We start from the raw sequence: 53,796 nt of genomic DNA, 5'->3' as shown, positions 1-53,796 counted from the left end.
GCAGTTCTGATGGCGCCGGTGGCACCCAGCGGGTGACCGAGCGCGATCGCGCCGCCGAGCGGATTCACCTTCGCCGGGTCCAGCCCCAGCGTGCGTATCACCGCCAGCGCCTGCGCGGCGAAGGCTTCGTTGAGCTCGATCCAGTCGATGTCGTCCTGCGCCAGACCGGCCAGTTTCAGCGCCTTCGGAATAGCCTCGACCGGTCCGATGCCCATGATTTCCGGCGGCACGCCAGCGATCGAAAAACCACGAAAGCGGGCAATCGGCACGGCGCCGATGCGCTTCATCGCGGCTTCCGACATCAGCAGCACGGCGGCTGCGCCATCCGACATCTGCGAACTGTTGCCGGCGGTGACGGAGCCGCGCGCCGAAAAGGCCGGACGCAGCTTCGCCAGCGCTTGCGCGCTCGAATCGGCGCGCGGGCCTTCGTCGGTGTCGAAAACGCGCTCGGTCATGCGTACCGTATTGCTCGCCAGATCGGGCAGATGGCTGCGCACCGTGTAGGGCAGCACCTCGTCGCGGAAGCGGCCGGCGGCGATCGCGGCCAGCGCCTTGTGGTGCGACGCCAGCGCGAAGGCGTCCTGATCCTCGCGCGACACCCCGTATCGCTGCACCACCTTCTCCGCGGTCAGACCCATGCCATAGGCGATGGCGACGTGTTCATCAGATTCGAAGGCGCGCGGATTCACGCTCACCTTGTTGCCCATCATGGTCGGCATGACGGTCATCGATTCGGTACCGGCGCCGATGGCGATGTCGCACTGGCCGGTCATGATTTTCATCGCCGCATCGGCCACGGCGTTGAGTCCGCTGGCGCAGAAGCGGTTCACCGTGATGCCCGGCACCGACACCGGAAAGCCGGCCAGCAGCACGCCGATGCGCGCCACATTCATGCCTTGTTCGCCTTCCGGCATCGCGCAGCCGACGACCACATCGCCGATCTCGTTCAGGTCGAAAGCCGGCACGGCGGCGACCGTGCCGCGCAGCACGTGCGCCAGCATGTCGTCCGGCCGCACATGGCGGAAGGCACCGTTCTTGCGCGCCACGGCCGTGCGTTTTGCGGCGACGATGTAGGCATCCTGGATCTGTCGTGTCATGACTGTCTCCTCAGTTCCGCAAGGGCTTGCCGGTGTCCATCATGTGCGCGATGCGCGCCTGCGTTTCGGGCGTTCGCAGCAGCGCGACGAACTCCGCGCGCTCGACTTCGAGCAACCACTGCTCGCTCACCCGCGAGCCGGTTTCGATCTCGCCGCCGCACAGCGCCACAGCCGCCGCGCGCGCCACGCGATAGTCGTGCGCTGAAATCAGGCCGCCCTCGCGCATGTTCACCAGCATCATTTCAAGCGTGGCGATGCCGCTGCGTCCGGCCACCATGATGTTCGACGCCTGCAGCGCCGGCCGCCAGGCGCTGTCGGCCATGGCGATCGCGTTGCGTCGCGCCACATGCAGCAATTCGCCGGCATGCATCACGACCACGTCGTCCGGTTTCAGCAGACCGAGTTCCTGCGCGTGGCGCGCGCTTTTCGACACATTCGCCATGGCGATGGTCTGGAACACCGACTGCAGGAAATTCATCGGGTCCTTGGTCGCCGATGCTTCGGCCGCCCGTGAGGCGCGCAGTGCAAATTCCTTGCAGCCGCCGCCGGCCGGAATCAGGCCGACGCCCGCTTCGACCAGGCCGATATAGCTTTCCAGCGCCACCACGGCGCGCGGCGAGTGCATGACGAATTCGCAGCCGCCGCCCAGCGCCATGTTCTGCACTGCGGTGATGACCGGAATCCGGGCGTGCTTGATCGCCTGCGACGCCTGCTGGAAGTCGTTGATGACGCCATCCAGCGCCTTGAAGTCACCCGCTTCGAGCACCGGTCGGATCTGCTTCAGGTTGGCGCCGACCGAAAACGGCCCCTGCGGCTGCCAGATGACCAGTGCATCGAAGTCGCGCTCGGCGCGGGCGATGGCTTCGCGCACGCCTTCGAGCACCTTCGGGCCGATGGCCGACATACGGCTCCTGAACGACAGCACCGGTGCGCGTTCGCCGTCGGCGTCGTCCAGCGTCCATAGCCGGACCTCGTCGCCTTCCCAGATCGTGTGCGTGGCACGCCGGGTTTCGCCGAGCACGAGTTCGGGAAACAGCTGGCGTGCATGGGCTGGCAGCGATGCACGCGGCTGCACCATGGCGGCCGACGCCGACCACGATGCACCGGCTTCGTGCGCACTGTGCCGTTCGAATACCCAGGCCGGCAGCGGTGCGTCGCTCATCGTGCGGCCGGCGGCGATGTCGTCGCGCAGCCAGCCGGCAACCTGCTGCCAGCCGGCGGCCTGCCAGGTTTCGAACGGCCCGGTCTGCCAGCCGAAGCCCCAGCGCATGGCGAAATCGACGTCGCGCGCGGTGTGTGCGATGTCTGCAAGATGCACGGCCACGTAATGGAATACGTCGCGAAAGACGGACCACAGGAACTGCGCCTGCGGATGCGCCGACGCGCGCAGCGCTGCCAGTTTCATCTGCGGGTCGCGCTCGGCGAGGATGGCCTGCACTTCGTCTGCGATGGCGCCGGCCGAATCGCGGTAGTCCTGCGTCGCCAGATCCAGCACCTTGATCTGCCGGCCGTCCTTGCGATACACGCCAAGCTTCGTCTTCTGGCCCAGCGCGCCCTGGCCGACCAGCGCGGCGAGCCAGGCCGGCGCGGTGTAGTAGCGATGCCAAGGGTCGGCCGGCAGGTTGTCGGTCATGGTTTTCACGACGTGCAGCAAGGTGTCCAGCCCGACCACGTCGGCGGTGCGGTAGGTGGCCGACTTCGGCCGGCCGATCGCCGGGCCGGTCAGCGCATCGACCTCGTCGAAGCCCAGACCGAGGCGCTCGGTGTGGTGCATCGCCGCCAGCATCGAAAACACGCCGACCCGGTTGGCGACGAAGTTCGGCGTGTCGAGCGCGCGCACCACGTTCTTGCCCAGCGTCGTCGTCAGGAAGGTTTCCAGCGCATCGAGCAGCGCCGCGTCGGTCGAGCGCGACGGAATCAGCTCGACCAGCGACATGTAGCGCGGCGGGTTGAAGAAATGCACACCGCAGAAGCGGCTGCGCAGGCTGTCCGGGCAGCCGTCGGCCAGTGCGTTGATCGACAGGCCGGAGGTGTTGCTGGCGAAGATGGCGTCGGCGCGCAGGTGCGGCGCGACCTTCTCGTAAAGACCGTGCTTCCAGTCCATGCGTTCGGCGATGGCTTCGATCACGAGATCGCACTCGCCCAGCCGCGCGAGGTCGCGGTCGTAGTTCCCGACCTCGATCAGCGCCAGCCGGTCGGCAGTCGCCAGCGGCGCCGGTTCGAGCTTCTTCAGGCCGTCGAGTGCACGCTTGACGATGCCGTCCGGGTCGCCCTCCTTCGCGGCAAGATCGAACAACACGACCGACACATTGGCGTTGGCGCAGTGCGCAGCGATCTGCGCACCCATGACGCCGGCACCGAGCACAGCCACACGACGGATTCGGAACTGAAGGGGGATGGGACGGGACATGGCGGTCTCCCGGAAGCGGAATTCCGACCGCCGAGTGCAGCCGGGTCACCGTAAAAACAGAAGCGGCGCATCGGCCAGCGCCTTGCGGACGCCGGCCGGTGAGGCATCAGAAGGTCTGGTTGTACTGCACCGACAGCAGGTCGGCGCTGGCGTCGAACTTGCCGCGGATGATCTGGCCGGTCGGCGTGGTGCCGACGATGGTGCGCCGGTCGATGCCTTCGCGGTCGAAGAAAATGTGCGCGTAGCCGACATCGATCGTCGATTTCGGCGTCAGCGCATAACGCGCACCGATCGCCACCCAGTAGCGGTCGCTGTCGGGCAGCGTCAGCGTGCGTGTCGTTTCGTCATGCACCGGCGACTTGTCGAACGCAACGCCGAAGCGCAGCTTCAGCGCTTCGGTGTATTTGTAGGCCGCGCCGTAGCCGATGCGCCAGCTGTCGCGGAAGTCATATTCCGGATTGGTCAGGCGCGCACCGGTCGTGTCATTGCGCACGTCGAGCGACTTGAAGGACGACCAGCCAGTCCAGGTGTAGTCGCCCATGGCTTCCCAGCGGTCGGTGATCTGGTGATGCACCGCCACCGAAAAGGTATCGGGCAGTTCGATTCTCGCGAACGCCGGGGTCACGCCGGTCGCCAGTCCGGCTTCGGTCGCGCTTGCTTCGCCTTTGAGCCGGAAGTCGATCTTCGAGCGGTAGGACAGGCCGACGCGCATCGCCGGCGTCACCTGATACATCAGGCCGACATTGAATCCCATCGCCGTGTCGTCGGCTTCGAGCCGGTTGCGCGCATTCGGGAAGCCGCCTACCGGGAGCTGCTGCTGGATATCGCCTTCGAGCTTGACGAAACTGATGCCGGCGCCGATCGACAACTGGTCATTGACGCGCCACGCGACCGACGGATTGATGTTCAGCGCCTTCAGATCGACATAATTGCCCTGGAAGCGACCGAGAAAAGTGGTGCTGTAGTCGGTCTTGTTGCCGAAGGTGGCGGACACGCCGACACCGATGCGGAAACGGTCGTTGATCGCGTAGCTGTAGTAGCCGGCCGGTATCAGCGACAGGCCACCGCCCTCGCCGCCATCATCGCCAAGCGGGAACGGGCCCAGCGCATTCGAACCACGGTCGTCGAACTTCAGCGACCGGTGCAGCAGGGTGCCAGCGACCGAAATGCTGTGCCCCATCGGCAGATAGGTCATGCCTGCCGGGTTGAAGTAGATCGTGCTGGCGTCGTCCGCGACAGCGGCGGCACCGGCAAATGCGGTAGCCGTACCGGCCCCGTTCTGGTTCTGTACCGCAAAGCCGGCCGCCATGGCCTGACCGGACACCGTCAGTCCGATCAGCACGGCCAGACGTGCAAACGGCAGATCGGAACCTGCAAATTTGTTGTGTGATGACATTTCAGCTCCTCGCCTGGTTATGCGTTGCCCAGCCCCGCTTCACCGCTGAAGTGGGGCTGGAGTGACCGTACAGCGCTGTAACGGTCAATCTTTCGGAATATTCAGCTTCTGCCCTTCTTCGCCCACTGCAACATAGGTCAACGTCGCCTCCGCCACCTTCTTTATCTGTATGTTTTCGTAACCCGTTTCCGCATAGACCGTCACATCGACGGTGATCGAAGTGTTGCCGACCCGCGCCACCGACGCATAGAAAGACACGAGGTACTGGGTGGTGATCGGCTGCAGGAACACGAAGGAATTGACCGCCACCGTCACCACACGCGAGCGGGTGCGGCGCATCGCCGCGATCGAACCGGCCACATCCACCTGCGACATGACCCAGCCGCCGAATATGTCGCCCGCGGCATTGAGGTCACGCGGCATCGGCAGCAGGCGCAGCGCCGGTTGGTCGTCGGGCAGGGTCTGTACGGAATCATTCATGGTTCGATGCTCGAAAAGGGGTCAGTGAGGTTTCAGGCGTTCGTGATGCAGCGGGCCGCCGGTCCAGGGCGCGAAGCCGGCGCCGAAGATCAGGCCGGCATCGGCCAGATCGGCATCGGCGACCACCTGCTGTTCGACGCAGCGGCGCGTGACGGCGACCAGCGGTGCCAGCAACCTTTCGGTCAGGCCGTCGGGCACGGACGATACCTCACCGCGCTGTGGCTTGCCGTCGGTCCATTCGTAAAACCCGCTGCCGGTCTTGCGCCCGAGCCGCCCGGCATCGACATGCCGCTGCAGGCAGGCCGGCGCCTGCGCGACGCCGGTCAACCGCGCCCCCGCGGCCAGGGCGATGTCGAGCCCGACGGTATCGATCAGTTCGACCGGCCCCATGGCCATGCCGAAATCCAGTGCCGCGCGGTCCACCACCTCGGGTGCGATGCCCTCGTCGACGCACTTCATCGCTTCCAGCATGTAGGGGCCGAGCACCGCATTGACGAGGAAACCGGGGTGACTGGCCACCGGCAGCGGAAGCTTGTCGAGCGCGCCGACGAAGGCTGCGGCGCGTTGCACGGCCAGCGGATCGCTGGCAGCGCCGCTCACCACTTCGACCAACGGCATCTGCGCCACCGGATTGAAGAAATGGATGCCGACCAGGCGGGATGGCGTGCGCAGGCCGGCGGCGATGTCTTCGACGCGCAGGCTGGACGTGTTGGTGGCGATCAGCGCGTCGGGCTTCGCGCGCCGTTCGATGTCACGGAACAGCGCCTGCTTCGCCTCGAGGTTTTCGTAGATCGCTTCAATGATGACGTCAGCCCCCGCTACGCCGTCGCCGGTCACGTCCGGCACCAGCCGGTCTAGCGCGGCGCGCAGGCCGCGCCGGTCGCGCCGGAACTTGCGGCCCCAGGCCTTCGCGGCGCGCTGCAGCGCCGGGGCGATGCGCTCGGCACTGCTGTCCTGCAGCGTCACGCGGAAACCGCGCAGTGCGCACCAGGCCGCGATGTCGCCACCCATGACGCCGGCACCCACCACATGCACGTGCCGGACCACCGGCAGTTCGACGCCTTCCGGCTTGCCGAAGCCGCGCAAGCGCTCGCGCAGGTGGTACACGCGCTGCAGGTTGGCGGTGGTCGGATGGGCGACCAGCGCGCCCATCGATGAAGCATGCCCCTCCGGCACGGCCAGCGCATTGCCGCCGAAATCGCGCCACATGTCGATGATGGCGTACGGCGCCGGGTAGTGCCGGCGACTGGCGCGCTTGGCCACGCCGGCCATGGCCTTCTTCGCCACCACGCTGCGCAGCGGCCCGGACAGCAGGCGCTGCAGCAGTGAAAGTGGCTTGCGCGGCGCGCCCGACAGCACGGCGGCAGCGGCATGCTCGCGCATCAGGCGCGCCGGGGCGATGTCGTCGACCAGGCCAAGCGTCTTCGCACGCCGCACGTCGAGCGCGCGACCGGTCAGCATCATGTCGAGTGCGGCCGGCGCGCCGATGCGGGCCGGCAGGCGGAGCATGCCGCCCCAGCCGGGCACGATGCCCAGCATCACTTCGGGCAGCGAAAAGCGGGTACCGGGGTCATCGACTGCGACGATGCGGTTGCAGGCCAGCGCCAGTTCGGTGCCACCGCCAACGCAGAAACCGCGCACCAGCGCACAGGTCGGGTAGCGCACGGCCGCCAGCCGGTTGAACAGGTTCCAGCCGCGTTCGATCAACGCACGCGCGCCGGCCAGATCGATCACCTGTCCGAATTCGGCAATGTCGGCGCCGGCAATGAAGCCGCTCGCCTTGCCGGACAGAATGACCAGCCCGCGCGGCGGCGCTGCGTCGAGCGCGTCGAGCACGCTAGCCAGTTCGCGCATGACCTCACCGGACAGCGTATTCACGCTCTCTTCGGCTCGGTCGAAAGTGAGCCAGGCGATGCCCTCCGCGTCGCGCTCGAGGCGCCAGTGCTTGAGCCCTTCCGTCATTGCGGCACTCATGTCGTTTCCACCAGCATGGCACCGCCCTGCCCGCCGCCGATGCAGATGGCCGCGATGCCGCGGCCGCCGCCCTGCCGGCGCAGCACATGCAGCAGATGGAGCACGATGCGTGCGCCGCTGGCGCCGACCGGGTGACCGATCGCAATGGCGCCGCCGTCGACATTCAGCCGGCACTCATCGAGCGTGCCGAGCGCGCCGGGCAGGCCCAGCTCGGTGCGGCAGTAATCATCGCTTTTCCACGCCTCGATGCAGCCGATGACCTGAGCGGCGAAGGCTTCGTTGATTTCCCAGGCATCCAGATCGTTCAGCCCGAGTCCGTGGCGCTGCAGCAGTGGCGTGGCGGCATGCACCGGCCCCAGCCCCATCTGCGCCGGGTCCAGCCCGGCCCACTCGGTGTCGACAATGCGGCCGAGCGGCGTCAGGCCGTGTTCGTCCACCGCCTTGCGCGACGCCAGCAGCAGCCAGGCTGCACCGTCGGTCACCTGCGAACTGTTGCCGGCAGTGATGTGGCCGTGCGCGCGGTCGAACACCGGGCGCAGCTTTGCCAGCCGCGGCACCGACGAATCGCGTCGTACGCCGTCGTCCTCCATATAGATACGTCCACCGGCGTCGGCGATCGGGACGACTTCGCCGAAATGACCGGCATCGAGCGCGGCGGCGGTGCGCTGGTGCGAACGCATGGCGTGGAAATCCATCTGCGTGCGGCTGATGCCGAAGCGCGCAGCGAGATTTTCGGCCGTCTGGCCCATATTGATGCCGATCACCGGATCGGTCAGGCCTTTCAGCAGACCGACGACCGGCGCCAGCATGCCGGGGCGCAATTTCGTCAGCAGCTGCGCGCGCGCGCCGATGCCTTTGGCCGCGTACCACTGCGACAGCCAGCGCACCATGGCGTCGGAAAAAAGCAGGTGGGCGCGCGACAGCGCATCGACGCCGCCAGCCAGCACCAGATCGGCGCGGCCGCGCTGGATGTTGGCGATGCCCGAATCGAGTGCCTGCATGCCGCTGGCGCAGTTGCGCATCACCGTCCAGCCCGGCACACGGTCGCCACAACCCAGGCGCAGCGCGGCAATGCGGCCGATGTTCGCTTCGTCGGCCGACGGCGCCGCGCAGCCGAGGATGACTTCATCGAGCTGATCCGGCCGGAAGCGCTGGCGCGACAGCAGCGCACTGCCGGCCGCCACTGCGAGGTCGGCGGCGGCGAACGGGCCGGGCGCGTTGCGCGCCTTCAGGAAGGGGGTGCGCGCGCCATCGACCACGAAAACGTCGGATAAGGTCATCAGGCGGCGATCGCGGTGACGTTGTGCGAATCAGCCAGCGGTGTGCTCACCGCATCGGCACCGAAATCCTGCGGGAAGTCGTCCACCCGGACGACCCGGTCACGCAGTTCGTCGCGCCGGCGGATCAGCGCGAATTCGGCGGCCTCAATCAGGCCGGCATCGAACGCGGCCTGCATCAGGCCGGCCCCGTGCGCCTTCAGCACACCCTTCTTCTGCGCCGCGCGCACACGCGCTTCGATGGCTTCGGCGGCGATGGTTGCGTTCAGCGCGTGTTCGATGACGCCGACCGGGTCGTGTTCGTCGTCGGGGATGTACATGCCGGCGGTCAGCCGGTCGCGCGTCGCTGACGGCTCGATCAGCAGCTTCGCCACCTCGCCGCCGAGCCGGTCCGACGGCACCACATACGGCCGGCCGAGCGGAAAGATGAGCCGTCGCAGCAAGACGGCGACGGCGCGATTCGGAAAGTTCGACATCACGCCTTCGAAGGCGGTCTGGGCGTGGAACATCGCGTCCCACATGGCCCAGTGCATCAGCGGCGCGTCGGCCGCCTGCCGGCCATCGGCCTCGTAGCGCTTCAAAGTCGCCGAGCACAGATACATCTGCGAAAGGATGTCGCCCAGCCGCGCCGACAGTTTTTCCTTGCGCTTCAGATCGCCGCCCATCGTCAGCATCGCGGCGTCCGAAATGAAGGCGAAGGCGGTCGAAAAGCGCGTGAGCTGCTGGTAATAGCGGCGCGTTTCAGGCGCCACGCCGCTCGGCACGCCGACCCAGTGCGAACCGGTCAGGCCGGTCACCAGCGCGCGTATCGCATTGCTGGCGGTGTAACCGATGTGCGAGAACAGCGCATCGTCGAATTCGGCCAGCGCCGCCGGCGTGTCGTCGGCCAGCGCGGCGCGCATTTCCCGCAGCACGTACGGATGGCAGCGTATGGCGCCCTGACCGAAGATGATCAGGCTGCGCGTCAGGATGTTCGCGCCCTCGACCGTGATGCCGATCGGAATCTGCTGATAGGCGCGGCCGAGGAAATTCGACGGGCCCAGACAGATGCCCTTGCCGCCGAGGATGTCCATGCCGTCATTGACGACGATGCGCGCGCGCTCGGTGATGTGGTACTTCACGATGGCCGACACGACCGAGGGCTTTTCGCCCAGGTCGATGGCGCCGGCGGTCATGCGGCGCGCGGCGTCCATCATGTACAGGTGGCCACCGATGCGGGCCAGCGGTTCCTGGATGCCTTCGAAGCGTCCGATCGCCGTCTTGAACTGGCTGCGCACGCGCGAGTAGCCGCCGACAGTGCGCGCGGTGAGCTTGGCCATGCCGGTGTTCGACGCCGGCAGCGAAATCGAGCGGCCAGCGGCGAGGCACTCCATCAGCATGCGCCAGCCCTGTCCGGCCATCGCCGGGCCGCCGATGATCCAGTCCAGCGGCATGAACACATCCTTGCCCCAGTTCGGTCCATTCTGGAACACCGCGTTCAGCGGGTAGTGGCGGCGGCCGATTTCGACGCCCGGGTGGTCGGTCGGAATCAGCGCGCAGGTGATGCCGATATCTTCGGTGTCGCCCAGCAGGTGGTCCGGGTCGTACAGCCGGAACGCCAGACCCAACAGGGTGGCGACCGGGCCCAGCGTGATGTAGCGCTTGTCCCAGGTGACGCGCATGCCCAACACCTCGCGGCCCTGATACTCCCCCTTGCAGACGATGCCGAAGTCCGGAATCGACGCCGCGTCCGACCCGGCCTGCGGGCTGGTCAGTGCGAAACACGGAATTTCCAGACCCTTTGCCAGGCGCGGCAGGTAGTGGTCCTTCTGCGCGTCGGTGCCGTAATGCAGCAGCAGTTCGGCCGGGCCGAGCGAATTGGGCACCATCACGGTGACGGCCGAGGCGGAGCAACGGGTCGACAGCTTGGTCACGATCTGCGAATGCGCCCAGGCCGAAAACTGCTTGCCGCCATAGTGCTTCGGAATGATGAGGCCGAGGAAGCCGGCATCCTTGATGTACTGCCAGGCCTCGGGCGGCAGGTCCTTCAATTCGTGCGAAATGGTCCAGTCGTCGGACAGGCGGCACAGTTGTTCGACTTCGTTGTCGAGAAAGGCCTGTTCTTCCGCGCTCATCGTCGGTTCCGGATAGGCGTGCAGCACCTTCCAGTCCGGGTGGCCGCGGAACAGTTCGCCCTCCCACCACACGGTGCCGGCTTCGAGCGCGATGCGTTCGGTGTCGGACATCGGCGGCAGGATGTTGCGATACACCTTCAGCAACGGTTTCGATATGAGCGCGCGACGCAGCGCCGGCACGTTCAGCAGCAGTGCCGGCACGCCAGCCAGCAGCGCAACCGCGACATTCACCGCCGTCGGCCAGTCGAAATGCAGGCTGGCCGCCACCAGCCACGCGGCAGCCGCCGCCGTGCTCACGAGCAGCGGCGCGCGCAGGTAGCCCAGCAGTACGATGCCCACAGGCACCAGCAGCAACAATATCCAGGTCATGACGTCTCCCTCCTCGGTGCTTCGCTCCGGTGTGCAGGCCATCGTCGGCCGTTGCACCCTGTTCCGCTACGTTGTTTCGTCCGCGCCGTCGCCGGCAGGAAGTGGCGCCCGCAAACCGCCGAGCAGGAAACTCATCAGGCGCGGCCGCATGCGCTGCATGGCGTCAGGTTCATCGATACGCACGCCGGTCAGCACCTGCAGCGAATCGATGCCCGACACGGCATACGACATGGCACCCAGCATGAAATGCAGGCGCCACAGGATTTCCTCGACCGGCACCGTCGGCAGCGCGCGGCAGAACGCATCGCGGTAACGGCCGATCACCGGCGCGTACTCGGTAGCGAGATATTCGCGCACCGTCGGTGACGGTTCGGTGAAGGTGCGGCCGAGCAGCTGCATGAATTCACGCCCGGCCGCACTGCCGGCCGCCAGCTCGAGCGAACTGCCGAAGAACGCATCGACGATGCGGTGGGGCTTCACCGGCTGATCGCCGGCCGCGGCCTCGGCCGCATCGAGTGCCTGCATGCGTTGTGCGTTCAACGGCTGCAGGTGGCGCTTCAGCACCTCGCGCACCAGCACGTCCTTCGAGCCGAAGTGGTAATTCACCGCTGCGAGATTGACGCCGGCGTCGCCAGTGATCATGCGCATCGACGTCGCCTCGAAACCGTGCGCCACGAACAGCGCCTGCGCCGCATCGAGAATGCGGTTGCGGGTTTCGTGCGCGGTCAGCGAAGTGCGACGGACATCCATGCCTGCACAACCTTCATTCAAACGTTCGTTTTAATTCTAGCCGGTAAAGCGTCGCTGTCAAGCGTGTTGACGACCATTGCGCGCGCGGGCTTCAGCCGCCGTGCAGCAGCCAGACTGCCCACGCCGCGCCCACCGACAGCAGCACACCGGGCACAACCTGAACGGCGAACGCCCGGTCGCCGGCTGTGGCGGCGACGACGGTCTTGCTGATCGCATTGGTGGTGAAGCCGATCAGGATGGGGAGCACCGCCTGAGTCGCCTCGATCTTGCCCGAGGCATGGAGGGCGGCGACCGCTGCCGCAGACGAATGTGCGTCGGCGAAACCGGCCAGACCCACGGCCAGATTCAGCCCGGCATTGCCGAAGTATTCACGCAGCAGTGAAGTCAACAGCAGCATGCCGCCCATCGTGACGGCGAACAGCACGGCGATGCGCGGATTGAAGGCGCGGCCGGGCGGCACGGTCTCGCCCTCCATCGCATGCACGCTGCGCCACGCGACCAGCAGACCGTACGCCAGTGCAGCGACGCCGGCCGCCAGCAGTGGCAGCGCCATTTCGCGCAGCACGGCGATACTGGTCACGGCAAGCAGCAGCACCAGTTGCAGCACGGTCGCCAGCGACGACAGCACGGCCCCCGACACCGCGCCGGCACGCAACGCAGGCGTGCGTACTGCCTGTGCGCCCATCGCCGCGATGGTGGCGGTGCTCGACACGAAGCCCGAGGCGAAGCCGGCGAACGACAGGCCGAGCGCCGGCCCCGCGGCGCGCAGTGCGATGTGGCCGCACGCGTTGATCGCCATCATCAGCACGGCCAGCGTCCACAAGGTCCGCGGATTGATCGCGTCGAACGGATCGACCGTGCGATCGGGCGTCAGCGGCAGGATGACCAGCGCCGCAGCCGCCAGCAGAAGGGCGTCGTGCAGTTCCTGCTCCGACATGACCCGCACGACGAAACGGTGCAGATGGCTGCGTGCGGCCAGCATGATGGCCACCAGCACGCCGATGCCGGTCGCCAGCGGCGCATCGATCTGTGCCAGCGCACCGAGCATGAAGGTCAGCAGCAGCGCGATTTCCGTCGTCAGGCCAGGGTCGGTGACGGATGACTTGCGGTACGACACCACCGTCAGCAGCCCCACGGCTGCCGCCAGCACCGCCAGTGTCAGGCCGCCGCCGAGCAGCATGGCGAGCGCGCCAAGCAATGCAGCCAGCGTGAAGGTGCGCAGACCGGCTGCCGCGCGCGCCGGACCTTCGCCCTTGCGCCGCTCGCGCTCCATGCCGATCAGCAGGCCGATGCCGAGCGCGGCAGCCAGGCCGATCAATCTGGGATCAACGGATTCGGACATGCCTCAACGATACGCGGGTAGGCGGCACCGACGCTCATCCGGTGCGATCCGGATGAATGATCGGGTGCATTGATTGCATGGCGGATGCTCCATCGCGGTGCGTGAAGCCACCCCTAAACCCCAATCCGGAAAGGACATTTCAGCGATCGTGAATATCTGTCAACGGCCACGGCGGGCGCGTGTGTTCATTGATCGCATGTTGATCGCATGTTGATCGCAGGCAGTGACGCCGGCATGGCACGCAGCGTGCAAAGGACAGGGAGCGCCGCCAGAGCGCACTGACCCGGACGACCACCCCACAGGAGAGTTCTCATGCCGAAAGTTACCAAGCCCGCCAACCAGAAAGGTGAATTCCTCGTCGATTACGAAGAGAAAGTGTTCGAGGACGTGAAAGCCGAGCCGGGCGAGAAGGCGCTGGTCACCTTCCACACGGTCGCCTTCGAAGGCTCGATCGGCTTCGTCAATCTGCTGCAGGCGACCCGCCTGAAGCGCAAGGGCTTCGACACCTCCATCCTGCTGTACGGCCCGGGCGTCACACTCGGCGTCAAGCGCGGCTTCCCGACGCTGGGCGACGAAGCCTTCCCCGGCCACCAGAACTTCAACAACCAGATCACCAAGTTCATCGCCGAAGGCGGCAAGGTCTATGCGTGCCGATTTGCACTGCAGGCGCTGTACGGCCACGGAGAAGGGTCGCTGATCGAGGGCATCACGCCGATCAACCCGCTCGACGTGCTCGACATCATCCTGCTGCACCGCAAGGACAACGCCTTCATCCTCGACACCTGGACCCTCTGAAAGTGTTGGCCCCCACGCTCACTTCGTTCGCGCGGGGTCGGCTTTGCACAGCCGCCCCGCTCGGCAGGCGCGTCGCATGCGCCGCGAAATCCCTGCCTCGCCCCCGCCGAGGGGGCTGCACACGGTCCGGGGATGCCTTTGCACAGGCATCCCGTTCGACCGGCGCAGCGCAACGCGCTGCGAAGTCCCGGTCTCACCCTTGGGGCGGCCCGGCGGACGCGCGGGCGCCCCGGCTGCCTGCATTACGGAGAAGCGCATGAATGCACGAGTAATCCGTGCCGCGGCGATCCAGATCGCGCCCGACCTCGAATCGGCCGACGGCACGCTGGCGCGCGTGCTGGCGGCGATCGACGAGGCGGCGGACCGCGGCGCGCGGATTGCGGTGTTCCCGGAAACCTTCCTGCCCTACTACCCCTACTTTTCCTTCGTGCAACCGCCGGTGCTGATGGGCGCGGCGCACCTGAAGCTGTACGAACGGGCGGTGGCGGTGCCCGGGCCGGTGACGCAGGCGGTCGCAGAACGGGCGCGCTCGCGCGGCGTCGTGGTGGTGCTCGGCGTGAACGAGCGCGACCACGGCAGCCTGTACAACACGCAGATGGTGTTCGACGCCGACGGCACGCTGGCGCTGAAGCGCCGCAAGATCACGCCGACCTATCACGAACGCATGGTGTGGGGGCAGGGCGACGCCAGCGGCCTGAAGGTGGTCGACACCGCCGTCGGTCGCGTCGGCGCGCTGGCCTGCTGGGAGCACTACAACCCGCTGGCGCGCTACGCGCTGATGACCCAGCACGAAGAAATCCACTGCGCGCAGTTTCCCGGCTCGATGGTCGGCCAGATTTTCGCCGACCAGATGGAAGTGACCATCCGCCACCACGCGCTCGAATCCGGCTGTTTCGTCATCAATTCCACCGGCTGGCTGAGCGACGCGCAGATCCAGTCCATCACGCCCGACGCCAGCCTGCAGAAGGCGCTGCGCGGCGGTTGCTGCACCGCCATCGTGTCGCCCGAAGGCGTGCATCTGGCGCCGCCACTGACCGAAGGCGAAGGCATGGTGATCGCCGATCTGGACATGGCGCTGATCACCAAGCGCAAACGCATGATGGATTCGGTCGGCCACTACGCGCGGCCCGAACTGCTCAGCCTCGCCATCAACGACCGCCCGGCCAGCCCGGTCGTGTCGATGGCATCCCTTTCAGAACCTGTCCGGAGCACCGTCGATGAGCACCTCACCGATCTTCGAAGCGAACCGCGAATCGACCGACCGTCAGCAGACGACGGCGCTGATGACGGAACTGCAGTCGTTCGGCTTGCGGCTGGCTGATCCGGGCGCCGGCGCACCGAGCCGGCGCGGCGGCGCCGGGCCTTCCGACCACAAGGCGGTGACGGTTGCCGGCACGACCATCATGGTACCGGTGCATACCGGCAGCGCCTTCAACTCGCCTTTCATCGCGGAGGCGCCGGACGCCGATGGTCGCGTGCAGCTGAAGCGCGGCAGCATTCCGATCGCGCAGATCAGCTTTCCGAAGCAGCCGCGTTTCTACGCCATGCAGACACTGGACGGCGTGCCCTACTCGCACATCGCAACGCTGCACGGCGTCGACGTGCTGGCGACCACGGTATTGCAGACCTGCATCCGGTATGAAAGCCGCCGCAAGTCGTGCAAGTTCTGCTCGATCGGCCAGTCACTCGCCGCCGGGCGCACCATCGCGCACAAGACGCCGGAACAGCTGGCGGAAGTCGCCCGCGCCGCCGTGCTGCTCGACGGCGTGAAGCACATGGTCATGACCACCGGCACGCCGGCCACGCCGGATCGCGGCGCACAGGTGCTGTGCGATTCCGCCTTCGCCGTGCGCGCCGCGGTCGATCTGCCGATCCAGGCACAGTGCGAGCCGCCCGGGGGTGACGACGGTGACCGCTGGTTCGCGCGCATGAAGGCGGCCGGCATCGACAGTCTGGGCATGCACCTCGAAGTGGTCACGCCGGCGCTGCGCGAACAGATCATGCCGGGCAAGGCGACGGTCTCGATCGAGCGCTACATGGAGGCGTTCGAAGCAGCGGTCGCCGTATTCGGCCGCGGCCAGGTGAGCACCTACATCCTGGCCGGGCTGGGCGACACGACGGACGCCATCCTCGACATCAGCGCGAAGCTCATCGGCCTGGGCGTGTATCCCTTCGTCGTGCCCTTCGTGCCGATCAGCGGCACGCCGCTCGAAGATCATCCGGCGCCCAGCCCCGAATTCATGCGGTCCATCCTCGAACCGCTCGGCGCCATGCTGTCGGCCGCCGGTCTGCGCTCGACCGACATCAAGGCGGGCTGCGGCAAATGCGGCGCCTGTTCGTCGCTGTCCTCGTACGAGAAACAGGACGCTCGACATGCTGCGCGCTGACCCGGCCGGGTACTGCGAACTGCCGGCGAACTTCGCGCCGTGCGAATTCCGCATCAAGTGGGCGGACAGCGCGTGGGAGCGCGGCGAAGCGCAACGCCTGCGGCGCGAAGTGTTCTGCGAGGAACAGGGCGTGTTCGCCGGCGACGACATCGACGCCATCGATGCTTATGCCCAGCTCATCGTCGCGGTGACCCAGATCGGTGGCATGCCGGATCAGGTGGTCGGCACGGTGCGTATCCACGAAGACCGGCGCTCCGGCGAACCCGGCCTGTGGTGGGGCTCGCGCCTCGCGGTGGCGCCGGACTTCCGCAGCCACGGCAAGCTCGGCGCGACGCTGATCCGGCTCGCGGTGACCAGTGCGCATGCGCGCGGCTGCCACACCTTCCTCGCCCACGTGCAGGCGCAGAACCTGTCGCTGTTCCGCCGCCTGCACTGGAAGCCGCTGCAGCCGGAAACCCTGCACGGCCGGGCGCACTGGCTGATGCAGGCCGCACTCGATCACTACCCGCCGTGTTTCGACGTGTTCAGCGGCTTTGTCACGCGCTCGACTGCGCGCAGCGGAGTCGCCGCGTGAATCTGCACGCCCTCGTCGACGCGCTGCGCGGCAGCCCCGGCTTCGCGCACAAGCGCGACATCGGCGACGTGATGCAGGCACTCGGCCGCGCGCTGCCTGGCGGCATGCAGGACATGGCGCAGGCCGTGGCCGTCGGCGACGACTGTGCGGCCATCGCCGACCCATCGGGCGAGGGCTGGCTGCTGTTCGCCATCGAAGGGCTGGTCGAGGCGTTCGTCGCGCGCATGCCCTGGTTCGCCGGCTACTGCGGCGTCATGGTGAATGTGAGCGACATCTGCGCCATGGGCGGGCGACCGATCGCGGTGGTGGACGCGCTGTGGAGCGACGGCGCGCGCACCTCGTCACCGGTGCTCGACGGCATGGCCGCGGCATCGGCGCGCTACGGCGTGCCCATCGTCGGCGGCCACAGCAATCACCGCGCCGCGCACGGCCAGCTGGCGGTCGCCATCCTCGGCCGCGCGAAGAAACTCATCACCAGTTTTGATGCGCAGCCGGGCGACCAACTGATCCTGGCGGTCGACCTGCGCGGCGCGTACGAAGAACCTTACCCGTACTGGAATGCCTCGACCGGCGCACCGGCCGAGCGCCTGCGCGGCGACATCGAATTGCTGCCGCTGCTGGCAGAGGCAGGCCTGTGCGACGCCGGCAAGGACGTCAGCATGGCCGGGCTGATCGGCACCGCGCTGATGCTGCTCGAGTGTTCGAAAGCCGGCGCGATCATCGATCTGGATGCCGTGCCGCGTCCCGATGGCGTGCCGCTGCTGCGCTGGCTGCTGTCTTTCCCCAGCTTCGGTTATCTGCTGGCGGTGCGTCCGGCCGATGCCGACAGCGTCATCGCTCGCTTCGGCGAACGGGACATTGCCGCGGCGCGCATCGGCCGCGTGACCGTCTCGCCCGAGGTTTGGCTGACGCAGCAGCATGAGCGCGCGCTGCTTTGGAACGTCGCCGAACAGCCTTTCATTCTCGCGGCGCGGCACGACCGGTCCAATGCGGAGGCCGAGCATGTCTGACGCGCTGCGCATAGCCCTGCTGACCCATTCGGTCAATCCGCGCGGTGGCGTCGTGCACACGCTGGAACTGGCGCAGGCGCTGCAACGCGCCGGGCACGACGTGACGATGTTCGCGCCGGCCGCCCCCGGGCAGCGCCTGTTCCGCTCGCCGACCTGCCGCTTCGAAGCGGTGCCGGTGGCCGGCACCGCCGGCGGCGTGGTGGATATGGTCAGCGAACGCATCGGCGCCTATGTCGGTCACCTCGCGCCGCGTCTGGCGGCCCAACCGTTCGACATCCTGCATGCGCAGGACAGCATCAGCGCCAATGCCCTGGCCGCACTCGAAGATCAGGGTCTGATCGACGGCTTCGTGCGCACCGTGCATCACCTCGACGATTTCGACGACAGCCGGCTCGCCGCCTGGCAGGCACGCGGCGTGCAGTGCGCGCGCACCGTGCTGTGCGTCAGCGATCTGTGGCGCGACCGACTGGCTGACGATTTCGGTATCGACGCGCATCGCGTAAGCAACGGCGTCGACACCGAACGCTACTCGGCACAGCCCGGCAACGGCGACCTCATCCTTGCGCACCGGCTGGGCATCACTGAAGCCGCCGGGCGCGGCCCGGTATTCCTCGCCGTCGGCGGCGTGGAGGAGCGCAAGAACACGCGGCGCGTGCTCGAAGCCTTCGCTCTGCTCAAGGCCGAACTGCCCGGCGCGCAGCTGGTGATCGCCGGTGGCGCCAGCCTGCTCGACCACGACGGCTATGCGCGTGCCTTCCAGGCCGACCTGCGCGACAGCGGCCTGACCGTTGGCTATGCGCGCGACGTGGTCATCGCCGGCACGCTGGCCGACGCCGACATGCCCGCGCTGTTCCGCCTCGCCGACGTGCTGGTCATGGCCTCGACCTGCGAAGGCTTCGGCCTGGTGGTGCTCGAAGCGCTGGCCAGCGGGACGCCGGTCGTCGTGTCGTCGATCGCGCCCTTCACCGAATATCTGGGCGATACCGATGCCAGCTGGGCCGACCCGCAAGACGCACTGTCGATCGCCCGCGCCATGCGCCGCGCCTGCGACCCGCGCCGCGCCGACGCGCTGCGCTACGAACTGCCCGAGGTGTGCCGGCGCTTCAGCTGGCCGGCCAGCGCCCGGCGTCATGCTGACGTGTACCGCGCGTCACGGCTTCTGCCTTCATCCATATAGAAAGATCTGCGCCATGCCCGCCATGCACTTCCGGGTCCGCTGGCCCGATCAGACCGAAAGCCGCTGCTATTCGCCCTCGCTGGTGATCAAGGATTATTTCGCCCCGGGCACCCGTTACCCGCTGGCCGAATTCATGCCTTCGGTGCGCGAGGCACTGCACATCGCGTCCGAGCGGGTGCGCGCGAAGTACGGATTCGCCTGTTCGGCCGCGCTGGACCAGCTGGCCGACATCGAACAACGCGCTGCGCACTGGGCCGCCCAGCCCGATGCACAGATCGAAGTGCTCGCCTTCGACGAGTGAAACACGGAGTCACAGCCATGTCCCCTTCCTCCCCTTCTCACCTGCCCGTCATCATCGTCGGCGGCGGCCAGGCCGGCCTGTCGATGAGCCACTGCCTGCAGCAGGTCGGCATCGACCATCTGGTGCTGGAAAAGCACAGCGCGATGCATGTGTGGCGCACCCAGCGCTGGGACAACTTCTGCCTCGTGACGCCGAACTGGCAGTGCGCGCTGCCCGGTCATCCGTACGACGGCGCGGAGCCGCACGGCTTCATGAGGAAGGACGAAATCAACGCGTACCTGGCCGCCTTCCGGCGCAAGGTCGCGCCGCCGATCCGCGAAGGCGTGGCGGTGCGCCGCGTCAGCCCGCTCGCGCAGTACGGTTTCGACGTGATCACGTCGGACGGCGAGTGGACGGCCGACCAGGTGGTCGTGGCCAGCGGCGGCTATCACCAGCCCATCGTGCCGCGGCTGGCCGAGCGCCTGCCGACCGGCATCGTGCAGCTGCATTCCGGGCAGTACCGCAGCGCGGCCGCGCTGCCCGCGGGCGAAGTGCTGGTCGTCGGGTCGGGGCAGTCCGGCGCGCAGATTGCCGAAGACCTGCATCTGGCGGGGCGCAAGGTGCATCTGGCGGTGGGCGATGCGCCGCGCTGCGCGCGCTTCTACCGCGGGCGCGACGTGGTCGACTGGCTGGCTGACATGAATTACTACGACATGCCGGTGACCGAACATCCGCTGCGCGAAGGCGTGCGCGACAACACCAACCACTACGTGACCGGCCGCGACGGCGGGCGCGATATCGATCTGCGTCGCTTCGCGCTCGACGGCATGGAACTGTACGGCCTGCTGCAGGACCTCAACGGCACGACGCTCAACTTCGAACCCGGCCTGCGCGCCGCGCTCGACAATGCGGACCGCGTCTACAACGGCATCAATGCTGCAATCGACATATACATCGCCGGTGCCGGCATCGACGCGCCGCCGCCGTCGGTGTACGAGCCGGTGTGGCAGCCGGCGGCCGAACGCGGCACGCTCGATCTCGCGGCCAGCCGCATCACCAGCGTCATCTGGTGCATCGGCTTCAGCCCCGACTTCCGCTGGGTGGACGCACCGGTATTCAATGGCCGCGGCGACCCGGTGCACGTGCGCGGCGTGACACAGCAACCGGGCCTGTACTTCCTCGGTCTGCCCTGGCTGCACACCTGGGGCTCGGGCCGCTTTTCCGGCGTGGCGCGCGACGCGGCCTGGCTGGCCGAGAAGGTGGCAGCCTTCCCGGTCCGGCATCCTCATCCGGAAGAGGCCATCACATGCTGATGCAGGGCGCCGCTCATCTGCAGCCGCGCGCCACGCTGGCGCTGCTGCAGCACTATCAGGCCGGCATGCCTCAGCTCGCGCTGTATGGCCTGTCGGAGAACTGGCTGCTGAAGGAATGCGCTCACCTGCACTGGATAGCCATCGCCCGCGCGCAGGGGCTGGACGAGGCGGCCTTCTCCGACATCGAAGGCCGCCGCAGCTATGCCGCGCTGACCGCGGTGCGACTGCACGAGGCGCAGCTCGATGCAGTGGCCGAACATGCACCCTTCGCGCTGCTTGCGCGGCTGGTGCCGCATGGCCGCGCGCAGCATTACAGCGCGCAGACGGTGCGCATGGGCAGCACGCGCGTGGCGCGCATCGAGCTGCTGTCCGCGCTGGTGCGCCGCGAACCGGGCGGCGGCAACCGCAGCGTCGCGAAGGCACAGATGCTGCCGGGCAGCGAAGACCCGATGTCGGGCGACACCACGCTGATGGCGGCCGCAGCCGAACTGAAGTCACTCGGGCGGGCGCACCGCACCGCGACCCACGAAGGTGAAGTACTTCGGAGCTTCGACTTCACGCCCTGCCCCAACAGCGATTTCAACGGCGCCGGCTTCCTGTACTTCGCCACCTTCCAGGCCCTGGTCGACCGTGCGGAGTTCGCCTGGTATGGCCTGCGCGCGTCGGTCACCGCCGAGCGGGCGCTGTATTTCCACGGCAACATCGACCCGGGCGAAGCAGTGCGTGTGGAACTGCTGTCCGCCGGTGCTGAGCCGGACGGCTTTCATCATCGCTGCCGCATCGTGCGCCGCACCGACGGCCTCTGCATCGCCGACGTGATCACCCGCAAGCGCTTCACCCGACGAGCCGACTGATGGACAAGACCGCGCAGATCTGGCTCAAGCGTATCCGGTCGAGCAACAAGCCGGCCTATCTGCTGATCGCCGACCTGATCGCCGAAGACGTGCGCAGCGGCCGGCTCGCCGCACGCGACCGTCTGCCCACGCTGCGCGAACTGGCCGACTACCTGGAACTGAATTACACGACGGTGGCGCGCGGCTATGCCGAGGCGCGCAAGCGCGGCCTGATCGATTCGCGCGCCGGCATGGGCACCTTCGTGCGCGGGGCCACGCCCGGCCTGACGCTGCGCGGCGGCAGCGGCGCCGAAATGACGATGAACCTGCCGCCCGAACCGCACGACCCGGCGCTCATTGCGCGCCTGCGCGACAGTGCGGCGCAGGTGATGGTGCAGTCCGACTGGTACGACCTGCTGCGCTATCAGGACTTCGGCGGCACGCGTGACGACCGCGCAGCCGGCGTGCAGTGGCTGCGTCGCAGGCTGCCACTGTGCGCGGTCGAACGTGTGCTGGTGTGCCCGGGCATCCATGCCGCGCTGACTGCGCTGGTGTCGCTGCTGGCACGACCGGGCGAGTTGATCTGCGTCGAGTCGCTGACCTATCCGGGCATCAAGGCCATCGCTGCCCAGCTCGGCGTGCAACTGCATGCGCTGTCGCTGGACGACGACGGCCCCAGCGCCGACGCTTTCGAACACGCCTGCCGGACATTGAAGCCACGCGCGCTTTACTGCAACCCGACGCTGCTGAACCCGACCACCGCGACAGTCACCCGTGCCCGCCGCGAAGCGCTGGCCGATGTGGCGCTGCGCTACGCCGTGCCCATCATCGAGGACGACGCCTACGCCATGCTGCCGCGCGACCCACCACCACCGCTGGCCACGCTGGCGCCGGCACTCACCTATTACATCACCGGTCTGTCGAAGTGCTTCGGCGCCGGCTTGCGCTCGGCCTTCGTGCACGCACCCGGCCCGCGCCAGGCGGAACGTCTGGCCGGCGCGCTGCGCGCCACCACGGTCATGTGCTCGCCGGTCACCAATGCGCTGGCCACGCGCTGGATCAACGACGGCACGGCCGACGCCATGCTGGACGCCATCCGCAGCGAATCCGTCTTCCGCCAGTCACTGGCCGTACGTCATCTGGGCCGCCACGCGATGCGGGCGCAAGCGGAAGGCTTTCACCTGTGGCTACCCCTGTCGTCTGACTGGTCGATGGTGGAATTTGCGTCCTACCTGCGTGCGCAAGGCGTTGGCGTCGTCGCCAGCGCCGCCTTCAGCACCGATGGCACGCCGCCGGACGCGGTACGCGTGTGCCTCGGCGGCCCGATGTCGCGTGACGACTGCGACATCGCGCTGCGCCTGATCTCCGACACGCTCGAACATCCGCTCCAGCCGCATTCGACGGTGATGTAAGGTACCCGCACGGCCAACGCCAGGCGGCAAGCGACATGCGGGAACCCCTGCGCGCGGCACGACGAGACACCGCAAAAACAAAAAGCCCGACCTGGAGGTCGGGCTTTTTGTTTGGCCACCATCCGCGCTCGGGCGCGGAGGCGACTGTCAGCTGAAGCGACGGCGCAGGCCGGCGAGGCCGAGCAGTGCGAGGCTGGCGAGTGCAAGCGTGCCAGGTTCCGGAATCGCCGTGCCGGGGTTATTGACGTCGACCAGAATGGCCACGCGACCCACCTCAACCCGCTCGAGTATGGCGGTCAGCGCGAAGGTGTATTCGCCTTCGACCGTCGGCGAGAACGACCCGAGAGGTGCGGTGATGACGCCGGGGATGCTCGTGGCGAGGAAGTCCATGCCGAGATTAAAGGAATTCTGGATCGCCGCACCCTGCAACGCCGAACCGAGAAACTCGATCACGCCGTGATTTGCTTCGTCCGTGCCGCTGGCCGGATCGAAGTCGTAGTACAACCGGAACACGTAATTCGAAATGTCGTCACCACCCACATAGAACGCGAAGTTCCACAATGCGTAGGGATCGGCAGGCGACGACGGCGGGTTAGCGGACACACCGGTCGAGGCTTCGAAAGTGCTGGTACCGTTATTGACCAGATTCGGGCCGGTGAAACGCTGATGTGCGGTCAGACCGATGGTTACATCTGCCATCGTCGGATCCACTGCAAGCGCCTGTACTGCGGTATTCGGAATGCCCGATCCGCCAAAGGTGGCAGCCGACAGGGTTTGCAGAGCGGTACTTGACGGCGTGATCGGCGCAGCGAAAGCTGCAGTGCTGGCGAGTGCAACGAGCGCAGCAACTGAGTTGAGGGCGTACTTCATGGAAGCTCCTGACGCTGTGGGTTTTCGTGAATCAACTGCAGCAAGTTCTGTGCCAGCGATTTTTTTATTGAAAAACTCTTTTTTTTCAGGCTGTTGAGAATCGACGAAATTGAAGCACACAGTGCCGTGTAAGATTTACCGACACCTTGTGAACAATTTCCTGAACCTTGCGCGTGAAGTTCTGTTTCGCCGGCGATCCTGATGCCCCCGGACCCGCCCCATGCACCGGGCAGCTACGATGCCTCAGGGTCCCTGTGAAGACCGGATACTGGCTGGAGACCACACCATGCACACCACTGTCATCATCGAGTCAGGCGTTGAAGGTCCCGACTGTGCCGCCGACATCGTCAACATCGTCCATGAGCTCCCGGGGATAGACAGCGTCGACGTATCGCCGGAAACCGGCACGGTCAGCGTTGAGCACAGTCCTCTTGTGTCGGAAGACGATATCTGCCGCGCGCTCGAGGACAGCGGTTTTCCGGTGCAGCGCTGACCGGATCGCACACCCGGGCTCCTGTGATCCGGCGACGGGCTGCAGCCCTACGGCAATAATGGGGCCGATCCGGGAACATACGGCGCAGGCATGCCATCAGACACGGTCGATCGCGCGCCCATCGTGACTGCTGCGTCTTGGCTGCGGCAGGCGCGCGCCCTGCCCGCTTCGGGCCAACCGGACGAACGCTCTCCGCCGCCCCCAAGAACACGATATCTCCAGCTTCTCCGGACATGACTCACGAAGGCTCAAGCGCAGCGGTATGCAGCATCGTCGTGATCGACATCATCGGCTATCCGGACAAAGCGGTAGCCGAACAGGCGCAGATGCGAGCGCGCTTCCACCAGATCTTGGGCTCTGCATTGACTGGTGTGAGCCCGCAGGCGCGCATCGTCCTGGATACCGCAGACGGCGCGGCCGTCACGTTCATCGAAGACCCGGACGACGCGCTTCGCTGTGCAGCCCGGGTGCGCGACGCGGTCGCGACCGCGGGCACTCTGGCGCTCGCGCTGCGCGGAGGCATCCACCACGGACCGGTCATGCTGATCGGCGAACCGGGGATGCCGCCCAACCTCGTCGGTGACGGTCTCGGGGTGGCACAACGCGTCGCGGGCTTTGCCAGCGTCGGCAGGGTTTTCGCGACACGAGCCTTCGTCGAGGCACTGGCGAACCGGCAGGATGCGTGCAGGCATCTGTTTGAACCAGCGGGGGTGCGCACCGACGCGCAGCTGCGCGAACACGAGGTGTTCATCCTGACCGACAGCCCGCTGCCCGAGCGACCGGACAGCGAGCCGCACGCTGGCGGCGAGTCCGGCGCGCGGTCGATGGCACTGCTGGCGGGGCTCCTTTCGCGCCCGCCGTTGGTGACGGTGCTGACCATGGGAGCCATCCTGCTCGTCGCGATGGTCATCCGTGCAGCGCTGCCGGAGCAAGACAGCCGGGCTGCGAACGACAGGCATGGGGGCGTGGTACAAGCGCCCGTAACGGCACCGCAGCGCACCGTTTCTGATCGCGAGAACGGCGCGCCGACAGATGCGGAGCGACTCGGTACCCTGCGGGTGAATGTGCTGCCCTGGGGCGAGGTGGGCGTGGCCGGTGTGCATCATGGTGCGGCACCGCCTGAGCGCCACCTCATGCTGGCACCCGGCCAGCACGTACTCGAAATCCGCAATCCGGCGTTTGCGCCACATAAACAGCAGGTCGAAGTCAGAGCCGGCGAGGAAACCAGGATCAGACATGATTTTCGTCAGTAAGCGAGCGCCACGTTGCTGGGCGCTCGTCGCGGTCATATCCATGCTGTCCGCCTGTGCGACGGTGCAAAAGGGCGTCGACGGCATCGTGTCCGTATTCGATCAGGACACGGCGAAGCCGGCACCGAAGTCGGGTCAGCCACCAGCAACGAAGGTGCCGACAGGTGACACGCCCAGAACATCGTCGAAACCGGCGGCCTCCCCGAGCGCCGCCCCCGCACGGGCGACGTCGGCAGAGGAACTGCTGGCTGAGGGCATCAAAAAGTATGAGGATGCTCGCTACCCGGAAGCGGCCGAACTGCTCAAGTCGAGCCTGGGTCCGGGGCTGCGCAGCCGCGCCAGTCATGCGAGAGCACACAAGTACCTGGCCTTCATCCACTGCATCAGCAAGCGCGAAGCGGCCTGCCGGCAGTCATTCGAGCGCGCGTTTGCCGCCGACCCGGCATTTGCATTGACGCCGGCTGAAGCGGGACACCCGCAGTGGGGTCCGGTCTATCGCAGCGTTGCCGACGCACGCTGATCGGGTTGCCATGAGTCTTCCCGTGAATATCGGACGCTATGACGTGCTCGCCGAGATCGGGCGTGGCGCAATGGGCGTGGTCTATCGTGCCTTCGATCCGCTGCTCGACCGCACGGTGGCGATCAAGACCATCAACATGGCGCTCGATCCGGACGACATCGAATTCTACGAACGGCGCTTCATGATCGAGGCGCGCGCGGCCGGCGGGTTGAATCACCCCAATATCGTCACCATTCACGATATCGGTCGCTGCGGCGAATTGGCCTACATGGCCATGGAATACCTCGACGGGCGCGAACTGAAGGACCTGATCAATCGCGGCGAACTGGGCTTTGATCGTGCGCTCGAGCTGACTGCACAGATCGCCGACGGCCTGGCTTATGCGCATGAGCGGGGCGTCATCCACCGCGATGTGAAGCCGGGCAACATCATGGTGCTGGCCGATGGGCGCGTGAAAATCACCGACTTCGGCATCGCGCGCCTGCACGGTGCCGACGCACGCACCCAGACCGGCCTGCTGCTCGGGTCGCCGCGTTACCTGTCGCCGGAACAGGTGCTCGGCCACACGGCGGACGCGCGGGTCGACCTGTTCGCGCTCGGTGTCATCCTGTACGAAATGATGACCGGCCGGTCGCCCTTCAGCGGCAGCGATGTGCAGTCGGTGATGTATCAGGTCATCCACCACACGCCGGCAGCACCGGGTGTGCTGAATCCGGCGCTGCCGGCGCTGGTCGATCTCATTGCGGCAAGAGCGCTGGCCAAATTACCGGATGCGCGGTACCAGAACGCCGCGGACATGGCGGACGACCTGCGCACCTGCCGTCGGCAATGTGCGCCGGACACTGATTTCAAGCTGCCGGCGCGAGTCCGGTCATCGTCCGGCGCAACAGGCGCTGTCACCGAATCCTCCTCCGCGTCGGGTGCTGCGACCGTGTCGCGCGGGCTGGCACGGGAATTCGACTCCACCGAAGCCACCATCCGGCTTGCGGCACGATCCGCTGCCATCGATGACCCGGATCGCCTCGCTGCCACCGTCGGTGTGTCGCGGGAGGCGGTCGACGCCGCATTGAAGGCGGCCGGGCCGCGTCCGGTGCCTGAAAAGGATGTCCTGCCGGTCGCATCGTGGTCGACGCAAGATCGCAGGCGCCTGCTGGGTGCCGTGACGCTTGCAATCGGCATGTCAGCGCTGCTGCTTTACCTGTAGGCCATCCTCGCGAAACTGGTGCCGACAGCTCGTATGGCGCCCGCACCGTACCTTACAATTGCGCCATGAGAAACTCCGCTGCTGCGCCCCTGCCCGCACCCGAAGCCCCGCCCGGCACCCGCCGCCGGGACCTCGATACCCTCAAGAGCCTTTTCCCCTACCTCTGGGCTTACAAGTGGCGCGTGCTGATTGCGCTCACCTTCCTGATCGGCGCCAAAGGTGCCAACGTGACGGTGCCGCTCATCTTCAAGCAGCTGATCGACGCGCTGACGCCGGCCGCCGCCATGCAGAAGAGCGCGCTCGAAGCCGCACCGCTGCTGGTGCCGCTGGGTCTGCTGGCGGCCTACGGCGCGCTGCGCTTTTCAACTTCGCTGTTGACCGAGCTGCGCGAAATCGTGTTTTCGCGCGTGACGCAGCAGGCCGTGCGGCGCATTTCGATGCAGGTGTTCCAGCATCTGCATGCGCTGTCTTTGCGCTTTCATCTGGAGCGCCAGACCGGCGGACTGACACGCGACATCGAGCGCGGCACCCGCGCCATCGGCTCCTTGATCAGCTACACGCTCTATTCCATCCTGCCGACGCTGGTCGAGATGGGCCTCGTGCTGAGCATCCTCGCAGTGAAGTACGAAGCGGCGTTCGCGCTGATCACCGCAATCACGCTGGCGATCTACATCACGTTCACCGTGGTCGTCACCAACTGGCGCACCAAGCTTCGGCGCGAAGTGAATGAGCTGGATTCGGCCGCCAACACGCGCGCGATCGACAGCCTGCTGAACTACGAAACGGTGAAGTATTTCAACAATGAAAGCTTCGAGGCGCGCCGCTACGACGAACAGATGGCGCGCTGGCAGCGGGCGCAGGAGCGCAGCCAGATTTCGCTGTCCTACCTGAACATCGGCCAGGCCTTCATCATCGCCATCGGCGTCACGCTGATGATGTGGCGCGCGACGGTCGGCGTCGCCGAAGGCCGCATGACGCTGGGCGACATCGTGCTGGTCAATGCCTTCATGATCCAGCTCTACATTCCGCTGAATTTCCTCGGCGTGCTGTACCGCGAGATCCGCCAGTCGCTGACCGATATCGAGCGCATGTTCGGCCTGATGGACACCCATCGTGAAATCGCCGACGACCCGGACGCGAAGGCCCTGCCGCCAGGGCCATGCGAAGTGCGTTTCCAGCAGGTGAATTTCAGCTATGAGCCGGCGCGCCAGATCCTGCACGACGTCGATTTCACGATACCGGCCGGTGGCCGGGTCGCAGTAGTCGGCCAGTCAGGCTCCGGCAAATCGACCCTGGCGCGGCTGCTGTACCGCTTCTATGAAGTGGACAGCGGTGGCGGGCGCATCACGATCAATGGCACCGACATCCGCAAACTCACTCAGGACAGCCTGCGCACCGCGATCGGGATCGTCCCGCAGGACACCGTACTGTTCAACGACAGCATCCACTACAACATCCAGTACGGCCGGGTCACCGCCTCGGCAGAAGACGTCGAAGCCGCCAGCCGCGCGGCGCAACTGCATGACTTCGTCACCCGCCTGCCTGACGGCTACGCCACCAAGGTCGGGGAACGGGGGCTGAAATTGTCCGGCGGCGAGAAACAACGCGTCGCGATTGCCCGCGCGCTGCTGAAAGATCCACCGGTACTGATCTTCGACGAAGCCACGTCGGCCCTCGACTCGAAAACCGAACAGGCCATCCAGTCGCAGCTTGAACAGGTGGCGCGCGGCCACACCACGCTGATCATCGCGCACCGGCTATCCACCATCATGGACGCCGACCAGATCCTGGTGATGGACGCCGGCCGCATCGTGGAGCGCGGCTCGCATGCCGAGTTGCTGGCGCTGGATGGCGCCTATGCGCAGATGTGGGCGCTGCAGGCACAGGAAGAAGAAGGAACCTGACAACATCACCCTCCGATGGGGCCTGCAATGGACGAAAAAAAACCGCGCGCTGCGCGGTTTTTTCTGTCCCCGAACCGATCAAGCCGACTTGCGGCGACGAGTCAGGATCATACCGGCAAGGGCAACACCCACCAGAGCCAGCGATTCTGGCTCAGGTACGCCCGTCGAGGGCGGCTGCGTCGGCTTGTACGAACCGGTGATGCCTGCGAGCTTCACGTAATCGAGCTTATCCGACGCCGGCCCCGGCGTGACGAGCCAATAGCGCGAATAGGTGCTGTTGGTCGTAAGGCGCGGATCCGTCGGGCCCGTGAAGTCGCCGATCTTGGTCCAGCCGGTCAGCGTCGAATAGTCCTTCGTCAGGATCGTGCCGGTCGTGAAGGCCGTATTGCTGGTGTAGGCATAGAGCTGGATATCGGAGTCGTTTGTCGTCCATCCGAAATCGAGCTGTTCCATCGTGAAAGCCGACGAGAACGAAAACAGGATCGATTCGACCGCACCCTGGTTATCGAACGAGTGCTGCGTTCCGTTCAAAGTACCATTCGTATTCACTTCGTCGTTCGTGCTGCTGTCACGACTGGTCACGCCCAGACCGCTTGAACCTTGATAGTTCAGGTAAGCAGCTTCGATCTTCGCGTTCGTCGCAGTGTTCGCGAACGCGTTCATCGTGACCGAATTGCCCGCGCCGTTTGTGTAGGTCATCGACGAAAACTCGGCGACCTGCGACGCAAAGCCGGGGGCGCCGACCGACGAGGTTGCAGTGGAGGTGAATGACCAGCTCGTCGACGCAGCCGATACGGCACCGCTCAAACCGATCAGCAGAGCGATACTCAGAATTTTCAGGCTTTTCTTTTTCATCATTTGATCCTTGGAAGTCATTGACTAGACTGACTGTCAGCAAATCATTAGCAAAATTGAGGCCAGTTTTGAATATCAAATGAAATCAAATACTTGATAACTGCAAAAATGTGTGTTGTAAAGATATCCGACAACACTCAGTCGGCTCCAAGTTCGGCTCTGAGCGAGCGAGCGCTGTCAATCCCCGGAAACGACCTGCCTGACTGCAGCGCGGCCTCCAGTTCCTGAAACGCTTCACCCTTTCGTCCCGACTTGGCCAGGGCCCAGGCCAGGTGGTAGCGGATTTCCGGATTGGCCGGGTCTCGCAGGCGCGCCTCGCGCAGATGACGCAATCCCGCATCGAGTTGGGCCTTCTGCACCAGGATCCATCCGAGCGTATCCAGGATCAAGGCGTCGCCTGGCGCCAGCTTGAAGGCGCGCTCGGCGGTCTGCTGCGCCGCGGGGTCCTTGAGCTGCCACTGCAGATTGGCGAGATTGTTCAACACTGGCGCCGATTCCCCGGCCTTCAGCACGGTTTCGAGTGTCGCCTTGGCTTCGCGCAAATGGCCGGCATCGGTCTGTGCCTGGGACAGCAGGAGCTTCATCGCCATGTCGCGTGGTCTCGATTTGACCAACGCTTCGACCGACGCCCTCGCCTGCGACGCGTTGCCGGCCCGCCGGTGCGTTTCGTACAGGCGTCCGGCGACATCGACCCCTGCACCCTTCGAAAGCGCCACCCCGTAGTGGTCGATCGCTTCAGCCCACCTGCTGCGTGCGAACGCAACGTCCCCCGCCAGCTTGAATGCTTCCGGAGGCGGCTTCGCGGCTCTGAGGAGCTGCTGGGCGCGCGCATCGGCCTTGTCCAGTGCGCCTTCGCCAAGCAGAAGTTCGCCTTGCATGACCTTGGCCGGCACGAAATCCGGCGCGCCCTGCAACGCCTTTTCAAGGCTGTAGGCGGCACCGGACGGGTTGCCTGCCTGCATTTGCAGGCGCGCGATCCGGTACTGCGCAACGGCGTCGAAATCTGCCGCACGCGTCATCGACGTGAGTGTCGCGCGCGCGCCTGCTGCGTCGCTGCGGGCAAGCTGAACCCGGACCAGCGCCGCCTGCACGGCAAGGTAGCCCGGTTGACTTGGACTGCTGTCCTTGGCCACTTCAAGCGCCTTGTCCAGCGCTCCCGTCTGGAGGTATAGCTCGATCAGCGCGATCTGGCCGTCGACGTGCCTGCGATGCTTGTCGCGCAGAATCTCCAGGCCGCGCAACGCCTCGGCCGTCCGCTTCTCGCGTACGTCGAGCTGCGCCAGTTCGAAAAGTGCGGAAGGGTGGTCAGGCTTTTCCTTGAGCAGCGCAAGGAGCCGGGTCCGCGCCTCGGCCGGTTTGCCTTCGGCGAGTTCCAGCTTGACCAGATTGAGCTTGACGCTGTCGAAATTCTTGTCTTTCGAAAGCGCCTTGTCGTACGCCTTGCGCGCACCCGCAAAATCGCCCGCGGCTGCACGCGCGACGCCGAGCACATTCAGCGCCGGAAGATTGTCCGGCTCGCGCTTGATCACCTCTTCCATCAGCTCCGCTGCGCGCCGGGGTTGCTGCTCGCGCAGCGCGGTGAGTGCGAGCGCCATGCTTGCCCGGCCCTGACCGGGATCGTCCTTGACCACCTCGCGCAACTGCGCAAGGCCTTCCTGCGTCTGCTTCGACCCGAGCAGGCTGAGGCCGAGCGAAGTCTGTATCTCCGGAGACTTGCCCAGCCTGGAGGCTTGTTCAAGCAGTTCAGTGGCGCGCTCATGTCGCTTGAGCTTGCCGTAGGCTGTCGCCATCAGCGACAGTACTTCGGGATCACGGGTACCGCTGCGCATCAAAGGTTCGAGCGTTACGATGCCGGACGCCGGATCTCCGCCCGCGATCTGCAGCGAGGCAAGCGGCTTTCGCGCGGCCGGCTGTGACGGGAAAAACCGCACGTGCAGTTCAAAATACTCTTTCGCCTTTGCTGGTCCACCAAGGCTCAGATGCGCCAGACCGGCAATCAGCGCGAGATGGGAGCGACTGGTCAGTGCGCCGCGCGGCAACGGATCGATGATGTTGACGACTTCGCCGAGCAGTTTCCTGGCACCGTCGCGATCCCCTTCGAGGTCGGCAATCACGGCGCGCAGATAAGCGGCGCGCGGTTCGGTCTTGTCGACCTTCGCCAGCTGCAGCAGTGACACTTTCGCCTCGGCCATGCGTCCGAGATCCATCATTACCGAGCTTCTTCCGAGCAGGGCCTCGCTATTGTCGGCCGCGAATTTCAGCGCCTGATCATAGTATTCAAGCGCCACCGCCAAATTGCCAGAGGCATAGGCAACCGCCGCACGTGCCGTCCAGGCATCGGTATCCGCGGGGCCGAGGCCGGTCGCCTGCTCGGCCAGCGTCGCGGCTTCTTCGGCGCGTCCCGCACCGAGCGCGAAGCGGGCGTGGAGTGCAAGCGCGGACGGCGCATTCGGGTTGAGTGCGCGAGCCTCATTGATGACCGCAATCGCCTGGGCGTACTGGCTCGACTCCTGATGCGCACGGGCTCGCAGCAGCAGCAAGTCATACCGGATTCCAGGAGGCAGATCGGTCGGCTGCAGTGTTTCAAGCAGCTCTTTCTGCTGGCCGATGGCCAGCAGGACATTGGCCAGCGGAACGATGTACTCGGCGCGCGATGCACCTCGGCGCTGCGCCTCGCGCAAGGCCACCTCAGCGGCGGCGAAATCGCCCTTGCGGAGTCCGGCTCGCCCCATGAGCAGATGGGCCGCCAGCATGCCCGGGTCGGCCTTCAGCGCGTTCTTGAGCTGGATGATCGCGCCAGCGTCGTCCTTGCGCTCGTAGCGCAGCAGTGCGTCTTCATAGTAACGGCCGGCCTCATCGGCCGCGCGGGCCGAGAAAGAGGCCAGCACACCTGCGAACAGGATGATTGCGATCAGCGACCAGTGGGAACGTTTCATGGAATGCGAAGATGCGGAACGACTTCGGATTATAGAAGTCGTCCCGCTGTCGATACCGTGACCATGTCACGGTGGCGCTGGGTGAGCAGCGCCTGCCGACTGCCTAGCCGCGCAAGCGCGCGGCAGCGCTGCCGATGCGCTGATGGTGAAGTTTTGTATCGATGACTTCCACCAACGCGCGCCCATGCCAGGCGAAGCTCAGGCTCGCCGCGTCACCAAGGGCCTCACGCCAGTTGAGCGCCGGTGTTGCGCGATCGCACAGCAACAGGGCGCCGCCCTCGCTGCGTGCCTGTGGCGCAAACAGCCCTTCGATGCGCGACGCGCCGGCACGGCAGGCTGCGTCGGCCGGGTCGGCCAGGATGGCCTGGAGACTTTCATAGCCGTCGCGCACTGACAGACCATGGCGCGCCAGCACCAGTGGCAGCCATCGGCCATGACCTTCGCCCGAGCCGTCGGCGCCCAGGCTGGCGACATACAGTGTGCCGTGTGGCAGCGCGCCGCTGGAAGCTGCCGGACCGACGAACTTGAACAGGTGCATCGGCCGCGAGGCTTCGGTCAGGTAGAGCACCGTGCGACCGTCCTTGGCCTGCACCGGCTGACTGGCGAGATAGCGCACCCCCGCGAGCTCGGCAACGCCGGTGTCGGGGTCGAGCATCAGTGGATGAAGCGGATCAGCGTGCAATTCGGTCATGGCGGCAAGCCCGGAAGGTCGTTGCCTGCACTGTCGCCGCCGGAGGTTACCGCCTCGTGAAGGTGCTCAGCCACGGCCAAGCGCCTGATCGACCACATCACGGTTGAGCGCGGACGCAAACTGCTCGATGAAGTCGTAGGTGTAGCCACGCAGCCATGCGTTGCGGTGCAGGCCGATGCGGGTGGTGCTCGGCTCGAACAGGTGAGCACAGTCAAGCGCGCGCAGGGCGCGGTCCTGCTCAGGGTCGAACGCCATCTGCGCGACGATGCCGACACCGAGCCCCAACGCGACATAGGTCTTGATGATGTCGGCGTCGATGGCACTCAGCATGATGTTGGGCGACAACGACTGCGCGGCGAACGCGCGATTGACGGTGGAACCACCGGTGAAGGCGAAGTCGTAGGTGATCAGCGGCCACTCGGCGATGGCCGCCAGCGTCAGCGGCCTCTCACTGAGCAGCGGATGGCCGGGCGGGGTAATCAGGCAGCGGTTCCACTGGTAGCAGGGCAGGCTGATGAGTTGTTCGTACTCGTCGATCGCTTCGGTCGCAATCGCCAGATCGGCCTCGCCTGACAACACGTATTCGCAGCACTGCGTCGGATTGCCCTGATGCAGCGCGACTTTCACCTCGGGGTGGGCACGCATGAACTCGGGCAGGATGCTCGGCAGCACGTAGCGCGCCTGCGTGTGCGTCATGGCGATGGTCAGCCGGCCGCGTTCGCCGACCGCGTATTCTTCGCCCACCTGCCTGAGCGCCCCAATGTCGCGCAGCATGCGCCGCGCGATCGCCACCACTTCTTCGCCCGGGCGCGTCATTGCCACCAGTCGCTTGCCCTGCCGGATGAACACGTCGACGCCCAGCTCGGCTTCCAGCAGGCTGATCTGCCGCGACACGCCGGACTGCGAAGTATGGAGCGCCCGCGCCGCCTCGGACACATTCAGGTTGCGCTGGGCGACTTCCGCGACGTAGCGCAGCTGTTGCAGGTTCATGGGGGTGGCCTTTAGCACTAGAAGTGCTTTTAATCTTACTTCAAAGCATTTCCGATTATCTTGCTGTCCCACTAAGCTGCGCCCTTTCCGCGCGCTTGTTCGCACATACACATGGAATTCGGCTATTCCATCGCTGGTTTCTTCGTCGGCGCCATCGTCGGACTGACCGGTGTGGGCGGCGGCTCGCTGATGACGCCGCTGCTGGTGTTGCTGTTCGGCATCCACCCTGCAGTAGCCGTCGGCACCGACCTGCTGTACGCCGCATTGACCAAGGCCGGTGGAGCACTGGTGCATGGGCGCAACCAGACCGTTGACTGGCGCATCGTGACCGGTCTGGGCGCCGGCAGCGTGCCGGCGGCGGCATTGACGTTATGGTGGTTATCGACGCATTCCCGCTCAGCTTATGGCAGTGCGTCGGTCATCAGCGGTACCCTCGGCATCGCGTTGGTGATGACGGCCTGTGCATTGCTTTTTCGCAAGCGGCTGCAGGCAGTGGCCGAACGGCCGGGCATCCGTGGGTGGCGGGAACGCAATCTGCGCGCACTGACGATGGGTACGGGCGCGATACTCGGCGCACTCGTTACGATCTCTTCGGTCGGTGCCGGCGCACTGGGGACAGCGGCACTGGTATTTCTATACCCACGCCTGTCGGCGGTGCGCATTGTCGGCAGCGACATCGCCCACGCCGTGCCGCTTACTCTGGTAGCCGGTCTCGGTCACTGGTGGCTCGGCAACGTCGACTGGGCGCTGCTGGGCGCGCTGCTGATCGGTTCGCTGCCCGGCATCGCGATCGGCAGCCAGGTCGCGGCGCGTCTGCCGGAGCGTTTTCTTCGCCCGCTGCTGGCGACCATGCTGTTCGGCGTCGGCGGCAAGCTGAGCCTGAATCTTCTAGGCTGACTTTTTGATATGGCGACCCGGCCTGCGGGCGGGCGCCGACGAACGGAAGAATACATCCATGTATCGCTACGACGAATACGACCACACGCTGGTGCTCGAGCGTGTCGCGCAGTACCGGGACCAGTTGCAGCGCAACCTCGCGGGTGAGTTGTCGGACGACGAGTTCCGGCCGCTGCGGCTGCAGAACGGCCTGTACATCCAGCGCCACGCGCCGATGCTGCGCGTCGCCATTCCGTACGGCATGCTGTCGAGCACCCAGCTGCGCAAACTGTCCGACATCGGTCGGCGCTACGACCGCGGCTACGGCCACTTCTCGACCCGGCAGAACATGCAGTTCAACTGGCCGAGGCTGGAAGACACGGGTGACATCCTCGCCGAACTGGCCACGGTGGAAATGCACGCCATCCAGACCTCGGGCAACTGCATCCGCAACATCACGACCGACCCGTTCGCTGGCGTCGCGCCGGATGAGATCGTCGACCCGCGGCCGTACTGCGAGATGCTGCGCCAATGGTCAACCTTCCACCCGGAGTTCGCCTTCCTGCCGCGCAAGTTCAAGATCGCCGTCAGCGGCACGCTTGAAGACCGTGCCGTGACCTACGCGCACGATGTTGGCCTGCAGCTGTATCGCGACGAGAAGGGCGAGGTGCTCGCCCGAGTCATCGTCGGTGGCGGCATGGGCCGCACGCCGATACTGGGCAGCGTCATCCATGACGCTCTGCCATGGCAGCACCTGCCGACCTATCTCGACGCCGTGCTGCGCGTGTATAACCGCTACGGTCGTCGTGACAACGCCTACAAGGCGCGCATCAAGATTCTGGTGAAGGCCATTGGCGCCGAGACGTTCGCCCGACAGGTGGACGACGAGTGGCAACTGGAACGTGACGGCATCGCTACCGTGACGCAGGCCGAACTGGACCGCGCGAGCGCCGCATTCACCGACCCGGACGCACCGCTCCGCCCGGCAAGCGACGAAGGCTTCGACGCAAAACTTGCATCCGATCCGGCGTTCGCCCGCTGGGTGTCGCGCTGCGTGCGCGGGCACAAGCGGCCGGGCTACCGCGCGGTGACGCTGTCGCTGAAGCCGACCGGTGTCGCGCCGGGCGACATTTCCTGTAAGCAGATGGACGCGCTGGCCGATCTGGCGGACCGTTACAGCTTCTGCGAACTGCGGGTGTCGCACGAGCAGAATGTGGTTCTGGCCGACGTCGCACTGGCCGACCTGTACGAACTGTGGCTGGGCGCCCGCGCGCACGGACTGGCGACGCCGAACATCGGGCTGCTGACGGACATCATCTGCTGCCCGGGTGGCGATTTCTGCTCGCTGGCCAATGCGAAGTCGATCCCGATCGCACAGGCGATCCAGGAGGCTTTCGAAAATCTCGACTACCTGTACGACGTGGGTGATCTTGAGCTCAACATTTCTGGCTGCATGAATTCCTGTGGTCATCACCACGTTGGTCACATCGGCATTCTGGGCGTCGACAAGACCGGCTCCGAGTGGTACCAGGTGTCGATCGGCGGCTCGCAGGGCAACCTGACATCGCTCGGCGACGTTATCGGCCCGTCGTTCGCGGCCGAAGAGGTGCCGGCCGTCATCACCAAACTGGTCGAGACCTACGTCGAGCAACGCACCCCGGAAGAGCGATTCATCGATACCGTACGCCGCCTCGGCATGGCGCCGTTCAAGGCGGGCGTCTATGGCGAATCCACGAAGAAGACCGAGGTGATTCATGGCTGAACTGATCCGCGGCACCGAAGTGGTTGTCGACGACTGGACCTGGGTGCGGCTGCCCGAGACGAATGAACCGGTGCGCAAGTCGGCGGGCAAGGTGGTGCTGTTCAAGCTCACCGGCGAACCGGCTGCGTCGGAAGACGTCATTGCCGCCTGCGATTTTCCGGCGGGCAAGGTATTGCTGCCGCTGTCGGTGTGGCTCCGCCGTCGCGACGAACTGGCGACCCGCGCCGACAAAGGCGAGATCGGCGTCTGGCTGGACAGCCATGAAGAGCCAGCCGTGCTGGCTGAAAGCCTTGGCGGGAATTTGAACCGACTGCCGTTGATCGGCGTTAACTTTCCGAAATTCATCGACGGCCGCGGTTACTCGATCGCCTTCATCCTGCGCACTCGCTACGGCTACCGGAACGAGCTGCGGGCGCTGGGCGACGTGCTGCGCGACCAGATGTTTTTCTTCCACCGCTGCGGCTTCGACGCCTATCTGCTGCGTGCCGATCAAAAGGCAGACCGCTGCATTGGTGCGCTGAAGGACTTCACGACACCGTATCAGACTTCGACAGACGGCCAGCCGCCGATCTTTCGCCGTCGTTCCGCAGCGGGAGACCGTCCGTGAGCAACCCGATGATCCATCCGAACGTGAGCGACGCACTGCGCGCGAAGGTGGCCGAGAAAACGGTGGCTACCATCGACCGCCTGCGTCAGGCTGCAGCTGATTTTCAGCCGATCGGCTTTGCGAGCAGCATGGGCGCAGAGGACATGCTGCTGACCGACCTCATCCAGCGGCACGACATCGAAATCGAAATCTTCACGCTCGACACCGGCCGCCTGCCCGCCGAGACCTACGACTTGATGGCAAAGGCCGATTCACACTACGGAGCGCGGCCGGTCACGTGGTTTCCGCGCCATGAAGCCGTTGAGGAATATGTACGCAAGCACGGCATCAATGCCTTCTATCACTCGGTCGAACTGCGCAAGGCCTGCTGTGGCATGCGCAAAGTCGAGCCGCTGAAGCGTGCTCTGGCCGGTAAGAAGGCCTGGATCACCGGCATGCGTGCGCAACAGTCGACCACGCGCGCCGATCTGCCGCTGCGCGAGTTCGACGAGTCGCACGGTATAGAGAAATTCAATCCGCTTTCCGACTGGACCGAGCGCGAGGTATGGGTTTATATCCAGACCGAGGGCGTGCCGTACAACGCGCTGCACGAACAGTTCTTCCCCAGCATCGGCTGCCAGCCCTGTACGCGTGCGATTTCCCCCGGCGAAGACATCCGCGCAGGGCGCTGGTGGTGGGAAAACCCGGAGAGCAAGGAGTGCGGCCTGCATGTCAAAGGCGACTGACGCGCATCTGCCCGGCAAGGTGTGGCTGGTCGGCGCCGGCCCGGGCGCGGTGGATCTGCTGACCCTGCGCGCCGCAAAACTGCTTGCCGAGGCCGATGTCGTATTGCACGACGCGCTGATTGGTGAAGAGGTGCTGGCGCTCGCTACCCGGGCGAAGCGCATACCAGTTGGCAAACGCTGCGGCCGGCATTCGACGGCCCAGCGCTTCATCAACCAGCAACTGGTGCATGCAGCACGCTCGCACGCAGTGGTGGTTCGCCTCAAAGGGGGCGATCCGATGTTGTTCGGCCGGGCGCAGGAAGAAATGGATGCACTCGCCGAAGCCGGCATCGATTACGAAGTGGTGTCCGGCATCACAGCAGCAAGTGCCGCCTGCGCTCAACTGCGCGTTTCGTTGACGCGGCGTGGCCTTTCACGCAGCGTTGCCTTGCTTACACCGCGCGCGGGCGCAGGCGAAAACCCGTCGCAGGCGCTGCGTACAAATGCCGATGTGCCTACATTGGCGCTGTATATGGCTTCGCACGAATCGATGGCCATTGCGCACGAACTGATGGAATACGGACGCGCTCCCGACACCCCGGTCGCGATCATCGAAAACGCCAGCCTTCCGTCTTCACGCGAATGTTTGACAACCTTGTCCGTCCTTGCGGCACGGCCGGTTTCGGAACTGCTCGGTACGGAAGGCCCCCCGGAAGGCGCCGTACTGGTCATGCTGGGAGAAGTGTTCCGCGAAATGCTGGCGCAACGGATCGATCAATTCGAGCCGCTTGCGCAGCACGCTCCGCACGCAGCCTGATCGCGTTTCAATTGCTAGCGACGGACAATGAAAAAGCCTCGCGATGCGAGGCTTTTTCATTGTGGAAGGCGCGACATTATTCGGCGACTTCGACCGCTTCGGCGCTGTCATCAGGGCGATCCATGAGCTGCACAAACGCCATCGGCGCGTTGTCGCCCTGCCGGAAGCCCATCTTCAGAATGCTGAGGTAGCCACCGTTGCGGGTCGCGTAGCGCGGGCCGAGCACGTCGAAAATCTTGCACACGACTTCACGATCACGCAGACGCGAGAAAGCAAGGCGGCGATTCGACAGGTTGGGCGTCTTGCCAAGATTGATCAGCGGTTCGACGACGCGACGCAGTTCCTTGGCTTTCGGCACGGTGGTCTTGATCGCTTCGTGACGAAGCAGAGAAACCGCCATGTTGCGGAACATCGCTTCGCGATGCGAGCTGGTGCGATTGAGTTTTCTGAGACCGTTACGATGACGCATGATGACTCCGTAAAATTATGCGGCCACCGCGGGTCAGGCAAGTGGCCGGTTCATATTGTGACCGGGCGGACCCGGCTGGGGCTTAACCCCGATCGAGACCAGCCGGCGGCCAGTTCTCGAGCTTCATACCCAGCGTCAAGCCGCGTGAAGCGAGTACTTCCTTGATTTCGTTGAGCGACTTGCGACCCAGATTCGGGGTCTTGAGCAACTCAGTCTCGGTGCGCTGGATCAGATCGCCGATGTAATAGATGTTCTCGGCCTTCAGACAGTTGGCAGAGCGAACCGTCAATTCGAGATCATCTACCGGACGCAGCAGGATCGGATCGATCTGCGCCGGACGACGCGCTTCGACGGCCGGCGCCGTACCTTCCAGCTCAGCGAAGATCGACAGCTGATCCACCAACACGCGGGCCGCGTAACGGACCGCTTCTTCAGGTTCAACAGCGCCGTTGGTTTCGACGTCCATCACCAGACGGTCAAGATCGGTACGCTGTTCGACGCGCGCCGACTCGACCGAATAGCTCACGCGGCGAACCGGGCTGAAACTAGCGTCCAGCAGGATGTGGCCAATCGCCTTGCTTTCCGACGTGTGCTGACGCAACGTACCCGGAACATAACCGCGACCCTGCTCAATCTTGAACTGAAGCTCAAGCTTGCCACCAGGTGCAACGTGGGCGATGACGTGTTCCGGATTAACGATTTCGACGTCGTGCGTGACTTCGATATCGCCAGCGGTCACGACACCCTCGCCGGTTTTCGACAGGCGCAGGTAGGCTTCCGAGCGGTTGTGCAGCTTGAGTACGACACCCTTCAGGTTCAGCAGGATATCGACCACGTCCTCGCGAACACCATCGAGCGTCGAATACTCGTGGAGTACGCCTTCGATCTGCACTTCAGTCGGCGCGAAGCCGGGCATGGACGACAGGAGAATGCGGCGGAGCGCGTTGCCCAGCGTGTGCCCGAATCCGCGCTCGAACGGCTCCATCACAACACGTGCGTGAGCCGGTGAAAGATTTTGTACGTCAATGATGCGCGGTTTCAAGAGAGCATTGCTTTGCATCTGCAGTCCTCAGTGACGTCAGCGCTGATCGCACACGCGATCAGCGGGAATACAGTTCGACAACCAAACTTTCGTTGATCGTCGACGGAAGGTCGGTGCGTGCCGGCAGAGCCTTGAACACACCGCGAGCCGCCTTGGAATCGACGTCGATCCAGTCCGGGAAGCCACGCGATGCCTGGGCTTCAAGCGCACCTTTCGAACGCAGATGTGCCTTGGCGCGTTCGGTCAGTTCGACCACATCGCCCGGACGCACTTCGTACGAAGGAATATTCACACGCTTGCCATTGACCAAAACGCCGTTGTGACGCACCACCTGACGTGACTCGGCACGCGATGCGCCGAAACCCATGCGATACGCAACCGTGTCGAGACGGCTTTCCAGCAGCTGCAGCATGTTTTCGCCTGTCTGGCCCTTGCGGCGCACAGCTTCAGCGTACACGCGGCGGAACTGGCGCTCGAGAACGCCGTAGATGCGGCGAATCTTCTGCTTTTCACGCAACTGCTGACCGAAGCCAGACAGACGCTGACCGGATTTCTGTCCGTGCTGTCCAGGCGCATAGGACCGACGTTCGATCGCGCACTTGTCTGTGAAGCACTTTTCGCCCTTCAGGAAGAGCTTTTCGCCTTCGCGACGGCACTGACGACATTTCGGGTCGAGATTACGAGCCATTCTCTACTTCCTCTCAGATACGCCGGCGCTTGGGCGGACGGCAGCCGTTGTGCGGGATCGGCGTGATATCGGTGATCGACGAAATCTTGATACCGAGCGCATTGAGCGCACGCACAGCCGACTCTCGGCCCGGACCGGGGCCCTTGATGCGCACTTCCAGATTCTTCACGCCACACTCGACTGCCACCTTGCCGGCAGCTTCGGCAGCAACCTGCGCGGCAAAAGGTGTGCTTTTGCGCGAGCCTTTGAAGCCGGCGCCACCGGAAGTGGCCCACGACAGAGCATTGCCCTGGCGATCGGTGATCGTGATGATCGTGTTATTGAAAGAAGCGTGAATGTGCGCGATGCCTTCCGCGACGTTCTTCTTGACTTTCTTCCTTACTTTTGCAGCACTCTTGACCATGATCGTGTCCTGTTAGCGGCGCTTACTTCTTGCCGCCGGAGATCGACTTGCGCGGTCCCTTGCGGGTACGTGCGTTCGTGCGGGTACGCTGACCACGAAGCGGAAGGCCGCGACGATGACGAACACCGCGGTAGCACCCGAGATCCATCAGGCGCTTGATGTTCATCGTCACTTCGCGACGAAGGTCACCTTCAATCGTGAACTTGCCGACCTCTTCCCGCAGCCGATCCATTTCGGCCTCCGAGAGGTCTTTGATCTTGGCGGTGCGGGTTACCCCGGCAGCGTCACAGATCTTTTGTGAGCGGGACCGACCGACGCCGAAGATCGCGGTGAGAGCGATCTCGGTGTGCTGGTGGTTAGGAATGTTTACGCCGGCGATACGGGCCATGCAGTCACCCCGAAAAGCGAAACCTTAAATTTTATCAAAAACCACTAGCAAGCGTCAACCTTGACGCTGCTTGTGACGTGGATCCGCGCAAATGACACGCACAACCCCGTGGCGACGAATCACCTTGCACTTGCGGCAAACGCGCTTTACAGAAGCTTGGACTTTCATCCTATTTCTCCAGCTGAACCAAACGCCGACTTACTTGGCGCGAAACACGATGCGACCTTTTGTGAGGTCATAAGGCGTGAGCTGCACCGTTACCTTGTCTCCGGGAAGAATCCGGATGTAATGCATCCTCATCTTTCCGGAAATATGCCCGAGAACCACGTGTCCATTTTCGAGCTTCACGCGAAACGTCGCATTAGGCAGGGTTTCAACAACTTCCCCCTGCATTTCAATGACATCTTCCTTGGACATAAGTACCTAGCGCGTCGGGAATCCAGTCCCGCGGAAATTTGCTTTCTTCAACAAACTTTCGTACTGATGCGACATGACATAGGCCTGCACCTGTGACATGAAGTCCATCGTCACGACAACGATGATCAGCAACGACGTACCGCCGAAATAAAACGGCACATTCCATTTAAGGATCAGAAACTCCGGAAGCAGACACACGAGCGTGATGTACACCGCGCCCACCAGCGTGAGGCGCGTCAGAATCTTGTCGATGTAGCGCGCAGTCTGCTCACCAGGACGAATGCCAGGCACAAAGGCGCCGCTCTTCTTCAGGTTGTCTGCGGTCTCTTTCGCGTTGAACACCAGCGCAGTGTAAAAAAAGCAGAAAAACACGATCGCAGCCGCATACAGCAACACGTACACCGGCTGCCCAGGAGAGAGCGTTGCCGCGAGATCCTTGAGCCAACGCGTACTTTCAGTCGTGGCAAACCAACCAGCCAGCGTCGCTGGAAACAAGATGATCGACGAGGCGAAAATCGGCGGAATAACGCCTGCCATATTGAGCTTCAAAGGCAAATGCGAACTCTGGCCGCCGTACACCTTGTTGCCCACCTGGCGTTTTGCGTAATTGACCAGGATCTTGCGCTGGCCACGCTCAACAAAGACAACAACAGCTGTCACGGCAATGACGAGCGCCACAATGAACAACGCAGTCAGTTCATGCATCGCCCCAGTGTTGACCAGTTCAAGCAAGCCGCCTATCGCACCGGGCAGACCCGCTGCGATTCCTGCAAAAATGATTATCGAAATACCGTTACCTACACCGCGCTCGGTGATCTGTTCGCCCAACCACATCAGAAACATCGTGCCGGTTACAAGTGTCGAGATCGTCACGAATCGGAACATCATGCCAGGATCAAGTACCAACCCTGGCTGTGACTCAAGTGCAATCGAAATTCCGATCGCCTGAAACAACGCGAGTACCAGCGTTCCATAACGGGTGTACTGCGTGATTTTCCTGCGGCCGGCTTCGCCTTCCTTCTTGAGCGCTTCAAGCGTCGGAACCGCAACCGTCAGCAGCTGCATGATGATCGACGCCGAAATGTACGGCATGATCCCCAAGGCAAAGATCGTGAATCTCGAAAGAGCGCCACCTGAGAATAGGTTGAACACTCCAAGAATGCCGCCCTGCTGCCCCTGGAACAACTCCGCAAGACGCGCAGGGTCGATGCCGGGCACAGGTATGTGCGCGCCTAATCGATAAACAATCAGCGCACCTGCAAGAAACCACAGGCGGCGCCAAAGATCTCCGAATTTTGCGCTACGACCAGGCTGCTGGGCGGCAGTGACCAAAACTTACTCCCCGACCTGGCCGCCAGCTGCTTCAATAGCAGCCCGCGCACCCTTCGTCGCACCGATTCCACGCAGCGCAACCTTGCGGGTGATCTCGCCAGACAGAACAACCTTGGCAGCCAGCGCATCGCGCGGCACGAGATTGAACTGCTTGAGCACGAGCAGATCGATCTCTTCAACCGGCAGGCGCGACAGAGAAGACAAATTCACTTCTGCATTTCGGGCCCGGGTCAGTGACTTGAACCCACGCTTCGGGAGACGGCGCTGGAGCGGCATCTGACCGCCTTCAAAACCGACGCTCTTCCAACCACCCGAGCGCGATTTCTGGCCTTTGTGACCACGTCCGCACGTCTTGCCCAAACCACTGCCGATGCCGCGGCCAACACGGCGACGAGCGTGCTTGGAGCCCTCAGCGGGCTTGATATCATTCAGTTCCATTTACGCCTCGAGCTTCAGCAGATAGACCACCTTGTTGATCATGCCGCGAACCGCAGGCGTATCTTCAAGGACGACAGTGTGGTTGATTCGACGCAGACCCAATCCGCGTACCGTTGCGCGGTGGTCCTGCTTGCGACCGATCAGGCTCTTGATCAGCGTGACCTTCAAAGTTTTTTCAGCCATGTGCGACCTCAGCCGAGAATTTCCGCAACGGACTTGCCGCGCTTGGCGGCAATTTCGGACGGAGTGCTCATGCGCGAAAGGCCGTTCAGCGTCGCACGCACAAGGTTGTAGGGATTGGACGAACCGAGCGACTTTGCCACCACATCCGTAACGCCCATGACTTCAAACACGGCGCGCATTGGACCGCCCGCGATGATGCCGGTACCGGGCGCAGCAGGTTGGATAAGCACTGTCGAAGCGCCATGGTGCCCGATGATCTGGTGGTGAAAACTTCCATTACGTAGACTGACGCGCGACATCTTGCGACGCGCCTCTTCCATCGCCTTCTGGACAGCAACAGGCACTTCACGCGCCTTGCCCTTGCCCATGCCGATGCCGCCGTCTCCGTCGCCAACTACGGTCAGAGCAGCGAAACCGAGAATACGACCGCCCTTCACGACCTTCGTGACACGGTTGATCGACACCATTTTTTCACGCAGGCCATCGTCGCGCTCTTCCTGGGCCTGGTGTTGCTTCCGTTGTGGTTTAGCCATCGCTTTAGTCGCCTGAACAGTTAGAACTTAAGACCGCCTTCGCGGGCGGCCTCAGCGAGCGCCTTGATACGGCCGTGATACTTGAATCCGCCACGGTCGAAGGCAACCTGCTCGACACCCTGAGCGCGTGCGCGCTCGGCGATGAGCTTTCCCACCAGCGTAGCTGCCTGTACGTTCCCGCCATTGCTCAACTCTTTGCGCACCGACTCTTCTACAGTCGATGCTGCTGCAATAACACGCGTACCGCAGCCCGAATACACCTGAGCGTAAATATGGCTGTTGCTGCGGTGCACCGACAGCCGAACTGCCTTCAGTTGCGCGATCCGTGCGCGAGTCTGACGGGAACGACGCAAACGGGATTGATTCTTGTCCATGTTCGTCACCCCTACTTCTTCTTCGTCTCTTTGATCACTACCACCTCATCCGAATAACGGACACCCTTGCCTTTGTAAGGCTCGGGCTGGCGGTAAGCCCTGATTTCGGCAGCAACCTGACCCACCAGCTGCTTGTCGATACCCTTGATGCGAATTTCCGTCTGAACAGGCGTCTCGACCTTGATACCGGCCGGCATCTCGTGCACAACCGGATGTGAGAAGCCAAGCGACAAATTGAGCTTGTCGCCCTGAGCCTGTGCCTTATAGCCAACACCGACGAGCATGAGCTTGCGCTCGAAACCCTGCGTGACGCCCTGAACCATGTTTGCAACGAGTGCGCGCATGGTGCCGGACAACGCCTTTGTGTTTTCCTTGCCATCGATCTGCGCAAAGCGGACTTCGGCAGCATCAACTGACACCGAAACAGCCGGATTGATGAATCTACTGATTTCCCCTAGCGGCCCCTTGACCGAAAGTTCGCCGTTGTTCAGCGCAACAGTCACACCCTTGGGAACGACAACCGGATTTTTCGCTATTCGTGACATGTCAGTTTCCTCAAGCCACGATGCACAGCACTTCGCCGCCGACCTTCTCGGCGCGTGCCTTGCGATCCGTCATGACACCACGCGGCGTCGATACGATAGCAACACCGAGACCATTCATGACGCGCGGAAGATCATCCGAGCCGCGATAGACGCGAAGCCCCGGGCGACTTATTCTTTCGATGCGTTCGATGACCGGACGCCCCGAGTAATACTTGAGAACAAGCTCAAGATCGGATTTCTGACCATTCGCACGGACAGAGAAACCCTCAATATAGCCTTCGGATTGCAGCACCCCGGCGATCGCAACCTTGATCTTCGAGGAAGGCATGACAACAGAGCCTTTCTGCGCCATTTGTGCATTGCGGATGCGGGTCAGCATGTCCGCAATCGGATCACTCATGCTCATCTTGTACCCCTGTTACCAACTAGCCTTGACCATCCCGGGCACTTCACCCCGGAAGGCCGCTTCACGCACCTTCATGCGGCACAGACCAAACTTGCGAAACACGCCACGCGGGCGACCGGTCTGTTCGCAACGATTGCGCAGACGCGTCGGGTTCGCATTACGCGGAAGCGCCTGCAACTTGAGTCGGGCGGACGCGTGCTCCGAATCACTCGCCGACATGTCGGCAATAACAGCTTCGAGAGTTGCACGCTTGGAGGCGAACTTGGCGACCAATTTTTCGCGCTTTTTCTCGCGGTTAATCAATGACAACTTGGCCATGGCAACCTCAATTCTTGAACGGGAATTTGAATGCGGCGAGAAGAGCTTTAGCTTCTTCGTCGGTCTTGGCGGTGGTCGTAATACTGATATTCATCCCGCGGAGCACGTCGATCTTGTCGTACTCGATTTCCGGGAAAATAATCTGTTCCTTGACGCCCACGTTGTAGTTGCCCCTACCGTCAAAACCCTTGCCTGACACACCTCGGAAGTCACGAACGCGCGGCATTGCAACGGTGATCAACCGGTCGAGAAATTCAAACATGCGCGGACCACGCAGCGTAACCATGCAGCCGATCGGGTAGCCCTGGCGGATCTTGAAACCAGCGATCGCCTTGCGCGCCTTGGTGATGACCGGCTTCTGACCGGCGATCTTGACCATGTCGCCCACTGCGTGCTCAAGCACCTTCTTGTCACCGATCGCCTCACCAACACCCATATTGAGGGTGATCTTGGTGATACGCGGCACTTCCATCACCGACTTGTAACCAAAGCGGGTCGTCAATTCGCCCACCACGGCCTCTTTGTAATACTGCTGCAAGCGCGCCATCGTCATTCCTTATCCCAGACTGCCGGAGGAGAAGCCTTTAAGCCTTCACCAACTCGCCGTTCGACTTGAAGAAACGCACTTTCGTACCATCTTCAAGAGTTTTGATACCGACTCGATCACCCTTGCTGGTGGCCGGGTTGAACAACGCCACATTGGAAATGTCGATCGGCATTTCCTTTTCGACGATGCCACCCTGCTGCCCCTTCATCGGGTTCGGCCGCTGATGTTTCTTGACGCGATTGATGCCTTCAACGAGCACGGCACGCTCATCGACGCGACGCAGCACGGTTCCGCGGCGACCGCGGTCCTTGCCGGCCAGCACGACCACTTCGTCGCCCTTGCGAATCTTTTCCATCAATATTCTCCCGCGGGCCTCAGAGGACTTCTGGCGCCAGCGACACGATCTTCATGAACCGCTCGCCACGCAACTCGCGCGTAACGGGCCCAAAAATGCGCGTGCCGATCGGCTCCAGCTTGTTGTTCAACAACACAGCGGCATTGTTGTCGAACTTCACAAGCGAACCGTCCGGACGCCGGACACCCTTTGCGGTGCGCACGACGACGGCATTGTAGACTTCGCCCTTCTTGACGCGACCACGGGGCGCCGCATCCTTGATCGTGACCTTGATCACGTCGCCGATGCCCGCATAACGGCGCTTAGAACCACCAAGCACCTTGATACACATCACTGAACGCGCGCCCGTGTTATCGGCCACGTTCAGGATGGATTGCATCTGGATCATTTAATTTCTCCAACTTATCCCGCTCAGCAAGCGGTCAGTCTTGGACCCGTCAGGGTTTAGGACGAGCCCAACAGATTCAAGGCTCGTAAAGCACAGCACGCAACAATAGCATGCCGGGAGGAGGCGAGCAAGCCCCTCCCGTGCCAAATCAGATGATTCGTGCCACTTCCATTACCTGTGTCACCTTCCACGCCTTGGTACGGCTGATCGGACGACACTCGACAATCTGAACCAGATCGCCTTCGTGCGCCTCGAGACCTTCGACATGTGCGTGGTATTTCTTCGAACGCATGATGACCTTGCCGTAGAGCGGGTGCTTGACGCGGCGCTCGACCAGGACCGTTACAGTCTTATCCATCTTGTCACTGACCACACGCCCGACCAGCGTGCGATTGACCTTTTGATTGGTCTCGCTCATTTCGCGTTCGCCTTTTCCTGCAGCAGCGTGCGCACACGAGCGATATCGCGGCGAACGTTCTTCAGCTGGTTGGTATTGGTCAACTGCTGGGTCGCCTTCTGCATGCGCATGGAAAACTGCGCCTTCAGGAGTTCGATCAGCTCCGTATTCAATTCGGCGGTGTCTTTGACCCGCAGATCCTTAGCTTTCATCACTTACCCCAGTTGTCGTATGACAAAGGTGGTTTCAAGCGGAAGCTTGGCCGCAGCAAGGCGGAACGCCTCGCGCGCCAGTGCTTCGTCGACGCCATCCATCTCGTACAGCACCTTGCCTGGCTGGATTTCGGCCACCCAGTACTCCGGATTACCCTTGCCGTTACCCATGCGAACTTCAGCGGGCTTTTGCGAAATCGGCTTGTCCGGGAAAATCCGGATCCAGATGCGACCACCCCGCTTGATGTGACGGGTCATCGCACGACGCGCAGCCTCGATCTGGCGAGCCGTCAAACGGCCGCGCGCAGTTGCCTTGAGACCATACTCGCCAAACGAAACCTTGGTGCCGCGGGTGGCGAGGCCCTTGTTGCGGCCCTTTTGCTCCTTACGATACTTCCTTCTCGCCGGCTGCAGCATTATTAGCTCCTGACTTTCTGACTCGTTTCGAAGTGCCCTTCACGTCGGCATCTGCCGGCGCTGCAGCACCTTCGGGCTTGGCATCGCGGGCCGGGCGACGGCCTGCCGGCGGGCGGTTATCGCCTTCCGGACGGCGACCATCACGACGCGGACGGCGTGCATTGTCGTTCTCTTCGGCAACCGCCGGGGCTTCGCCACGGGCAAGCATTTCGCCCTTGAATACCCAGACCTTGATACCGATGACACCGTAGGTCGTCTTCGCTTCCGACGTACCGTAATCGATGTCTGCGCGCAGGGTATGCAAAGGCACGCGACCTTCGCGGTACCACTCACGGCGCGCGATCTCGATGCCGTTCAGCCGACCCGACGACATGATCTTGATGCCCTGCGCACCCAGGCGCATGGCGTTCTGCATCGCCCGCTTCATTGCGCGGCGGAACATGATCCGCTTTTCAAGCTGTTGGGCGATCGAGTCCGCAATCAGTTGCGCATCAATCTCGGGCTTGCGGATTTCCTCGATGTTCACATGTACCGGTACACCCATCATCTTGGCGAGTTGGGCCTTGATCAGTTCGATCTCTTCACCCTTCTTGCCGATCACGACTCCAGGCCGAGCCGAGAACACGGTGATACGGGCATTCTTCGCCGGGCGTTCAATAATCACGCGCCCCACCGAAGCGTGCGCGAGCTTCTTCTTGAGAAACGCGCGAACCTCGAGGTCCTGGTTCAGCATTCGACTGAAGTCCTTGCTCGATGCGAACCAGCGTGACGTCCAGTTGTGCGTGACCGCCAAACGGAAGCCGGTCGGATGAATCTTCTGTCCCATAACCTTCAGTCTCCAACCGTGACGAACACGTGGCAGGTCTGCTTCACGATCTGATTGCCGCGACCCTTTGCACGAGCGGTGAATCGCTTCAGCACCGCACCCTTTTCCACGTAGATGGTCTTCACCTTCAGGCTGTCGATGTCCGCGCCATCGTTATGCTCAGCATTGGCGATCGCGGATTCGACGACCTTCTTGATGATCTTGGCACCCTTTTTCGGGCTGAAAGCCAGAATGTTGAGAGCCTGACCAACCGGTTTGCCGCGGACGAGGTCGGCAACGAGCCTACCCTTCTGCGCCGACAGGCGCACGCCGCGAAGATTTGCACGGGTTTCCATAGTCATCGCTCCTTACTTCTTGGCTTTCTTGCCGGCGGTGTGACCCTTGAATGTCCGGGTCAGCGCAAATTCGCCGAGCTTGTGACCGACCATGTTTTCCGAAACATAGACCGGAATGTGCTGACGACCGTTGTGTACCGCGATGGTCAGGCCGATGAAATCCGGCAGTACCGTCGAACGACGCGACCAGGTCTTGATCGGGCGCTTGTCGTTGGAGGAGCGAGCCGTGTCCACCTTTGCCAGCAGGTGGGCATCGACGAACGGGCCCTTCTTGATTGAACGTGCCATTGCCTACCTCTTATCGCTTGTAACGGCGCTGCACGATCATGTTGCTCGTGCGCTTGTTGCTGCGGGTACGGTAGCCCTTGGTCGGCTGCCCCCACGGACTGACCGGCACTCGGCCTTCGCCGGTACGGCCTTCACCACCACCATGCGGGTGGTCGATCGGATTCATCGCGGTACCGCGGACCGTCGGGCGCACGCCGCGCCAACGGGTTGCGCCTGCCTTGCCGAGCTTGCGAAGATTGTTCTCTTCGTTTCCGACTTCACCGACCGTTGCACGGCATTCCACATGCACACGCCGTATTTCACCGGAGCGCAGCCGCAACTGGGCATAACTGCCTTCCCGTGCCAGCAGCTGAACCGAGGTGCCTGCAGCACGCGCAATCTGCGCGCCCTTGCCCGGCATCAATTCGATGCAATGCACCGTCGAGCCGACCGGAATGTTGCGCAGCGGCAAAGTGTTGCCCGACTTGATCGGCGCTTCGGAACCGCTGAGCAACTGTTGCCCCACCACCAGGCCCTTCGGCGCAATAATGTATCGACGTTCGCCGTCTGCGTAACACAACAGCGCGATATGCGCCGAACGATTCGGGTCGTATTCGATCCGCTCGACCTTGGCCGGGATGCCGTCCTTGTTGCGGCGGAAGTCGATCACTCGATATTGCTGGCGATGACCGCCACCCTTGTGACGGGTCGTGATGTGGCCGTGATTGTTGCGACCAGCGGTCTTGCTCTGACTTTCGGTCAGCGAATCCAGCGGGCGACCCTTGTACAGGCTCGCATTCACGACCTTGACGACGGCACGGCGGCCGGCCGACGTCGGCTTGACTTTGACGAGTGCCATCAGACAGCTCCTCCTTCAGCAAACTGGATGTCCTGGCCGCGCTTGATGCACACGAATGCCTTCTTCCAGTCACTGCGACGGCCGAAACTACGGCCGAAGCGCTTGACCTTGCCTTTGACGTTCAGAACCTGGACCGACAACACCTCGATCTTGTTGTCGCCCTTGCTGAACAACAGTTCAACGGCCGCTTTGATTTCCGGCTTGGTCGCATCGGATGCCACCTTGAACACAACCTGATTGTTGCGGTCGGCAATGAAGGTTGCTTTCTCGGAAATCTGCGGCGCGAGCAGAACCTGCATCAGCCTTTCCTGCGAAAAGTTGCTCATGCCCACATCTCCTCGAATTTGCTCATCGCGTTGCGCGTGATCAGCACCTTGCCGAAACGGATGAGCGACACCGGGTCTGCCTCATGCGCTTCGAGCACCAGCACGTTGTGCAGGTTGCGCGACGACAGGAACAGGTTCTCATCCAGTTCGTCCGTGATCACCAGAACCGAATCGAGCCCCATATCCTTAAGCTTGCTCGACAGGAGCTTTGTTTTCGGCGCCTCAATGCTGAAGCTTTCGACCACTGCAACGCGATCTTCGCGGGCCAGCTGGGAAAGAATCGCGGCGATGCCTGCGCGATACATCTTGCGGTTCACCTTCTGCGAGAAATTCTCGTCAGGCGAATTCGGGAAAATACGACCGCCGCCACGCCACAGCGGGCTTGAGGACATACCGGCGCGCGCGCGGCCAGTGCCCTTCTGGCGCCACGGCTTGCGGGTCGTGTGCTTGACCAGAGTGCGGTCCTTCTGGGCACGCGTACCCTGGCGCGCGTTGGCCTGATAGGCCACCACCACCTGATGCACGAGTGCTTCGTTGTATTCGCGAGCAAACAACGCGTCGGATGCTTGCACCGTCGACGATTGCTGACCTGCATCATTCAGAACTTTTAATTCAGCCATCGCGCTCTCCTCAGCCCTTGACCGCGGGCAGGACGATTACGTCGCCGCCCTTGGAACCCGGAACTGCGCCCTTGATGAGCAGCAACTGACGGGCTTCGTCGATGCGCACGACTTCGAGGCCCTGCTGGGTGCGCTTGACGTCACCTAGATGGCCTGCCATGCGCTTGCCTGGGAACACGCGACCCGGATCTTGCGCCATACCGATCGAGCCGGCAGAGTTGTGCGAAACCGAATTCCCGTGCGATGCGCGGTTGGACGAAAAGTGGTGACGCTTGATGGCACCGGCATAGCCTTTACCAATCGTCGTCCCCGTCACGTCCACCTTCTGGCCCACAGCGAACACTGAAGCCGGGCTGATAGTGTCACCCGCCTTGAACTGTTCAAGCTGAGCGGCATCGACGCGGAACTCGCGCAACACCTGCCCTGCCTCGACACCTGCTTTGGCGAAGTGACCTGCTGCGGCCTTGTTCACGCGAGTAGCGCGACGCTTGCCGAAAGCGACCTGCACCGACGAGTACCCGTCGGTTTCTGCTGTCTTGATCTGGGTGACGCGATTGTTCGACACATCGACCACTGTCACCGGAACGGTCTGTCCGTCATCGGTGAAAATGCGCGTCATGCCGACCTTGCGCCCCACAAGGCCTAAAGTCATGTTTATTCTCCTCATCCCGGTTGCGATTGACCAGGATTCGTTTCAACTGCCACCGGAACATCCGGTGACCCTTGCCCGGCAAAAAGAACGCCGGAAAAAACTGCGCTGCTCCTACTGAAGCTTGATTTCCACGTCAACGCCAGCCGGCAGATCGAGCTTCATCAATGCATCGACAGTCTTGTCGGTCGGATCAATGATGTCCATCAGGCGGACATGGGTACGAATTTCAAATTGGTCGCGCGACGTCTTGTTGACGTGCGGCGAGCGCAGGATGTTGAAGCGCTCAATGCGCGTGGGCAACGGAACCGGACCACGGACAACTGCTCCGGTGCGCTTTGCGGTATCCACGATTTCAAGAGCCGACTGATCGATCAAGCGGTAGTCGAACGCTTTGAGGCGGATACGGATTTTTTGGCTTGCCATTATATTTCCTAAAGAGCGAAAGAGCTGACCCGACCTGCTCGCGCAGACCGGGGAACATCAACCTGCTTAAGCGATGATCTTGGCAACCACGCCCGCACCCACCGTACGACCGCCTTCGCGGATCGCAAAGCGCAGACCTTCTTCCATCGCGATCGGCGCAATCAGCT

The 53,796-nt window shown here is 63.8% G+C and carries 63 protein-coding genes and 1 pseudogene (1 of these 64 only partly in view); 20 read left to right on the top strand and 44 right to left on the bottom strand.

What is annotated here, in order from left to right; genetic code table 11:
• The 9 genes from Q8R75_RS18955 to Q8R75_RS18915 all read right to left on the bottom strand — a co-directional run.
• On the bottom strand, positions 1-1,097 hold the 5' portion of the coding sequence (locus Q8R75_RS18955) for an acetyl-CoA C-acyltransferase (protein ID WP_305611397.1). Its footprint begins 103 nt before the window's first position; only the first 1,097 of its 1,200 coding nucleotides appear in the window; the start codon lies at positions 1,095-1,097; its stop codon lies off the left edge, out of view.
• A gap of 10 nt (positions 1,098-1,107) precedes the next feature.
• Positions 1,108-3,507 (bottom strand): 3-hydroxyacyl-CoA dehydrogenase/enoyl-CoA hydratase family protein, encoded by a 2,400-nt coding sequence (locus tag Q8R75_RS18950; RefSeq protein ID WP_305626999.1) that lies wholly within the window; start codon positions 3,505-3,507, stop codon positions 1,108-1,110.
• 106 nt (positions 3,508-3,613) lie between these two features.
• Positions 3,614-4,903 (bottom strand): outer membrane protein transport protein, encoded by a 1,290-nt coding sequence (locus tag Q8R75_RS18945; RefSeq protein WP_305613845.1) that lies wholly within the window; start codon positions 4,901-4,903, stop codon positions 3,614-3,616.
• 84 nt (positions 4,904-4,987) lie between these two features.
• The gene (locus tag Q8R75_RS18940; RefSeq protein ID WP_069039345.1) at positions 4,988-5,383 is read right to left on the bottom strand and encodes an acyl-CoA thioesterase; all 396 of its coding nucleotides are present in this window, start codon (positions 5,381-5,383) and stop codon (positions 4,988-4,990) included.
• 21 nt (positions 5,384-5,404) lie between these two features.
• Positions 5,405-7,357 (bottom strand): 3-hydroxyacyl-CoA dehydrogenase NAD-binding domain-containing protein, encoded by a 1,953-nt coding sequence (locus Q8R75_RS18935; protein ID WP_305613846.1) that lies wholly within the window; start codon positions 7,355-7,357, stop codon positions 5,405-5,407.
• Positions 7,354-8,637: an acetyl-CoA C-acetyltransferase gene (locus tag Q8R75_RS18930; protein WP_305613847.1), complete on the bottom strand. Its 1,284-nt coding sequence runs from the start codon at positions 8,635-8,637 to the stop codon at positions 7,354-7,356. The genes Q8R75_RS18935 and Q8R75_RS18930 overlap by 4 nt, the downstream gene beginning before the upstream one ends.
• On the bottom strand, positions 8,637-11,117 hold the full coding sequence (locus Q8R75_RS18925) for an acyl-CoA dehydrogenase (RefSeq protein WP_305613848.1): 2,481 nt from the start codon (positions 11,115-11,117) through the stop codon (positions 8,637-8,639). Before Q8R75_RS18925 ends, Q8R75_RS18930 begins: the two co-directional genes overlap by 1 nt.
• 66 nt (positions 11,118-11,183) lie before the next feature.
• Positions 11,184-11,867 carry a TetR/AcrR family transcriptional regulator gene (locus Q8R75_RS18920; protein ID WP_305613849.1) on the bottom strand — a complete coding sequence of 228 codons (684 nt, stop codon included), beginning with the start codon at positions 11,865-11,867 and terminating at the stop codon, positions 11,184-11,186.
• Positions 11,868-11,958: 91 nt separating this feature from the next.
• On the bottom strand, positions 11,959-13,209 hold the full coding sequence (locus Q8R75_RS18915) for a DUF4010 domain-containing protein (RefSeq protein ID WP_305613850.1): 1,251 nt from the start codon (positions 13,207-13,209) through the stop codon (positions 11,959-11,961).
• Between the two features lie 312 nt (positions 13,210-13,521).
• On the opposite strand from Q8R75_RS18915, the gene Q8R75_RS18910 reads away from it, so the two are divergent.
• From Q8R75_RS18910 to Q8R75_RS18865, 10 genes are all read left to right on the top strand, one after another.
• Positions 13,522-14,004 (top strand): MSMEG_0572/Sll0783 family nitrogen starvation response protein, encoded by a 483-nt coding sequence (locus Q8R75_RS18910; RefSeq protein ID WP_069039341.1) that lies wholly within the window; start codon positions 13,522-13,524, stop codon positions 14,002-14,004.
• A gap of 256 nt (positions 14,005-14,260) precedes the next feature.
• Complete coding sequence (locus Q8R75_RS18905) at positions 14,261-15,325, top strand: Nit6803 family nitrilase (protein WP_305613851.1); 1,065 nt, start codon at positions 14,261-14,263, stop codon at positions 15,323-15,325.
• Positions 15,222-16,391: an MSMEG_0568 family radical SAM protein gene (locus tag Q8R75_RS18900; protein ID WP_305613852.1), complete on the top strand. Its 1,170-nt coding sequence runs from the start codon at positions 15,222-15,224 to the stop codon at positions 16,389-16,391. The genes Q8R75_RS18905 and Q8R75_RS18900 overlap by 104 nt, the downstream gene beginning before the upstream one ends.
• The gene (locus Q8R75_RS18895; RefSeq protein ID WP_305613853.1) at positions 16,378-16,965 is read left to right on the top strand and encodes an MSMEG_0567/Sll0786 family nitrogen starvation N-acetyltransferase; all 588 of its coding nucleotides are present in this window, start codon (positions 16,378-16,380) and stop codon (positions 16,963-16,965) included. Before Q8R75_RS18900 ends, Q8R75_RS18895 begins: the two co-directional genes overlap by 14 nt.
• Positions 16,962-17,975, top strand: a complete 1,014-nt coding sequence (locus Q8R75_RS18890; protein ID WP_305613854.1) for a sll0787 family AIR synthase-like protein — start codon at positions 16,962-16,964, stop codon at positions 17,973-17,975. The genes Q8R75_RS18895 and Q8R75_RS18890 overlap by 4 nt, the downstream gene beginning before the upstream one ends.
• Positions 17,968-19,152 carry an MSMEG_0565 family glycosyltransferase gene (locus Q8R75_RS18885; protein WP_305613855.1) on the top strand — a complete coding sequence of 395 codons (1,185 nt, stop codon included), beginning with the start codon at positions 17,968-17,970 and terminating at the stop codon, positions 19,150-19,152. The genes Q8R75_RS18890 and Q8R75_RS18885 overlap by 8 nt, the downstream gene beginning before the upstream one ends.
• Before the next feature lie 13 nt (positions 19,153-19,165).
• Positions 19,166-19,453: an MSMEG_0570 family nitrogen starvation response protein gene (locus Q8R75_RS18880; protein WP_305613856.1), complete on the top strand. Its 288-nt coding sequence runs from the start codon at positions 19,166-19,168 to the stop codon at positions 19,451-19,453.
• A 17-nt stretch (positions 19,454-19,470) separates the two neighbouring features.
• Positions 19,471-20,745 carry an MSMEG_0569 family flavin-dependent oxidoreductase gene (locus Q8R75_RS18875; RefSeq protein WP_305613857.1) on the top strand — a complete coding sequence of 425 codons (1,275 nt, stop codon included), beginning with the start codon at positions 19,471-19,473 and terminating at the stop codon, positions 20,743-20,745.
• On the top strand, positions 20,739-21,599 hold the full coding sequence (locus tag Q8R75_RS18870; protein WP_305613858.1) for a Pnap_2097 family protein: 861 nt from the start codon (positions 20,739-20,741) through the stop codon (positions 21,597-21,599). Before Q8R75_RS18875 ends, Q8R75_RS18870 begins: the two co-directional genes overlap by 7 nt.
• A complete protein-coding gene (locus Q8R75_RS18865) occupies positions 21,599-22,990 on the top strand; it encodes a PLP-dependent aminotransferase family protein (RefSeq protein ID WP_305613859.1) in 1,392 nt (463 codons plus the stop codon). Before Q8R75_RS18870 ends, Q8R75_RS18865 begins: the two co-directional genes overlap by 1 nt.
• 147 nt (positions 22,991-23,137) lie before the next feature.
• Here the strand turns inward: Q8R75_RS18865 and Q8R75_RS18860 are convergent, their stop codons facing one another.
• Positions 23,138-23,860, bottom strand: coding sequence for a PEP-CTERM sorting domain-containing protein (locus Q8R75_RS18860; RefSeq protein WP_305613860.1), 723 nt, complete (start codon positions 23,858-23,860; stop codon positions 23,138-23,140).
• Between the two features lie 286 nt (positions 23,861-24,146).
• Here Q8R75_RS18860 and Q8R75_RS18855 point away from each other — a divergent pair, with 286 nt between their 5' ends.
• From Q8R75_RS18855 to Q8R75_RS18835, 5 genes are all read left to right on the top strand, one after another.
• Complete coding sequence (locus tag Q8R75_RS18855; RefSeq protein ID WP_305613861.1) at positions 24,147-24,353, top strand: heavy metal-associated domain-containing protein; 207 nt, start codon at positions 24,147-24,149, stop codon at positions 24,351-24,353.
• A 275-nt stretch (positions 24,354-24,628) separates the two neighbouring features.
• Positions 24,629-25,606, top strand: coding sequence for a PEGA domain-containing protein (locus tag Q8R75_RS18850; RefSeq protein ID WP_305613862.1), 978 nt, complete (start codon positions 24,629-24,631; stop codon positions 25,604-25,606).
• Positions 25,590-26,123, top strand: a complete 534-nt coding sequence (locus Q8R75_RS18845) for a TssQ family T6SS-associated lipoprotein (RefSeq protein ID WP_305613863.1) — start codon at positions 25,590-25,592, stop codon at positions 26,121-26,123. The genes Q8R75_RS18850 and Q8R75_RS18845 overlap by 17 nt, the downstream gene beginning before the upstream one ends.
• A 10-nt stretch (positions 26,124-26,133) precedes the next feature.
• A complete protein-coding gene (locus Q8R75_RS18840) occupies positions 26,134-27,327 on the top strand; it encodes a serine/threonine-protein kinase (protein WP_305613864.1) in 1,194 nt (397 codons plus the stop codon).
• 65 nt (positions 27,328-27,392) lie between these two features.
• Positions 27,393-29,231 carry an ABC transporter ATP-binding protein/permease gene (locus Q8R75_RS18835; protein WP_305613865.1) on the top strand — a complete coding sequence of 613 codons (1,839 nt, stop codon included), beginning with the start codon at positions 27,393-27,395 and terminating at the stop codon, positions 29,229-29,231.
• 78 nt (positions 29,232-29,309) lie between these two features.
• Here the strand turns inward: Q8R75_RS18835 and xdp1 are convergent, their stop codons facing one another.
• The 4 genes from xdp1 to Q8R75_RS18815 all read right to left on the bottom strand — a co-directional run bounded on the left by xdp1 (position 29,310) and on the right by Q8R75_RS18815 (position 34,703).
• Positions 29,310-30,086 carry an exosortase-dependent surface protein XDP1 gene (gene xdp1 / locus Q8R75_RS18830; protein WP_305613866.1) on the bottom strand — a complete coding sequence of 259 codons (777 nt, stop codon included), beginning with the start codon at positions 30,084-30,086 and terminating at the stop codon, positions 29,310-29,312.
• 137 nt (positions 30,087-30,223) lie between these two features.
• A complete protein-coding gene (prsT, locus tag Q8R75_RS18825; RefSeq protein ID WP_305613867.1) occupies positions 30,224-33,022 on the bottom strand; it encodes an XrtA/PEP-CTERM system TPR-repeat protein PrsT in 2,799 nt (932 codons plus the stop codon).
• A 103-nt stretch (positions 33,023-33,125) separates the two neighbouring features.
• Positions 33,126-33,713 (bottom strand): alkaline phosphatase PhoX, encoded by a 588-nt coding sequence (locus tag Q8R75_RS18820; protein WP_305613868.1) that lies wholly within the window; start codon positions 33,711-33,713, stop codon positions 33,126-33,128.
• 66 nt (positions 33,714-33,779) lie between these two features.
• Entirely contained in the window at positions 33,780-34,703 is a 924-nt protein-coding gene (locus Q8R75_RS18815; RefSeq protein ID WP_305613869.1) for a CysB family HTH-type transcriptional regulator, read from the bottom strand.
• 111 nt (positions 34,704-34,814) lie between these two features.
• Between Q8R75_RS18815 and Q8R75_RS18810 the strand changes: the two genes are divergently transcribed.
• From Q8R75_RS18810 to cobA, 5 genes are read left to right on the top strand one after another with little or no spacing between them, the layout of a single operon-like run.
• Positions 34,815-35,600, top strand: a complete 786-nt coding sequence (locus tag Q8R75_RS18810) for a sulfite exporter TauE/SafE family protein (RefSeq protein ID WP_305613870.1) — start codon at positions 34,815-34,817, stop codon at positions 35,598-35,600.
• A 58-nt stretch (positions 35,601-35,658) separates the two neighbouring features.
• Entirely contained in the window at positions 35,659-37,341 is a 1,683-nt protein-coding gene (locus tag Q8R75_RS18805; protein WP_305613871.1) for a nitrite/sulfite reductase, read from the top strand.
• Positions 37,334-37,948 (top strand): DUF934 domain-containing protein, encoded by a 615-nt coding sequence (locus Q8R75_RS18800; protein WP_305613872.1) that lies wholly within the window; start codon positions 37,334-37,336, stop codon positions 37,946-37,948. The genes Q8R75_RS18805 and Q8R75_RS18800 overlap by 8 nt, the downstream gene beginning before the upstream one ends.
• Entirely contained in the window at positions 37,945-38,673 is a 729-nt protein-coding gene (locus tag Q8R75_RS18795) for a phosphoadenylyl-sulfate reductase (protein WP_305613873.1), read from the top strand. Before Q8R75_RS18800 ends, Q8R75_RS18795 begins: the two co-directional genes overlap by 4 nt.
• Entirely contained in the window at positions 38,657-39,469 is an 813-nt protein-coding gene (gene cobA / locus Q8R75_RS18790) for a uroporphyrinogen-III C-methyltransferase (protein WP_305613874.1), read from the top strand. Before Q8R75_RS18795 ends, cobA begins: the two co-directional genes overlap by 17 nt.
• Before the next feature lie 76 nt (positions 39,470-39,545).
• On the opposite strand, the gene rplQ is transcribed toward cobA, so the two are convergent.
• The 30 genes and pseudogenes from rplQ to Q8R75_RS18640 all read right to left on the bottom strand — a co-directional run.
• Complete coding sequence (gene rplQ / locus Q8R75_RS18785; protein WP_305613875.1) at positions 39,546-39,938, bottom strand: 50S ribosomal protein L17; 393 nt, start codon at positions 39,936-39,938, stop codon at positions 39,546-39,548.
• Positions 39,939-40,020: 82 nt separating this feature from the next.
• Positions 40,021-40,998, bottom strand: coding sequence for a DNA-directed RNA polymerase subunit alpha (rpoA, locus tag Q8R75_RS18780; RefSeq protein WP_305663824.1), 978 nt, complete (start codon positions 40,996-40,998; stop codon positions 40,021-40,023).
• A 40-nt stretch (positions 40,999-41,038) separates the two neighbouring features.
• Positions 41,039-41,668 (bottom strand): 30S ribosomal protein S4, encoded by a 630-nt coding sequence (gene rpsD, locus Q8R75_RS18775; RefSeq protein ID WP_257082194.1) that lies wholly within the window; start codon positions 41,666-41,668, stop codon positions 41,039-41,041.
• A 13-nt stretch (positions 41,669-41,681) separates the two neighbouring features.
• On the bottom strand, positions 41,682-42,071 hold the full coding sequence (gene rpsK / locus Q8R75_RS18770) for a 30S ribosomal protein S11 (RefSeq protein WP_008061749.1): 390 nt from the start codon (positions 42,069-42,071) through the stop codon (positions 41,682-41,684).
• Positions 42,072-42,093: 22 nt separating this feature from the next.
• The gene (rpsM, locus tag Q8R75_RS18765; protein WP_069039320.1) at positions 42,094-42,459 is read right to left on the bottom strand and encodes a 30S ribosomal protein S13; all 366 of its coding nucleotides are present in this window, start codon (positions 42,457-42,459) and stop codon (positions 42,094-42,096) included.
• Between the two features lie 54 nt (positions 42,460-42,513).
• A complete protein-coding gene (gene rpmJ / locus Q8R75_RS18760; RefSeq protein ID WP_083224033.1) occupies positions 42,514-42,627 on the bottom strand; it encodes a 50S ribosomal protein L36 in 114 nt (37 codons plus the stop codon).
• Positions 42,628-42,657: 30 nt separating this feature from the next.
• The gene (infA, locus tag Q8R75_RS18755) at positions 42,658-42,876 is read right to left on the bottom strand and encodes a translation initiation factor IF-1 (RefSeq protein ID WP_018413356.1); all 219 of its coding nucleotides are present in this window, start codon (positions 42,874-42,876) and stop codon (positions 42,658-42,660) included.
• Positions 42,877-42,882: 6 nt separating this feature from the next.
• Positions 42,883-44,208 (bottom strand): preprotein translocase subunit SecY, encoded by a 1,326-nt coding sequence (secY, locus tag Q8R75_RS18750; RefSeq protein WP_069039319.1) that lies wholly within the window; start codon positions 44,206-44,208, stop codon positions 42,883-42,885.
• A 3-nt stretch (positions 44,209-44,211) separates the two neighbouring features.
• Positions 44,212-44,646: a 50S ribosomal protein L15 gene (gene rplO / locus Q8R75_RS18745; RefSeq protein WP_069039318.1), complete on the bottom strand. Its 435-nt coding sequence runs from the start codon at positions 44,644-44,646 to the stop codon at positions 44,212-44,214.
• Entirely contained in the window at positions 44,647-44,829 is a 183-nt protein-coding gene (gene rpmD, locus Q8R75_RS18740) for a 50S ribosomal protein L30 (protein ID WP_069039317.1), read from the bottom strand.
• An 8-nt stretch (positions 44,830-44,837) separates the two neighbouring features.
• Positions 44,838-45,362, bottom strand: a complete 525-nt coding sequence (gene rpsE, locus Q8R75_RS18735) for a 30S ribosomal protein S5 (RefSeq protein ID WP_305614786.1) — start codon at positions 45,360-45,362, stop codon at positions 44,838-44,840.
• 20 nt (positions 45,363-45,382) lie between these two features.
• The gene (gene rplR / locus Q8R75_RS18730; protein WP_069040633.1) at positions 45,383-45,736 is read right to left on the bottom strand and encodes a 50S ribosomal protein L18; all 354 of its coding nucleotides are present in this window, start codon (positions 45,734-45,736) and stop codon (positions 45,383-45,385) included.
• An 11-nt stretch (positions 45,737-45,747) separates the two neighbouring features.
• On the bottom strand, positions 45,748-46,281 hold the full coding sequence (rplF, locus tag Q8R75_RS18725) for a 50S ribosomal protein L6 (RefSeq protein WP_305614787.1): 534 nt from the start codon (positions 46,279-46,281) through the stop codon (positions 45,748-45,750).
• A 10-nt stretch (positions 46,282-46,291) separates the two neighbouring features.
• Positions 46,292-46,687, bottom strand: a complete 396-nt coding sequence (gene rpsH, locus Q8R75_RS18720; RefSeq protein ID WP_305614788.1) for a 30S ribosomal protein S8 — start codon at positions 46,685-46,687, stop codon at positions 46,292-46,294.
• Between the two features lie 12 nt (positions 46,688-46,699).
• Positions 46,700-47,005 carry a 30S ribosomal protein S14 gene (gene rpsN, locus Q8R75_RS18715; RefSeq protein ID WP_305614789.1) on the bottom strand — a complete coding sequence of 102 codons (306 nt, stop codon included), beginning with the start codon at positions 47,003-47,005 and terminating at the stop codon, positions 46,700-46,702.
• Positions 47,006-47,012: 7 nt separating this feature from the next.
• On the bottom strand, positions 47,013-47,552 hold the full coding sequence (gene rplE / locus Q8R75_RS18710; protein WP_257098474.1) for a 50S ribosomal protein L5: 540 nt from the start codon (positions 47,550-47,552) through the stop codon (positions 47,013-47,015).
• Positions 47,553-47,589: 37 nt separating this feature from the next.
• Positions 47,590-47,907, bottom strand: coding sequence for a 50S ribosomal protein L24 (rplX, locus tag Q8R75_RS18705; RefSeq protein ID WP_257082182.1), 318 nt, complete (start codon positions 47,905-47,907; stop codon positions 47,590-47,592).
• A 19-nt stretch (positions 47,908-47,926) separates the two neighbouring features.
• The gene (rplN, locus tag Q8R75_RS18700; protein ID WP_069039310.1) at positions 47,927-48,295 is read right to left on the bottom strand and encodes a 50S ribosomal protein L14; all 369 of its coding nucleotides are present in this window, start codon (positions 48,293-48,295) and stop codon (positions 47,927-47,929) included.
• Positions 48,296-48,443: 148 nt separating this feature from the next.
• Entirely contained in the window at positions 48,444-48,713 is a 270-nt protein-coding gene (gene rpsQ, locus Q8R75_RS18695; RefSeq protein ID WP_069039309.1) for a 30S ribosomal protein S17, read from the bottom strand.
• Entirely contained in the window at positions 48,710-48,904 is a 195-nt protein-coding gene (gene rpmC / locus Q8R75_RS18690; protein WP_257082271.1) for a 50S ribosomal protein L29, read from the bottom strand. Before rpmC ends, rpsQ begins: the two co-directional genes overlap by 4 nt.
• Before the next feature lie 3 nt (positions 48,905-48,907).
• On the bottom strand, positions 48,908-49,321 hold the full coding sequence (rplP, locus tag Q8R75_RS18685) for a 50S ribosomal protein L16 (protein ID WP_069039307.1): 414 nt from the start codon (positions 49,319-49,321) through the stop codon (positions 48,908-48,910).
• Positions 49,290-50,147: a 30S ribosomal protein S3 gene (gene rpsC, locus Q8R75_RS18680; RefSeq protein WP_305614790.1), complete on the bottom strand. Its 858-nt coding sequence runs from the start codon at positions 50,145-50,147 to the stop codon at positions 49,290-49,292. Before rpsC ends, rplP begins: the two co-directional genes overlap by 32 nt.
• Before the next feature lie 5 nt (positions 50,148-50,152).
• Positions 50,153-50,482, bottom strand: a complete 330-nt coding sequence (gene rplV / locus Q8R75_RS18675) for a 50S ribosomal protein L22 (protein WP_069039305.1) — start codon at positions 50,480-50,482, stop codon at positions 50,153-50,155.
• A gap of 12 nt (positions 50,483-50,494) precedes the next feature.
• Complete coding sequence (rpsS, locus tag Q8R75_RS18670; RefSeq protein ID WP_069039304.1) at positions 50,495-50,770, bottom strand: 30S ribosomal protein S19; 276 nt, start codon at positions 50,768-50,770, stop codon at positions 50,495-50,497.
• Between the two features lie 10 nt (positions 50,771-50,780).
• Positions 50,781-51,608, bottom strand: a complete 828-nt coding sequence (gene rplB / locus Q8R75_RS18665; RefSeq protein WP_305614791.1) for a 50S ribosomal protein L2 — start codon at positions 51,606-51,608, stop codon at positions 50,781-50,783.
• Positions 51,608-51,934 carry a 50S ribosomal protein L23 gene (rplW, locus tag Q8R75_RS18660; protein WP_257098473.1) on the bottom strand — a complete coding sequence of 109 codons (327 nt, stop codon included), beginning with the start codon at positions 51,932-51,934 and terminating at the stop codon, positions 51,608-51,610. The genes rplB and rplW overlap by 1 nt, the downstream gene beginning before the upstream one ends.
• Entirely contained in the window at positions 51,931-52,554 is a 624-nt protein-coding gene (gene rplD, locus Q8R75_RS18655; protein ID WP_305614792.1) for a 50S ribosomal protein L4, read from the bottom strand. Before rplD ends, rplW begins: the two co-directional genes overlap by 4 nt.
• 10 nt (positions 52,555-52,564) lie before the next feature.
• Positions 52,565-53,206, bottom strand: coding sequence for a 50S ribosomal protein L3 (gene rplC / locus Q8R75_RS18650; RefSeq protein ID WP_305614793.1), 642 nt, complete (start codon positions 53,204-53,206; stop codon positions 52,565-52,567).
• 111 nt (positions 53,207-53,317) lie between these two features.
• Positions 53,318-53,629 (bottom strand): 30S ribosomal protein S10, encoded by a 312-nt coding sequence (gene rpsJ, locus Q8R75_RS18645; protein ID WP_069039299.1) that lies wholly within the window; start codon positions 53,627-53,629, stop codon positions 53,318-53,320.
• A 66-nt stretch (positions 53,630-53,695) separates the two neighbouring features.
• Positions 53,696-53,796, bottom strand: a pseudogene (locus Q8R75_RS18640) (elongation factor Tu); the annotation flags it as partial.

Source organism: Methyloversatilis sp., from assembly GCF_030696805.1.
Taxonomy (GTDB): Bacteria; Pseudomonadota; Gammaproteobacteria; order Burkholderiales; family Rhodocyclaceae; genus Methyloversatilis.
This window is presented reverse-complemented; position numbering and strand designations above follow the sequence as displayed.

Bases quoted from the DNA above. Each gene is read 5' to 3' on its own strand.
- Q8R75_RS18950 (WP_305626999.1), bottom strand. From the start codon at position 3,507: ATGTCCCGTCCCATCCCCCTTCAGTTCCGAATCCGTCGTGTGGCTGTG.
- Q8R75_RS18945 (WP_305613845.1), bottom strand. From the start codon at position 4,903: ATGTCATCACACAACAAATTTGCAGGTTCCGATCTGCCGTTTGCACGT.
- Q8R75_RS18940 (WP_069039345.1), bottom strand. From the start codon at position 5,383: ATGAATGATTCCGTACAGACCCTGCCCGACGACCAACCGGCGCTGCGC.
- Q8R75_RS18935 (WP_305613846.1), bottom strand. From the start codon at position 7,357: ATGAGTGCCGCAATGACGGAAGGGCTCAAGCACTGGCGCCTCGAGCGC.
- Q8R75_RS18930 (WP_305613847.1), bottom strand. From the start codon at position 8,637: ATGACCTTATCCGACGTTTTCGTGGTCGATGGCGCGCGCACCCCCTTC.
- Q8R75_RS18925 (WP_305613848.1), bottom strand. From the start codon at position 11,117: ATGACCTGGATATTGTTGCTGCTGGTGCCTGTGGGCATCGTACTGCTG.
- Q8R75_RS18920 (WP_305613849.1), bottom strand. From the start codon at position 11,867: ATGGATGTCCGTCGCACTTCGCTGACCGCGCACGAAACCCGCAACCGC.
- Q8R75_RS18915 (WP_305613850.1), bottom strand. From the start codon at position 13,209: ATGTCCGAATCCGTTGATCCCAGATTGATCGGCCTGGCTGCCGCGCTC.
- Q8R75_RS18910 (WP_069039341.1), top strand. From the start codon at position 13,522: ATGCCGAAAGTTACCAAGCCCGCCAACCAGAAAGGTGAATTCCTCGTC.
- Q8R75_RS18905 (WP_305613851.1), top strand. From the start codon at position 14,261: ATGAATGCACGAGTAATCCGTGCCGCGGCGATCCAGATCGCGCCCGAC.
- Q8R75_RS18900 (WP_305613852.1), top strand. From the start codon at position 15,222: ATGAGCACCTCACCGATCTTCGAAGCGAACCGCGAATCGACCGACCGT.
- Q8R75_RS18895 (WP_305613853.1), top strand. From the start codon at position 16,378: ATGCTGCGCGCTGACCCGGCCGGGTACTGCGAACTGCCGGCGAACTTC.
- Q8R75_RS18885 (WP_305613855.1), top strand. From the start codon at position 17,968: ATGTCTGACGCGCTGCGCATAGCCCTGCTGACCCATTCGGTCAATCCG.
- Q8R75_RS18880 (WP_305613856.1), top strand. From the start codon at position 19,166: ATGCCCGCCATGCACTTCCGGGTCCGCTGGCCCGATCAGACCGAAAGC.
- Q8R75_RS18875 (WP_305613857.1), top strand. From the start codon at position 19,471: ATGTCCCCTTCCTCCCCTTCTCACCTGCCCGTCATCATCGTCGGCGGC.
- Q8R75_RS18870 (WP_305613858.1), top strand. From the start codon at position 20,739: ATGCTGATGCAGGGCGCCGCTCATCTGCAGCCGCGCGCCACGCTGGCG.
- Q8R75_RS18865 (WP_305613859.1), top strand. From the start codon at position 21,599: ATGGACAAGACCGCGCAGATCTGGCTCAAGCGTATCCGGTCGAGCAAC.
- Q8R75_RS18860 (WP_305613860.1), bottom strand. From the start codon at position 23,860: ATGAAGTACGCCCTCAACTCAGTTGCTGCGCTCGTTGCACTCGCCAGC.
- Q8R75_RS18855 (WP_305613861.1), top strand. From the start codon at position 24,147: ATGCACACCACTGTCATCATCGAGTCAGGCGTTGAAGGTCCCGACTGT.
- Q8R75_RS18845 (WP_305613863.1), top strand. From the start codon at position 25,590: ATGATTTTCGTCAGTAAGCGAGCGCCACGTTGCTGGGCGCTCGTCGCG.
- Q8R75_RS18840 (WP_305613864.1), top strand. From the start codon at position 26,134: ATGAGTCTTCCCGTGAATATCGGACGCTATGACGTGCTCGCCGAGATC.
- Q8R75_RS18835 (WP_305613865.1), top strand. From the start codon at position 27,393: ATGAGAAACTCCGCTGCTGCGCCCCTGCCCGCACCCGAAGCCCCGCCC.
- xdp1 (WP_305613866.1), bottom strand. From the start codon at position 30,086: ATGAAAAAGAAAAGCCTGAAAATTCTGAGTATCGCTCTGCTGATCGGT.
- prsT (WP_305613867.1), bottom strand. From the start codon at position 33,022: ATGAAACGTTCCCACTGGTCGCTGATCGCAATCATCCTGTTCGCAGGT.
- Q8R75_RS18820 (WP_305613868.1), bottom strand. From the start codon at position 33,713: ATGACCGAATTGCACGCTGATCCGCTTCATCCACTGATGCTCGACCCC.
- Q8R75_RS18815 (WP_305613869.1), bottom strand. From the start codon at position 34,703: ATGAACCTGCAACAGCTGCGCTACGTCGCGGAAGTCGCCCAGCGCAAC.
- Q8R75_RS18810 (WP_305613870.1), top strand. From the start codon at position 34,815: ATGGAATTCGGCTATTCCATCGCTGGTTTCTTCGTCGGCGCCATCGTC.
- Q8R75_RS18805 (WP_305613871.1), top strand. From the start codon at position 35,659: ATGTATCGCTACGACGAATACGACCACACGCTGGTGCTCGAGCGTGTC.
- Q8R75_RS18800 (WP_305613872.1), top strand. From the start codon at position 37,334: ATGGCTGAACTGATCCGCGGCACCGAAGTGGTTGTCGACGACTGGACC.
- cobA (WP_305613874.1), top strand. From the start codon at position 38,657: ATGTCAAAGGCGACTGACGCGCATCTGCCCGGCAAGGTGTGGCTGGTC.
- rplQ (WP_305613875.1), bottom strand. From the start codon at position 39,938: ATGCGTCATCGTAACGGTCTCAGAAAACTCAATCGCACCAGCTCGCAT.
- rpoA (WP_305663824.1), bottom strand. From the start codon at position 40,998: ATGCAAAGCAATGCTCTCTTGAAACCGCGCATCATTGACGTACAAAAT.
- rpsD (WP_257082194.1), bottom strand. From the start codon at position 41,668: ATGGCTCGTAATCTCGACCCGAAATGTCGTCAGTGCCGTCGCGAAGGC.
- rpsK (WP_008061749.1), bottom strand. From the start codon at position 42,071: ATGGTCAAGAGTGCTGCAAAAGTAAGGAAGAAAGTCAAGAAGAACGTC.
- rpsM (WP_069039320.1), bottom strand. From the start codon at position 42,459: ATGGCCCGTATCGCCGGCGTAAACATTCCTAACCACCAGCACACCGAG.
- rpmJ (WP_083224033.1), bottom strand. From the start codon at position 42,627: ATGAAAGTCCAAGCTTCTGTAAAGCGCGTTTGCCGCAAGTGCAAGGTG.
- infA (WP_018413356.1), bottom strand. From the start codon at position 42,876: ATGTCCAAGGAAGATGTCATTGAAATGCAGGGGGAAGTTGTTGAAACC.
- rplO (WP_069039318.1), bottom strand. From the start codon at position 44,646: ATGGAACTGAATGATATCAAGCCCGCTGAGGGCTCCAAGCACGCTCGT.
- rpmD (WP_069039317.1), bottom strand. From the start codon at position 44,829: ATGGCTGAAAAAACTTTGAAGGTCACGCTGATCAAGAGCCTGATCGGT.
- rpsE (WP_305614786.1), bottom strand. From the start codon at position 45,362: ATGGCTAAACCACAACGGAAGCAACACCAGGCCCAGGAAGAGCGCGAC.
- rplR (WP_069040633.1), bottom strand. From the start codon at position 45,736: ATGGACAAGAATCAATCCCGTTTGCGTCGTTCCCGTCAGACTCGCGCA.
- rplF (WP_305614787.1), bottom strand. From the start codon at position 46,281: ATGTCACGAATAGCGAAAAATCCGGTTGTCGTTCCCAAGGGTGTGACT.
- rpsH (WP_305614788.1), bottom strand. From the start codon at position 46,687: ATGAGCATGAGTGATCCGATTGCGGACATGCTGACCCGCATCCGCAAT.
- rpsN (WP_305614789.1), bottom strand. From the start codon at position 47,005: ATGGCCAAGTTGTCATTGATTAACCGCGAGAAAAAGCGCGAAAAATTG.
- rplE (WP_257098474.1), bottom strand. From the start codon at position 47,552: ATGGCGCGCTTGCAGCAGTATTACAAAGAGGCCGTGGTGGGCGAATTG.
- rplX (WP_257082182.1), bottom strand. From the start codon at position 47,907: ATGGAAAAGATTCGCAAGGGCGACGAAGTGGTCGTGCTGGCCGGCAAG.
- rplN (WP_069039310.1), bottom strand. From the start codon at position 48,295: ATGATCCAGATGCAATCCATCCTGAACGTGGCCGATAACACGGGCGCG.
- rpsQ (WP_069039309.1), bottom strand. From the start codon at position 48,713: ATGAGCGAGACCAATCAAAAGGTCAATCGCACGCTGGTCGGGCGTGTG.
- rpmC (WP_257082271.1), bottom strand. From the start codon at position 48,904: ATGAAAGCTAAGGATCTGCGGGTCAAAGACACCGCCGAATTGAATACG.
- rplP (WP_069039307.1), bottom strand. From the start codon at position 49,321: ATGCTGCAGCCGGCGAGAAGGAAGTATCGTAAGGAGCAAAAGGGCCGC.
- rpsC (WP_305614790.1), bottom strand. From the start codon at position 50,147: ATGGGACAGAAGATTCATCCGACCGGCTTCCGTTTGGCGGTCACGCAC.
- rplV (WP_069039305.1), bottom strand. From the start codon at position 50,482: ATGGAAACCCGTGCAAATCTTCGCGGCGTGCGCCTGTCGGCGCAGAAG.
- rpsS (WP_069039304.1), bottom strand. From the start codon at position 50,770: ATGGCACGTTCAATCAAGAAGGGCCCGTTCGTCGATGCCCACCTGCTG.
- rplB (WP_305614791.1), bottom strand. From the start codon at position 51,608: ATGGCACTCGTCAAAGTCAAGCCGACGTCGGCCGGCCGCCGTGCCGTC.
- rplW (WP_257098473.1), bottom strand. From the start codon at position 51,934: ATGAGCAACTTTTCGCAGGAAAGGCTGATGCAGGTTCTGCTCGCGCCG.
- rplD (WP_305614792.1), bottom strand. From the start codon at position 52,554: ATGGCTGAATTAAAAGTTCTGAATGATGCAGGTCAGCAATCGTCGACG.
- rplC (WP_305614793.1), bottom strand. From the start codon at position 53,206: ATGACTTTAGGCCTTGTGGGGCGCAAGGTCGGCATGACGCGCATTTTC.
- rpsJ (WP_069039299.1), bottom strand. From the start codon at position 53,629: ATGGCAAGCCAAAAAATCCGTATCCGCCTCAAAGCGTTCGACTACCGC.